Genomic DNA, 57,671 nt, shown 5'->3' with positions numbered 1-57,671 from the left:
GAAAACGGTGGTGATGGGCTAATCAAACGTTTGTTTAATAAGCAAAAACCGCTGATTTGCAGCGGTTTTTTTGCTTATTCATATTCAAAGAAAGGAAGTGAGTTCTTTGACGAATTCTTCAAGATACTGTTGATCGATCTCATCAAAGCGATTTTTGATTGGACTGTCAATATCAAGAACACCTAAAAGTTTACCATTTTTCACCATTGGTACAACGATTTCAGATTGAGAAGCAGCATCACATGCAATGTGGCCAGGGAATGCATGAACATCTTCAATTCGCTCTGTTCTTTGATTTTGAGCTGCTGTACCGCATACGCCTTTTCCAAGTGGAATGCGAACACAAGCCGGCAGCCCCTGAAAAGGGCCGAGTACTAACTCGCCGTCTTCCATTAAATAAAAGCCTACCCAGTTTACTTCATTTAAAAATTGATTTAGTAAAGCTGAAGCATTTGCTAGATTAGCAATTGTATTGCTTTCTCCTTCTGATAAGGCGCGTAATTGCTTAATTACTAATTCATAATCCTTTTGTTTTGAGCCGCTGTAGTTTTCGACATTAAACAATGTATTCTCCTCCATTCAACATAAGATTTAATGAGTTTTTATCAGGAAACGTCAGTTTTAACGCTACTTTGTCGATAAAAGATTACAGGAACTAAAAAGCCTATCACGAATTATGTAGAGAGGCTACTAAAATCCTTTTTAAATACTGTAACGATTTCTACACAATTTTGCAATCATATGTGTTTTGTAAAAATAAATCGAAATGAGGTGTAGATAGATGGCTGTACAGTCAAAAACGAAAGAGAAAATTATTGATGCGGCTGTTTCTCTTTTTAACGTAAAAGGTTTTGATGGTACGTCGGTGCGCGAGATTGCAGGAAAAGCGAAAGTGAACGTAGCGAATATTTCATATTATTTTCATAGCAAAGAAGGATTGCTTGAAAGTTTAGTGATTTCTTATTTTGAAGGTTATATTGGGGTACTGGAGCAAGCATTCCAAGAAATGAAAAAGCTGTCTTCAACAGAAAGTATGATCGTGATGATTCGAGCTATCTTACATTACCAGCACGAAAATAGGCATATTGCCCGGCTCGTATATAGAGAAATCTCTCTTGACACGATTTTAATTCGAGAAGTTATGACTACGTATTTAACCAAAGAAAAATACTACTTAAAAACAATCCTTGAAAGAGGGATGAAAGAAAAGGAATTTCGAAAGCTGCACGTTTCCTTTACAATCATTGAGCTTAAGGGCATGCTGTCTATGCCTTATCTTCATCCTCAGTACCTAAGTGAAGTTCTTCATATATTGCCTCACGAACCGTATTTTGTTCAGCAATATGCGATTGAGCTTGAGCAATGGGTGCACACAACGGTATGTTTGCCATATGAACGGACAAACAAACTGCGCGTTCAATTATCCTAAATGGAGCTCTCCATAGCCTTGGCCTAAATCCTTCGCACAGTGGGCGTCTGACCCATATACGAGAGGGATTTTTTTCTGTTGGGCTGCTTTTACGACAAAGGGAGCTGGATACGCTTCCTTGCACAAAGGCTTAAACAACCCTGCACCATTATAATCCAAAGCCAGATCTTTCATTTTTATTTCATCGAGTATTGATAAAATAACAGGGGAAAGTGTGTCTTCATATGGAAAGCGAGTTTGAAATTTATGTACGAGTGTCATATGACCAATGCGCTTAGGCTTATAAACGCCTAAATTGGCCTGTACAGAGCGTAATACCGTGTTGTAATACTTATCATATACTTTGCTTACGCTGCCAAACTTCTGTACAATATGTGCAAATACGTCAGCGCTAAAATCTAGGCAGTCATATCCTTCTTCATGTTTTAAGAAGTGGACAGAAAGTATGCTGTCATCGAGATAAGGACCATATTCGTTTAAGAAATCTGTTGTTTCGTGTTCAAATCCTTCAATAAAGTCAACTTCCAATCCGATATTAATACGAATATCGCGCTCAAATTCTTTTTTAACTTGCTGTACGTTTTGAATGTAGCGATCAAGTTTGTCAGGATCCATTCCGCTGTCGCGATCAGGCGTCGGATCACTGAAGCTTTTTGGTAATGGAGCATGCTCTGTAAACGAAATCTCCCCAAAGTTCAGGGAAATCGCCTGTTCAACATATTGTTGCAATGAATCAGGTGAACCGTGTGGGCAAAATGGAGTATGAATATGTTTGTCAACTTTCATAAAAAATGCCTCCTTTTTTCTTCTTTTTCCATTGTAACGACACAAAGTGACTCCATGCCAATATTTTGTATAAAAAAATTTAATTTTTTGCTCAAAAGTTGGACTTTACATGGTATCATAAAAACATTGACGCAAAAAAATTTAAAGGATTAAATTCACCCTTTTTATAAATAAGAAACTTGTCATGTAGAACGCACTGTAAGGGGGCTTAGTATGGAATTCATTATAGCACTAATCATACTTATTATCGGATTAGTTGTGTACGGAATGTTTTCACGTAAAAAGATTTATCAAGAAATTGATCGCCTGGAAACGATCAAAGTCGAATTAGCAAATACGCCAGTTGCAGAGGAAATTTCAAAAGTAAAAGAATTGAACATGACAGGTCAAACTGAAGAGCTATTTGAACGTTGGCGTGAGCAGTGGGATGAAATTATATCAACTAATCTCCCGAAAATTGATAAAGAACTGTTTGAAACGGAAGAAGCAGCGGATAAATACCGATTTAAAAAAGCGAAGCAGTTATCTATACATATTGATCAAGCCTTAGAACAAACCAAGATAGATATTGAAAACATACTTACTGAACTTCAAAATTTAATTGGTAGCGAACAAGATAATCGATATGATATTGAGGAATTAAATCAGCTTCACCGCCATGTGAAGAAAAAATTGCTCGCACATCGGTATTCCTATGGAAATGCTGAAAAAACGTTAGAATACGCAATTAATACATCTAAAGAGCAGTTTAAAAAATACGAGGAAGAGACGATTAACGGAAATTATCTTCAAGCACGTGAGATTGTTCTTCAATTAAAAACTGATTTAACAGCTATTGATTCGTATTTAGAACAAATTCCAAAAGTGTTAGTTGAGTGTCAGACCACTCTTCCTGTTCAGTTCAATGAACTGCTTGACGGGTTCCGCGAAATGAGTGAGCAGGGCTATGTGTTAGATCATCTGCAAGTAGAAGAAACGGTAGAGCTTTTAAAACAAGAAACTGCTGAAATTATTGCAGATATTGAAGAATTATATGTGGAAGAAGCGATTACAAAACTAGATGATGTGAACGAACGCTTAGAGCAGTTATATGACTCACTTGAGCATGAGGTTTTCTCCTATCATAAAATGAACCGTGAATCTCATACGGTATCTAACTTCCTTCGTATGCTTCAAGAACGAAACCGTGAACTTCGTGAAGAAACGCTATTTGTACAGCAAAGCTATCATTTTAAAGAGCGCGATTTAGACGTATATTATAAAATGGACCGCGAACTAAAACGATTGACTAACTTGTACTATAATATTTCGGACAAGGTGGCGGAGCACAATTTAGCCTACAGTGTGATCCAAGAAGAACTCGAAGACGTTTCCAAACAGCTTAACCAATTAAAAGAATCTCAGGAATCCTATAGCGATATGCTACAAGCTCTTCGCAAAGATGAGCTCTCAGCTAAGGACAAAATAGAAGAACTGAAATCTCAGTTGATTGAAGCACGACGCCTTATTCAAAAAAGCAACCTTCCTGGTGTTCCTGAAGAATATAAAGTGCAGCTTGAAAAAACGGTTCATATCTTAAATGAAGTAACCGCTAAGCTGAAAGAAAAACCGCTTAATATTCAAGCTGTTCAATCTTTACTTGAAGATGCTGTTGGTTTTGTTCAGGATACATTTGATGAAACAGAGGCAATGTTAGAAGAAGCGCGACTCGTTGAAAGAGTGATTCAATACGGTAACCGTTATAGAAGTACTCATCACTCAATTGCACAGTCTTTAGAAGAAGCAGAAGAAGCATTTCGTCATTATGAATACAAAGAAGCATTAAAACAGGCATCTGCAGCTATTGAGCAAGTAGATCCTGGTGCGCTGGATCGTATACAGCGTATTGTATCTTCACAGAGTTAAAAAGCTCGTGTCCAAAGGACACGAGCTTTTTTATGATGCTTTTCTTTGCATACTATCTCGTATCTCTTTCAATGCTAATGGTATAGTCTATAAATACGGCAGCAACTGTTAGGATAAGCAAGGGGAGACCTTGCTTATAAAGTGGCAAATAGCTTTGAAAAGATCGTCTATCCTTGTTATGATTACTAAGGCAAAACCTAATTTAAAAAAGTATCAAGGTATGTTATGATAATACGTTGTTCCGAAAAAATGAAGAAGGGGGCGCGCATCCTTGATTTATTTAGATAATAGCGCTACAACAAAACCCTATAATGAAGTCATACAATCTTTTACCAAAGTAGCTACAACTTATTATGGCAATCCATCCTCCCTCCATCAATTTGGCGTACAGGCGGAGAATTTGTTGAGCCGTTCGCGTGAGCAAGTAGCAGAATTGCTGCACGTATCGTCAAATGAAATTATCTTTACATCTGGAGGAACGGAAGGGAATAATTTGGCTATTAAAGGCGTAGCGATGCAATATAAAAGCCGAGGTCAGCATATCATTACGACAAATATTGAACATGATTCTGTTCATGAACCATTCAAGCAGTTAGAATCCCTAGGATTTAACGTTACGTATGTTCCGGTAGATTCCAGTGGTTTTGTATCACCTGCGGCTATTGAATCAGCTATTACGGATGAAACCATTTTAGTATCTGTTATGCATGTAAATAATGAGATTGGCACCATTCAGCCAATTGAAGAAATTGGACAGATGCTGACGAACTATTCCAAGGTGCTTTTTCACGTCGATCATGTGCAGGGGATTGGAAAAGTTCCGCTTTCTTTAGCGGATCATAAAATTGATTTATGCACATTATCAGGACACAAAATTCACGGCTTAAAAGGGACGGGAATTTTATATAAACGAAATGGAGTTCAGCTTCATCCGCTGCTTAGCGGAGGCTCTCAGGAAATGCAGCATCGATCAGGCACGGAAAATGTGCCGGGAATCGTAGCATTTGCTAAAGCACTCCGTTTAACACTTGAACATGCTGCTCAAAATCAGCAAAAAATGCGGAAAATAAAAGCAGAACTGATGGACAAACTTTCTGCTCACGAAAGAATCACGATTAATACGCCGAATGAGCATTCGGCACCTCATATTATAAATTTTACAGCACAAGGTATTAAAGGTGAGGTTTTTGTTCACGCTCTTGAAGAAAAAGGAGTGTTTGTATCCACTACATCTGCTTGCTCATCAAAGCGAAAAAAGCCAAGCAAAACGCTTTTAGCTATCGGTAAAAATTACGAAGAAGCCGATCAATCCATTCGATTAAGCTTGTCAGGCTTAAATGATTATAATGAAGTAACGCCCATTGTAAATGCTATTTTCACAGTAATTGAAGATCTAAAGAAAGTAATGAGGTAAATGATTATGATATATAACCATATTTTAATTCGGTACGGAGAAATCTCAACCAAAGGACAAAATAGAAAAAAATTTGTTGCCCAGCTAAGAAAAAATATCGTAACGGCTCTTAGTGCATTCCAAAATATTCACGTAAAATACACAAGAGACCGCATGTATATTCACTTAAACGGTGAAAATCACGAGCCTATCATCGAACGTCTTCAGCAAATCTTTGGTATTCAGAGCTTTAGTTTAGCATTAAAAGTTGAAAATGAGCTTGAAGCGATTCAAGAAGCAGCGTTAGAAGCAATGAAAGAATTTGATATAGAAGGAAAAACATTCAAAGTATCTACTCGGAGAGCGTATAAACAATTTCCTCTTGATACAAACGAATTAAATTATGCAGTAGGAAGTCATATTCTACGAAATACAGAGCATCTAAAGGTAAACGTAAAAGAACCAAGCGTAAATGTACGAGTAGAAGTGAGAAGTGAAGCAACGTATATTACATGTTTTGATTATCGCGGAGCAGGAGGTCTTCCAGTTGGTACGAGTGGAAAAGCGATGCTGATGCTTTCTGGAGGAATTGACAGCCCGGTTGCAGGATACTTAGCCATGAAGCGCGGTTTAGAAATAGAGGCGGTTCATTTTTACAGTCCGCCTTTTACAAGTGAACGTTCTAAGCAAAAAGTCATCGATTTAACGCAAAAATTAACGGCTTATCACGAAAAAGTAAAGCTTCATATTGTACCGTTTACAGCTGTACAGCAAGCGATTCAAAAGCAAATTCCAGAGAATTATACCATGACCTCTACACGCCGTATGATGCTTCGAATTACGGACCTTATTCGTGAAAAAAATGAATCGTTAGCTATCGTAACTGGCGACAGCTTAGGGCAAGTAGCTAGTCAAACGGTTGAGAGCATGTATGCGATTAATGAAGTGACTAATACGCCAATTTTGCGTCCGCTTGTAACAATGGATAAAACGGAGATTGTTGAAATTGCCCGCAAAATTGATACACATGAAATTTCGAATCGACCGTATGAAGACTGCTGTACAATTTTTACGCCAAGCTCACCAAAAACGAAGCCAAAGCGTGAAAAAATAAATCGATACGAACAATTTTATGATTTTGAAACATTAATTCAAGAAGCGGTAAATAATGTAGAAACGCTTGAGATGACAGCTTCTTCGTCTACAAATACCGCAGACAGCGTAGAAGATTTGTTTTAAAAGGTAAATTTCATAAAATTACCAAAAAAATAATGTATGATGCCATGTGTTTTGACACAATCTATATTCAACAAGGAGGTGAAAACACATGGCAAACACAAACAAATTAGTAGCTCCTGGTTCAGCAGCTGCTATCGACCAAATGAAATACGAAATCGCTTCTGAATTCGGTGTAAATCTTGGACCAGAAGCAACAGCTCGCGCTAACGGATCTGTTGGTGGAGAAATCACTAAACGCTTAGTTCAAATGGCTGAGCAACAACTTGGTGGTAAATAAGTCATATTAACTAAATAATGATGGCTAAAAAGAGTGGGGGAAACCTCACTCTTTTGTCTTGTTTGTTTTGTCACGTATAATAGAGACAAGGTCAAGCTTTATAAAGTAAAGGAGATGTTGGCGATGGGGACTTTATTTTACGGCGGCAAAATATATACGATGCTAAAAGAAGGTGAGCATGTAGAAAGCGTATATGTTGAAAAAGGATTCATTGAAGATATAGGCGCAGAAGAAGATCTAAGAATCAAATGGGGTGCTGAGATTAACAAAGAAGTACACCTCAAAGGATATCCAATGTATCCGGGCTTTGTAGATAGCCATCTTCACTTAATTGGTCACGGTGAAAAGCTCCTTAGGCTTGATTTGTTTCAAGCTACTTCTAGGGAAGACGTGCTGATGCGCGTTCGGCAAAAAGTAGAGAGTACACCAAAAGGAGAATGGGTAATTGGAGAAGGTTGGGATGAAAATCAGTGGGAAGATTCCTCTTTGATTCAGTATCAAGATCTTGATCAACTTTCAACAGAACATCCTATTATGTTGAAGCGAGTCTGTCGTCACGGATTAGTAGTAAACGGGACTGCTCTTAAAATAGCCCGGATTACAGCTGAAACACGCGACCCGGAAGGAGGTATTATCCAGAGGGATGAAGGGGGAAATCCTACCGGTTTTTTGGCTGATCAAGCGCAAGAATTAGTAACGGCTCATATTCCTCAAGTATCAGAAGCATACATTCGACAAGCTCTTTCAGTAGCCATTAAAGATTGTGTTCAGCACGGATTGACGGGTGGACATACGGAAGATTTAAATTATTATGGAGGCTTTTTACGTGCATATCAAGCATTTCAAGACGTTATTCATAAAGAAAAGCAGCTGTTTCGTGCTCATTTACTTGTTCATCATGAAGCTGTAGATGATATGTATACATACGTTGAAGAAAAGAAAGACACATCCGCTTTTATTGAAATGGGACCAATGAAGATTTTTGCTGATGGTTCTCTCGGCAGTCAATCTGCTCTTTTAAGCTTTCCATACAAAAGCGACCCTTCTACAAGAGGTGTAGCTATTCAATCACTAGATGAATTAAAACAGCTAGTGAGAAAAGCAAGAGAATTGGGCATGACGGTTGCAATTCATGCAATTGGTGATTTAGCGTTTCAATATGTAGTAGAAAGCATCGAACAATATCCTCCTCAAGCAGGGCAAAGAGATCGTATTATTCATGCGCAAATTCTACGAAAAGATTTAGTTCATCGTGTAAAAAAGCTCCCGGTTGTGCTGGATATCCAGCCTCGGTTTTTAGCCAGTGATTTTCCATGGGTTATTGAAAAAATTGGAGAAGAGCATTTGGACTATTGCTATGCGTGGAAAACGTTATTGGACGAGGGCGTAATGTGTGCAGGCGGATCGGATGCGCCTATTGAACCTATCAATCCCATGTTAACGATTCATGCAGCAGTTTCTAGAAAAACTTCTCCGAACAGCTCGGTCGTTTACATACCTTCTGAGCGACTCACTGTATTTGAAGCTGTTCGGCTGTTTACATTAGGAAGCGCACAGGCCATTCATCAAGAGCATAAAAAAGGATATATTCAAAAGGATTATGTAGCTGATTTTACCATATTAGAAAGAGATCTGTTTGAGATACCTGCAGATGATATTCCAGGGGTACAGGTGCAGATGACTGCTATTAATGGAGAAATTGTATATCAAAAATAAAAAGCGCCTTTGGGCGCTTTTTATTATAGAAATGTACGCTTAACTCGTTGCCAGAAAGAGTTATCTTTCAGCTTAACCGTTTTAATTTGACGGTCGCTTAAACGAATTTGAACTTGATCAACTTGACGTGCATTTAATGCTTCGTTATCTATTCCAATAATTGGACTGTGGTTGTTGTCATTGGATAGTTTTAAAGTGAGCGTATGCTCAGCGCTTAGGATGAATGAAGATCCTAATGTACGATAGTTATTATTATTTAACGATGCCAATTCGCTGACTTGCATACAAGGAATTAACGGATCAACTACGGCTCCACTTACCGATTTATTATAAGCCGTACTGCCTGTTGGTGTTGAAATAATCATCCCATCCCCACGGAATGTTTCAAAGTGATTTTCATTAATAAAAACATCTAGACTGAGTGTTTTTATAACTCCTGATCGAATCGAACATTCATTTAAGCAATAAAAAGAAGTTCCTTGATCAATTTGAGTTTGTAAAACGGGAAATCGACGTACTTCTATATTTTCTGTCGTAATAGCTTCAATCATTTTATCCGTTTCATCGATATGAAAATCGCAGTAAAAGCTTAGTTGATCTGAAGTTGTGACACCAGCATATAAGCAGTCATCTCGAAAGCCAGATTGACGGACAGCCTGCAAAAAAGCTCCGTCACCGCCAATACTTACAATGATGTTAGCGCTGTCGAAATGGTCTACTACTTGAAAGTCATATTGTTTTGCAAGTTCAATAAGTGGACTTACGAGCGCCTTTGTTTCCTGGTTTTTTGGATGAAAGAAATAAACGTTGCGACGATTTGGCATAGATAGTTCCCCCTTGTTTGTCTGATATGTAAAATATTAGAGATAAAGTAAACTTTTTAAAAAAAGTTTGTTACAATAATTATAGCATTATTGCTTTAGGAATTAAAAGAATAATCTTTTAATTCTGACACCTAAAAAGGAGGATTTTCATGAACAAAAAAAGGTGGATTGCTCTTTTAATTGCGGCCTGCTTATTCATTTTTTCTGCGATTGTTAATATTGGTTTTTCAGTCAAAGAAGAAAAAGATGACGGTCTGGCAGGCATATTTGGAGGAGACGACAGTGAACTATCAGAAACAGTTATCGAAAAAGGGAATGCAGCTAAGAAAATTGCAGTGCTAGAGGTCAATGGAACGATTCAAGATACAGGAAGTGGTTCCTCTCCGCTTATGTCCCAAAATGGTTATAACCACCAAGCATTTTTAAAGCAGCTAGAGGCTGCAAAAAATGATAAGGCAGTTAAAGGAGTCATTATCAAGGTGAATTCACCGGGCGGCGGCGTCGTTGAAAGTGCTGAAATACATAAAAAAATTGAAGAGCTGAAGAAAGAAACGAAAAAGCCAGTGTATATTTCAATGGGATCAATGGCTGCTTCAGGAGGCTATTACATTTCAACAGCTGCTAATAAAATCTATGCAATTCCGGATACTTTAACAGGTTCACTAGGTGTAATTATGCAAAGCGTTAACTACGGCAAGCTGGCTGATAAACTAGGAGTAGAATCTGTTGTTATCAAAAGCGGGGCTCATAAAGATATTATGTCTCCAACAAGAGAAATGACCGGAGAAGAAAAAGAAATTATGCAAACACTTGTAGACAACTCGTACGATGGTTTCGTCAATGTTATCTCTGAGGGACGTCACTTGTCTAAAGAAAAAGTGCGCTCTATCGCAGATGGACGAGTGTACGATGGACGTCAGGCTAAAGAGCTGAAGTTGGTCGATCAACTAGGCTATTTTGAAGATGCGGTAACAGGAATGGAGAAAGATTATAAGTTAAAAGGTGCACAAGTAATTCAATACAATCAAGGATTCGGACTGCCTTCTTGGCTTTCAATGAGCATGCAAAAAGTAATAGGTGGAGATGAACAAGTCACTGCAATGTTAAAAACATTTGCGCAGCCAAGCTCTCCGCGTCTGATGTATTTATATGCAGAATAGAGGTGGGAACATGGAAAATCAGTCTCATTCAACCGAATCAAACGACAATATAAAACATGAGCCAGCGGTAAGTACGCCAATAGGTAGTGAATTCCATTATGCAGGCTTTTGGATGCGCTTTTGGGCATATCTTTTAGATCTAGCTGTGGTAGCTAGCTTGAACTCCCTGCTGATCAAGCCTATTTTCCATTTAGTAGGTATTTCTCGAGGAGATGGATTTTTTTCTCCCTATACGATTGTAACGGTTATTATCTTTTATGGTTATTTTGTTTTAATGACCAAGTATTTTGGACAAACGCTTGGAAAGATGGTGTTTGGGCTTAAAGTAGTATCGCTGAACGACTCCACGTTAACTTGGCCTGTTGTGCTGTTTCGTGAAGGAGTTGGACGTTATATTTCTAAAACGGTTTTTTTACTAGGCTATTTATTAGTGGCGTTTTTACCTAAGAAGCAAGGAGCACACGATTACTACGCAGATACAACCGTCATACACGAAGGTACAATCAGCAGATAATAAAAAGGGGCTGGAATAAAAGGATTTTAGACGAAGTGAAAAACGAACCACTGATCAAGACTTTTGATTAGTGGTTCGTTTTTTTTTGTTATGGTAAACGCAGGTTTCATTTGTTTAGATTCTTCTATCAGTTGATTTCCGTGCAAGACTTCGCCTTCCCCTCCAATCAACTGCGGTGTCACAAGCGGTTCAGCTCATGTATCCCATTTGTTCGTCTTGAGATTGGATTCATTTCGTTATATCATATCTCAACCTCTTTGTATTGTTTCCATAAGGTTTAATATTCTGTGTTTTGGAGATAATGTGAAGCTAAGAAGGAGTGAAGGATGTGCTATGGCTTTTATGGATATTGCTAGCACTTTTAATTGTTATTGTACTTATTGTATGGACAAAAATCACGCTGTTTGTAGATCTTCACCATGTCCGAGATAACGATTATTACAGAGTGAGACTCAGGGCTTGGTTTGGTCTTATTCGCTATACATATGAAATTCCGGTAGTGAAAGTGAAAAAAGATTCTCCTCGTTTGCTTGTTGAAAAGAAGAAAGGAATGGGTGATAAAGGAAAAGAAGACGAGAATTCATGGAGTGATTATTCTGTAGAAGACGGGCTAAGCATGTTAGAAAATGCGAAGCAATTCCTTGAACAGGTAGTCGGTTTTCATAAAATTTTTCGTCGTTTCTTACAGAAAGTGACGGTAAGTGATATTAGATGGCACAGCCGTTTCGGCTTAGGTGACGCTGCGTTAACAGGCGTACTTACCGGGGCTGTATGGTCTGCAAAGGGGGGCATAGTTGGTATAATCAGCCGTTATATGAAACTAAAAGATATGCCTGTAATGAGCGTTACTCCTGTATTTCAACATCTTTGGTCAGAAACGGTATTTGAGTGCATAATTTCTTTTCGAGTTGGTCAAGCTATTCTAGTAGGTTTACGGACCTTGAGATACTGGCGGCATACGTCCAAAAAGCGTCGCAAAAGATGGAAGTCGTCAAATAAGAACAAGACACACTCTGTGAAAACATAAGGAGGTTATCTTAATGGCAGAACATCCAATTAAAAGTTTAATGTCGACAGCTATGGAAAATTTAAAGGAAATGATTGATGTTAATACAATCATTGGGGATCCTGTAGAAACACCTGATGGAAGTGTTATTTTAACTGTCTCAAAAGTCGGTTTTGGTTTTGCAGCGGGCGGAAGCGAGTTTGGAGTAGAAGGGCATGCATCATCTTCTCCTGGACAGCATCAGCAAGAATCAGGTCATCCATTTGGCGGAGGTAGCGGTGGCGGTGTATCAATTACGCCAATTGCCTTTTTAATTGTGAGTGGAAGCGGAATTAAAATGCTTCATCTTAACGAAAGTACACATTTATATGAAAAGATTTTAGATACAGCCCCTCAAGCAATTGAACGCGTGCAGCAAATGTTTAAACGAAACAATCATCAGCAGGATCATCATAATCAACAAAATCAGCATCATGATAGTGCAAACGATTTTAATTTGTAGGTATAAAATAAAGCTTTGCTTGCTTCTTTGAATAGTAAAAGAAGCAAGCAAAGCTTATTTTGTTTGGTTTGTTTTCTAGCTTGGAGTGCCATGTTTTGTATGTCATTTAATTGCAATATAGAGACAGACAAGCTAATATGAACAGTGTACATACTTATTTAAAGGAGGAATTATTCGTGACTAAATTTAAAGGTAACGATGTAACATTATTAGGAAATCAAGTGAAGGTTGGAGACAAGGCTCCAAACTTTACTGTTTTAGCAAATGATTTATCAGAAGTAACGCTTGACAGTACAAAGGGTTCTGTTCGCCTAATCAGTGTAGTTCCTTCTATTGATACTGGAGTTTGTGATGCGCAAACTCGCCGCTTCAACGAAGAAGCAGCTAAATTAGATAACGTAAAAGTATTAACAGTAAGCGTAGATTTACCGTTTGCTCAAAAGCGCTGGTGTGGTGCTAATGGCATTGATAATGTTCAAACTTTATCTGACCACCGCGACTTATCTTTCGGAGAAGCATATGGTGTAGCTATTCAAGAATTACGCTTATTAGCTCGTTCAATCTTTGTGGTAGACTCAAATGACAACGTAACGTATGTTGAGTACTTACCAGAAGTAACTGAGCATCCGAACTACGAAGCAGCAATCGAAGCAGCTAAAACAGCTAAGTAAGATTGTCAGTGGCGTTCGGCAGAAGGCGGAAAACAATGTTTTTCGCCTTCTTTGTGTTTTAAGAAGTTTTTATGATAAAATATGTTGTTCCAAATAGGACGTTTACTCATTTATATAGATATTATTTCATTACACAGGAGGCAGAACATGAGTCAGAACATGAGTCAGTTAGCTAGTATGGAAAAGCTATTTGGTGTAATTGATCAAACAGCTATTATTTTAAGAAAAGAACTAAACTGCGTATATTTAGAAGCAGTAGCTGAAACGGGAGAAAATTTGTTTCAAGGAACTATTTTACAAGAAGAGCTAGATGAGGTAACTAAAAAACGTTTGAAAAAAGAGTACGATTCAATCACGCTTGATCATTTTGAAAAAGAAACGATTCGAAAAGCGTATCAGCTGGCTATTTTAAAAGGCATGAAAGAAGCAGTTCAGCCTAACCATCAAATGACGCCTGATGCTGTAGGACTATTCGTCAGCTACCTAGTTGGAAAGTTCATGGCAGGAAAAGATAAATATACGCTTTTAGATCCAGCAGTAGGAGCAGGGAACTTATTAACAACAATTTTAAATACACACGCTGCGTCAATTGAACACGTATACGGTGTAGACGTGGATGATTTATTACTTCAATTGACATATGTAAATGCAAATTTACAGAAGCACGGCGTTCAATTATTCAACCAAGACAGCTTACAGCCGCTTTTTATTGATCCTGTTGATTTAGTTGTCTGTGACCTTCCTGTTGGTTATTATCCAAACGACGAAGGGGCAAAAGAGTATAAGGTAAGAGCTGAAGAAGGTCACACCTATGCTCATCACTTATTTATTGAACAAAGCTTGCGTCATGTAAAAGATGGAGGATACGTAGTAGCCCTTATTCCAAATAACTTGTTCGAATCTGAACAGTCTCATTTATTACAGCCGTTGCTAAAAGAGGAAGCAATCGTTCAAGGAATCGTTCAGCTGCCGCTTTCAATGTTCAAACAAGAGCAGGCTGCTAAGAGTATTATCATTCTTCAAAAGCAGGGAGAAGGTGTAACAGCGCCTGATCAAGCGCTGCTTGTGAATTTGCCGAAGTTCAGTAATCGAGAAGCAATGAGTGATATTATGGCTCAAATGGACCAATGGTTCAGCGTTAATAAAAAGTAAGTCTTTTTCGAAAATAATGAATATTTTCCGGTAGCGTTTTCATGATGTATAGCTCTTGAAATCTATTGTCGTGAATGATTAAATGAATAAGGATAGAAATCGTGTCGAAATGCATAGAATATTGTAGAGATTACACTTTTATGTTCTGTTCGTTATGTTTATGATGCACGTATAATAAAGAAGGAGCTGTTTTTTTATGTCAAAAATCATGGCAATCAACGCCGGCAGTTCTTCACTTAAGTTTCAATTATTTGAAATGCCAAGTGAGACGGTATTAACAAAAGGTTTAGTAGAACGAATTGGTTTAGATAACGCTGTTTTCACGATCTCGGTAAATGGTGAAAAACAAACGGATATTACAGAAATCCCTGACCATGCTGTTGCAGTTAAAATTTTAGTTGAAAAGTTACTTTCTCAAAACATCATTCAATCATACGATGAAATCACTGGTGTAGGTCACCGTGTAGTACACGGCGGAGAGAAATTTGCTGATTCTGTTTTAATCACAGATGAAACACTAGCGGAAATTGAAGCTTTATCTGATTTAGCACCGCTTCACAACCCAGCAAACATTGTGGGAATTAAAGCGTTCCAAGATATTCTTCCAAATGTTCCAGCTGTAGCAGTCTTCGATACAGCATTCCATCAAACAATGCCAGAAAAATCATTCTTGTACAGCTTACCGTACGAGTACTATGAAAAGTATGGCGTTCGTAAATACGGTTTCCACGGCACATCTCATAAATATGTTTCTGAGCGTGCAGCTGAGCTTCTTGGCCGTCCAATCGAACAATTACGCTTAATTTCTTGTCACTTAGGTAACGGTGCAAGTATCGCTGCAATTGAAGGCGGCAAGTCAATTGATACATCAATGGGCTTCACACCATTAGCTGGTGTAGCAATGGGAACTCGTTCAGGTAACATTGACCCTGCATTAATTCCATTTATTATGGAGAAAACAGGAAAAACTGCTGACGAAGTATTAAATGTATTAAATAAAGAAAGTGGTCTTTTAGGTGTATCTGGTATTTCTAGTGACCTACGCGATCTAATCAAAGCAAGCGCTGAAGGCAATGAACGCGCTGAAACAGCACTTGAAGTATTTGCTAGCCGTATTCATAAATATATCGGTTCTTATGCTGCTCGTATGTCTGGTGTAGATGCAATCATCTTCACAGCAGGTATTGGAGAAAACAGTGATGTTGTACGTGCTCGCGTTCTTCGCGGTTTAGAGTTTATGGGCGTTTATTGGGATCCAGCTTTAAATAGTGTACAAGGAGAAGAAGCATTTATTAGCTACCCTCATTCTCCAGTTAAAGTTATGGTTATTCCTACAGACGAAGAAGTTATGATTGCACGTGACGTTACTCGTTTAGCGAATATTTAAGTTCATAAACTGCCTCTTCAATGCATGAATTCTCATAAATTGTCAGGCAAACTAACGAAAAGCTGATTTCCTTGTTAGGAAATCAGCTTTTTTATATAGCGTAAGTAGCTGACGGTTGAAAGAAGGTTTACAACGTATAGAAGAAAGAAATAATATAGGAAGCAAAATGTAACGGATGCATTATTTGTTATAATAAAAATAAAACTACTTATTTCTTGAAAGGGTGACATGATGATACTAACGAATCGCGAAGAACAGCTTTTAGAAGAAATCTATAAATGGGAAGAGAGCTTACAGAGTGTAGAAGCAACTGAGATGGAGTTATTGTACGAAGAGTGGTTAGAAAAAGGGCTTAACTTAATTCCAGCTTCTGTTCGTGAGACCTATTTACATAAAATTGATGAGGGACTCTTTCAGTTAACTGCATTAATTCAAGGTACGGAAATGCAAACTCAAGCGACAAAACGAATTATTGAAACCGCCCGTGTATTCAAAGAGGATATCACAGATCTGTCAGAAATGAATTCCCTTCAAGTAGATCAGCTTTCTTATATATGCGAACAGCAAATGGCCAAGCTTCGATTGTATGCGCTGAGTCAAGGAGCACTTTCAGGAACCGGACAATCGCTGCTAGTCGGTATTGATATACCTGCTGTTTTATGCATGAATATTCAAGCGGTGCAACAGGCAGCAATGAGCTACGGCTATCATATCCAGACTCCTTCAGAGCTTATGCTAACGCTAAAAGTTTTCCATGCAGCAACGTTACCTAGACACCTTCAGGCTCAGGGGTGGCATCAATTAAAGAGTGAGTTAAGCCAAGAATTTGACCCGTATTTTTATGAAGGTGTTGATCAAATTGTAGATAAAACGTGGCTGCAAAAAATCGTTGTGCAAATCGGGAAAACGCTAGCTATATTCGCTGCGAAGCGAAAAGTTTATAATCGTTTGCCAATTGTGAGTATGATGGTTGGCGGAGGGATGAATTATCGAATGGCCAAACAAGTGACAGATTATGCAAAGCGCTTTTACCAATACCGCTATTTGCTGGATAAGAAAAACGAGTCTCATTAATTTTTCATGAGACTCGTTTTTTTGTCTATCCGTGAACTTTTTTTGATATTTCCTCATTTGTTCGATACCAAATCCACAAATCATTAATAATAGAAGCAAGTTCTCCTATCTCGCTATTTAATTCACAAGAGCGGATAAAATTAGTCTCATCTTCTAACGCCGCTTGTTTTTGATTAATACTCTTTTCTAAAGATTGAATTTTGTCTGGAATCTGTCCCCGAATGGATTCCCATGTTAGGAGGATATCCTGCTGAACTTTTTCAGAATAGAATGTCCATTCTCTTTCAAGAGCAGGAATTTTTATACCGAGTCTGTTGTCATAAGTAAAAAAGCGCTCCATTTTTTCACCTCTTCCCTTCCATTTTATACAATGACAAAAGCCACAGCTACTGTAAATGAAAAATAAATCATTTATACTTGATTTATGCATATAAATATACACAGTGTGTAAGAAAGAAATATTCATTCATGTCTATTTTTACAGTATTTTAAGAGATTTCACCCTATTAAATTAAAATAAATGTGAATTTATATACTTTTTTTTGAATAACTATTGAAAATAGATTAAAAAGTTGTTAAAGTAATAGTAGATTAAATGAATAAAAATTAAAACGGTTGTATTAATATATATATAATTTGTGGGAGGAATAGATAATGAGTAATCCAAAAGTTGTTTTAGCATATTCCGGAGGTTTAGATACATCAGTTGCAATTAAATGGTTACAGGAAAAAGGGTACGATGTAGTAGCTTGCTGTTTAGATGTAGGCGAAGGAAAAGATTTGAAATTCGTTAAAGAAAAAGCCTTAACAGTTGGAGCGGTATCATCATATGTGATTGATGCAAAAGAAGAATATGCCAATACATTTGCGTTAGCAGCACTTCAAGCACACACATTATATGAAGGAAAATATCCATTAGTATCTGCACTATCTAGACCGCTAATCGCTAAAAAGCTTGTAGAAGTAGCAGAACAAGAAAATGCAGTAGCTGTCGCACATGGATGTACGGGAAAAGGAAATGACCAAGTGCGTTTCGAAGTATCAATTAAAGCATTAAATCCACACTTAGAAGTTTTAGCTCCTGTTCGTGACTGGAAATGGTCTCGTGAAGAAGAAATCGAGTATGCAAAAGAAAAGAATATTCCAATTCCAATTAACTTAGACAGCCCATTTTCAATTGACCAAAACTTGTGGGGAAGAAGTAACGAGTGTGGCGTTCTTGAAGATCCTTGGGCAGCTCCACCTGAAGAAGCATATGACCTAACGGCTTCTCTTGAAAACACTCCGGACACAGCGGATGTAGTAGAAATTGAATTCGTTGAAGGTGTTCCAGTATCATTAAACGGTCAATCTTACACGCTAGCTCAGTTAATTCTAGAATTGAATGAAATTGCAGGTAAGCACGGAGTCGGACGTATTGATCATGTAGAAAACCGTCTTGTGGGAATTAAATCACGTGAAGTATATGAGTGTCCAGCTGCTATGACATTAATTAAAGCACACAAAGAGCTTGAAGATTTAACATTAGTGAAAGAAGTAGCGCACTTTAAACCAGTGATTGAGAAAAAATTAACAGAAGTTATCTATGAAGGTTTATGGTTCTCTCCATTAACAAATTCACTGCTTGCATTCTTAAAAGATACGCAGCAATATGTGAATGGAACAGTGAGAGTAAAACTATTTAAAGGGCATGCTATCGTAGAGGGACGTAAATCTCCTAATTCTTTATACAATGAAAAACTTGCAACATATACAAAAGAAGATGAATTTGATCACAATGCAGCAGTTGGTTTTATCTCATTATGGGGACTTCCAACACAAGTGAGCAGCATGGTAAATCAAAAGAAGGTGACAACGGTATGACCAAACTTTGGGGAGGGCGTTTTACGAAACGCCCTGAACAATGGATTGACGAGTTCGGTGCGTCGATTTCATTTGATCAGCATCTTGTAGAAGAAGATATTGAAGGCAGTTTAGCACATGTAACAATGCTTGAGAAATGCAGTATTCTTTCTGGAGATGAAGCGTCACAAATTAAAAAAGGCCTTCAAACACTGCTTGAAAAAGCTAAGAAGAAAGAATTAACATTTTCTGCTCAATATGAAGATATTCATTTAAATTTAGAAAAGTTATTAATTGATGAAATTGGTCCGGTTGGAGGAAAGCTTCATACGGGTCGAAGCCGTAATGATCAAGTTGCTACAGATATGCACTTATATTTAAAAAAGCATGTTCAGCAAATTGTAGGGCTGATTGAAAATCTAGAAGATGTATTGCTTACAAAAGCAGATCAGCATGTTGAAACCATTTTTCCAGGCTACACACATTTGCAGCGCGCGCAGCCGGTTTCTTTTGCTCATCATTTAATGGCTTATGTTTCAATGTTCAAGCGCGATGCTGAACGTTATGCGGAATCGCTGAAGCGTATTGATTTATCTCCTTTAGGAGCAGGAGCTTTAGCTGGTACAACATTCCCGATTGATCGTCATTATAGCGCTGAGCTTCTAGGCTTTAATGGGATTTATCAAAACAGTATGGATGCTGTCAGCGATCGTGACTTTATTTTAGAGTTTTTAAGCAACAGTTCTATTTTAATGATGCATTTATCTCGTTTTTGTGAAGAGTTAATTTTATGGTCTAGTCAAGAATTTCAATTTATTGAAATGGATGATACGTACGCAACGGGCAGCAGTATTATGCCTCAAAAGAAAAATCCTGATATGGCGGAGTTAATTCGTGGTAAAACAGGACGAGTATATGGTCATTTATTTAGCCTATTGACTGTGTTAAAAGGCACGCCTTTAACATACAACAAAGACTTGCAAGAAGATAAAGAAGGCATGTTCGATACGGTTACAACGATTGAAGGATGTTTGACCATTTTTGCTGGCATGATCGAAACAATGACAGTAAAAACAAATGTTATGGAAAAAGCTACGAAACAAGATTTTTCAAATGCAACGGAGTTAGCTGACTATCTTGCTTCAAAAGGTATGCCGTTTCGTGAAGCACATGAAGTGGTTGGGAAACTGGTTCTCGTTTGTATTCAGAAAAATATCTACCTAATGGATTTGCCGCTTGAGCAATATAAGGAAGCGTCAGATTTATTCGAGGAAGACATCTATCATGTATTAAGTCCAAAAACAGCTGTTAATCGCCGTAATAGCGCGGGAGGAACAGGATTTGAACAAGTAAAAAAAGCAATTCAGCTAGCTAAAGATGAATTGCACGAAAAAACATCGATATAAAAAGTTATCAAAACGTCCGCAGAAAAATCTGCGGGCGTTTTTTGATGTGAGATAAATGGTATAACTAGAGCATTTAAGAAGAAAATAGAAAAGATCATGTAAGGGATTATGAAGTGAAGTTCACATTCGTAAAGAAAATAGAGTGAAAAAGGAGAAGTGACATATGAAAGACAAAAAACATCCGCAGCATGTATATGAATATGATTTTGAAGGAGAAAAAGAGACATCAAGACAGCTGATGGATTCTTATTCAAGCGGCGTCATTGGCGATGCTATGGCTTCTGTAGTCGAAAATCCAGAAGCACAGAGTGATAACGAACTATATGAATAACTAGATGCATATACTGTATATAGACTAAGAAAAGCAGGATTATGCTGAGTTCTATCGAAAGGTAACGTCATAGTAAATCCGGTTTTCTAAAGGATTTGGTGTGGCGTTCTTTTTTCAGTTAATCACTGATATAAGAAAAGAGGGATAAAGGTGAAAATTGGAGTGCCGAAAGAAGTAAAAAACAATGAAAATCGCGTGGCTATTACTCCAGCTGGTGTTACAGCTTTAGTTAACGGTGGGCATGATGTATATATTGAAACACAGGCAGGAGAAGGCTCTGGATTCCATGATGAAGATTACACAAATGCAGGAGCTTCTATCGTAAATACTGCAAAAGAAGCATGGGATGCTGAAATGGTTATGAAAGTAAAAGAACCGATTTCAGAAGAATACGGATATTTTCGTGAAGGACTGATTTTGTTTACGTATTTACATTTGGCAGCTGAAGAAGCATTAACGAAAGCATTGATTGATAAAAAGGTCGTAGGCATTGCTTATGAAACTGTACAGCTTCCAAACAAAAGCTTGCCTCTGTTAACGCCAATGAGCGAAGTTGCAGGAAGAATGTCTTCTCAGATTGGAGCTCAATTTTTGGAGAAAACCAAAGGTGGCAAAGGGATTTTATTAAGTGGAGTTCCGGGCGTGCAAAGAGGAAAAGTAACAATTATTGGAGGAGGAGTAGCAGGAACCAATGCTGCTAAAATTGCGGTCGGATTAGGGGCTGATGTTACAATAATTGATTTAAACGCTGATCGCCTTCGCCAGCTTGATGATTTGTTTGGTAAAGAAGTGACGACATTAATGTCAAATCACTACAATATCGCACAATCTGTAAAAGAGTCAGATTTAGTGATAGGAGCGGTTCTCATACCGGGAGCTAAAGCGCCAAAGCTTGTCACCGAGGAAATGGTTCAAACGATGTCAAAAGGGTCCGTTGTAGTTGATATTGCTATTGATCAAGGGGGGATTTTCGAAACAACTGATCGCATTACCACTCACGATAACCCGACTTATTCGAAGCATGAGGTCTTGCATTATGCTGTTGCTAATATGCCAGGAGCTGTTCCCCGCACGTCGACCTTAGCACTGACCAACGTAACGGTGCCTTATGCTCTGCAAATAGCAAGTCAGGGATATAAAAAAGCATGCTTAAAAAACCCTTCCCTTCTTCAAGGCATCAACACCCTAAATGGGTTTGTCACTTACGCGGCTGTAGCAGATGCACACGGTCTCACTTACGCTGATGCAACAACTTTATTAGAGCAAGCATAATAAGGGATGTTTTTGCGCAGTTTGTGATATGATAGCCGCGTATTCACTTGTTTTGTAACCAAAACGGACGGGTAGAATATAGAAAAGGTTAGTGTAAAAGGAGAGAATAAATGATGCACGTTTCTTACCATGGACATTCTATTGTTAAAATTGAAACAAAAGGAAAAACAATTTTAATTGACCCGTTTATCACTGGAAATGAATTAACAGATTTAAGTGCTGAAGATGTAAAAGCAGATGTGATTTTACTGACTCATGGCCATAATGATCATGTAGGCGACACGGTTGAAATTGCTAAGCGCAGCGGTGCACTTGTTGTGGCAGTAGCAGAATTAGCTACATATCTTAGCTGGCAAGGCTTAAACGTACATCCAATGAGCATAGGCGGAGCCTATACATTTGATTTTGGCACGGTAAAATTGACGCAAGCTTTCCACGGTTCAAGTTATACAGAAAATAATGAGAAAATTATTTATACAGGAATGCCGGCTGGTTTGCTTTTAACGATTGAAGGAAAGACAATTTATCATGCTGGAGATACGGCTTTATTTTCTGATTTAAAGTTAATTGGTCGCCATGAGCCTGACGTAGCATTTCTTCCAATTGGAGATAACTTTACAATGGGACCTGAAGATGCGGCTATCGCGGCGGAATGGGTGCAGGCAAAGCTTGTTGTGCCAATTCACTACAATACATTCCCTGTAATTAAGCAAGATCCTCATCAATTTATTGAGTCTTTATCTGGTATTGAAGGAAAAGTATTAAAAGTTGGAGAAGGATTGGATCTTTAATCATAAATAGAGGCTGGGACAAAACGATTTCAGTTAAAGTTAAAAAAGAACGAGTAATCGATAATATCGATCACTCGTTCTTTTTTTATTGTTATGGTGAACGTAGGTTTCATATATGTAGCGGCTTCTAGCTGTTGATTGGAGGGCAAGACGAAGACTCCGGCGGGAAAAGCGGAATAGGTGAGACCCCGCAGGAGTGCAAGCGACGAGGAGGCTCACCGGCCGCCCGCGGAAAGCGAAGTCTTGCACGGAAATCAACTGCGGTGTCACAAGCGGTTCAGCTCATGTCTCACATTTGTTCGTCTTTAGATTGAATCGATGCAGTTATGTCTTAATCTCTTTTTATTTGTAAAGAAACGTTCTGCTTTTTTTACTTCCCTGCATACGATAGTAATAATAAGGAGGGAGAGCTATGGAAAAAAATCGAGTTATTTTATCGCTTTTATTATGCGGAGTGATGCTTTACTATGCAATGCCGCACTTAGTGTTAACAACTTCGAGTTTGCAAGGGATTTTTAGTATAAGCTGGCTTACCTTTGCTCTTTTTGTAGCCGGAGGCAATTTGTCATCACTGCTTTATGCACCGCGCCGCAAGAAGGCAGGTATTCAAAAAAATAGTGCGAGAAAGCCTTTGCGTCAAAGAGGTTAGATTGAATCCATTTCACTTCCCCCGTATAATAAAAGAAAAGACATATGAAACGTAAAAACGTTTTAGAAGGGTGAAGTACACGTGGCGACAAAACATGAGCAAATTTTACAGTATATCGATTCGCTTCCAATTGGTGAAAAAATTTCAGTGCGCCAAATTGCCAAAGAACTGAATGTCAGTGAAGGCACGGCGTACCGAGCAATAAAAGACGCGGAAAATAAAGGATATGTTTCAACGATTGAACGAGTTGGGACCATTCGAATTGAACGAAAGAAGAAAGAAAACATTGAAAAGCTCACGTTTGCTGAAGTAGTAAACATCGTGGATGGACAAGTGCTGGGCGGACGTGAAGGTTTGCATAAAACGTTAAACAAGTTTGTTATTGGAGCGATGAAGCTTGATGCTATGATGAGATATACCGAGGCCGGAAACCTTCTTATCGTAGGGAATCGAGTAAACGCTCATGAATTAGCTCTTGAAGCAGGAGCAGCCGTGTTAATTACGGGCGGCTTTGATACGGAAGAATGGGTTAAGAAGCTTGCCGATGATCTTAAGCTTCCTATTATTTCAACGAGCTATGATACGTTTACAGTTGCAACGATGATTAATCGTGCCATTTATGATCAGCTGATAAAAAAAGAAATTGTGCTTGTAGAGGATATTTTAACACCTATCTCTGAAGCGGTTAGCTTGCAGTTAACCGATACGATTGAAAAATGGCATGAATGTAACGATAAGACTCACCACAGTCGTTTTCCTGTAGTGGATCAGCATATGAAAGTTTACGGTATGGTCACCTCAAAAGATGTTATTGGATATGACCTTTCTACTTCAATTGAAAAAGTAATGACGAAAAATCCCATGACGGTTCATGGGAAAACATCGGTCGCTTCTTCTGCGCATATGATGGTATGGGAAGGGATTGAAGTGCTGCCTGTAGTGGATGATTACCACCGGCTAGAGGGCATTATCAGCCGTCAAGATGTTTTAAAGGCGCTGCAAATGATTCAGCGTCAACCGCAGGTAGGAGAAACCATTGACGACATTGTAACCAATCAATTTATGGATGTACAAGAGACAAAAGAAGCACCGGTGTATCGCTGTGAAGTAACGCCGCAAATGACGAATTATATGGGGACTATTTCATACGGAGTTTTCACTACTATTGTAACGGAAGCCGCCAATCGTGTTCTTCGCTTATATAAAAAAGGTGATTTGGTTATTGAAAACATCACCGTTTATTTTATTAAGCCAGTTCAAATTGAAAGCGTAATTGAAATTCGTCCTAAGCTATTAGAACTTGGTCGGAAGTTTGCTAAATTAGATGTAGAAGTCTACAATGCCGGGGTTGTAGTAGGGAAAGCGATGATGATGGCTCAGTTATTGGAAAGAGTATAAAAAAAGAAGCTGCTCTGCAGCTTCTTTTACATTTGATCAGCTTCTTTTATTGCATAAGGCTGATAGTACTTGTAAGCTTTGATACCGGCTAATATGCTGCCTGAACCGAATAATACAAATAGTATGCCGATGATAAGCGAAAGGCTTGTTTCGTAAATAAACCATTGATTGATTCCAAAAAATAATACAAAAGAGCCAAGACAAATACTCGACTTAGCGGAAATCCATTTTCGTTCCATTGGGCGTTTCGAACGTACGTATTTTACTTTTAAATACATGTAGAAAACAAAGGACACAACGATTAAAATCATAAAAAATGGCACAGACGCCCCTCCAGTCCGGTGTATTTCTATCTGTAATGTTTCTAGATGTTAGTAATGCGTAGTGTTGAAAGTGTTTACAGTAGTATCTATTATTTTACAGGTCGATGACAGAAAATTCTACTAGTGATTGATTCTTCTTTTAAAAAAGAGAAGAGATATGATTTAATAAATAATATGGATACAGCGCTGTGGAAGTGTAAGTGCATGTGGTGCGTACATAAAACAAGAACAGTATTGACAGGAGAGAGAAAATGAAAGCACAAATATTAGAAGCTATTAAGCAGTTTGACACCATCATTATTCACCGGCACATTCGTCCAGATCCAGATGCATACGGATCTCAGTGCGGATTAGCGGAATTGTTAAAAACATCTTTTCCGGAGAAGAAGGTATACGTAACGGGAGAAGAAGCGGAGTCATTAAAATTTTTATACCGTATGGATGACATCGCTGATGACACCTACAAGGATGCGCTTGTCATCGTTTGTGATACGGCTAATGAAGCACGAGTATCAGATCAGCGCTACGTAAATGGAAAAATGGTCATTAAAATTGATCACCATCCAAACCAAACTCCTTATGGTGATTTGCTTTGGGTTGAGACGTCTGCTTCTTCAACAAGCGAAATGATTTATGAATTTTACTTGGAAGGAAAAGAAAAAGGATTATCTCTGAATGATGAAGGAGCAAAGCTGATCTTCAGCGGTATCGTCGGAGATACGGGTCGATTTTTATTTCCAAATACAAAGCCGAAAACGTTTTGCTATGCAAGTGAATTGATTCAATATGGTTTCAATTTTAAAGATGTATATGATCAGTTATACAAAACAAAAGAAAACGTCGCTCACTTACATGGATATGTGCTGCAAAACTTTACGATGTCTCCAGCAGGAGTTGCTCATATGAAAATTCCAAATGAAATTCTTCGCAAATATGATGTGACACCAGCTGATGCCTCTCAGCTAGTCGGTTCGTTAGGGCAAATTGATGGAGTAAAAACGTGGGTGTTTTTTGTGGAGGAAGAAAATCAAATTCGTGTTCGCCTTCGTTCAAAAGAGCTTGTCATTAATACAATTGCTAGAAAATACAACGGAGGAGGCCATCCTCTTGCGTCCGGCGCTTCCATTTATTCATGGGAAGAAGTAAAGCCTTTACTACTTGATTTAGAAGAGCTCTGCAGTCAGGAGTAATCTGTAAAATAAGCCGTTGATTTTAAATCAGCGGCTTTTTATAGTACTTTTTCCATCTTTTTAATTCGAACTTCAATCGAAAGCGTTGTATAAAAATAAATTTGATGAACTTCAACTTCATAAATCGTTTTATCGAATTCGTATTTTTTATTTTCAATTGCTTTTTTTAAGATATCCCTGCTTCGATACGCACTTTCAATATCTTGGGCAATTAAGTGCTGTGCTTCTTCGTCGACGCTTTTTTGAATATTGTATTCAACCACAGAGTTTACTTTATAACGATTGCCGTTTACTAATTTTACTTTCACATTCTGAATAATCAAATGCTGCTTCATTTCCTTGTTTAATGCTTTTACATCTTCTTGCCATGCGCTAATTTGCAAATTTGCTTTTTCTAGCTTATCATTAGCAATTCGAACTTCTTCTAGCTCTTTATCTCTTGAAACGCCATAAATCGTTAAAAACACCCCCCAGCTAACAATTGCTCCAATGACTATACCGGCAAAAAAACGCTGCCAGTCGGAGCGCTTGAACATTCGCTCGCTGGGTACCCTCATACAAAATGCTCCTGAGTTAACCACTTGATGATAAGAGCCCCGGTCTGAGCTCCTCCCATAGCGGATAGAATTAAAAGGATTTGTTTGAATACATCTTTTGTGGCTCCTTCAAAGAGTCCTCGCTCAAAGCTGTAAAACGTATCAAATGTTCCTCCAATTGCTCCGACAATTGCCCAGATTTTCAAACTATTGCTGAGGGTATGCATGACGTATAAAGGAGATTTTCCAATTAAAAACCCCGCAAATGCTCCAATTAATGAACCGCCTAAAATAATACCTAATGAAGTGAAGTAACTCCAAATGAAAAGAGACATAAAAGGCTCTTTTGTCATGACGTGTCCTCCTTTACTATTTTATCAATGAATCACGCTTCCTACATATATATGGACAAACGCTCAGAGTTATGTAATTTGTCTACGCCGGCAACAAAATTTATAATAAGAATAAAGAATTAAAGAAAGGTGGGAAGTCCTGTGCCTTTTGTTCACTTGCAGCTTCAAAGTTCTTATAGCTTACTAAGCAGTTCCGTTCGTATTCATGAACTTGTAGAAACAGCTAAGAAAATGAACTATGAAGCGATTGCTTTGACTGATGAAAACGTGATGTACGGAGTCATTCCTTTTTATAAAGCCTGCGTGAAAGCGGGGATCAAGCCAATTATTGGGCTCACATTATCAATCCTAGAACATGAAGAAAGCGAGCGAGCGTACCCTTTAGTTTTGTTAGCGGAAAATGATAAGGGATATGAAAATCTATTAAAACTAAGCAGTTTAGTTCAAACCAAGGAAAAACACGGTGTAAATAAAAAATGGCTCCATCATTACAGCGGCGGGTTGATTGCTATTACACCCGGTGTAACTGGAGAGATTGAAACCCTGCTAGCAGAAAACAAACTTCAAGATGCCAAGCAAGTCCTTCAATTCTTTAAAAAAGTATATTCGCAGTCTTTGTATATATCGATACAGCGCCACGGACAGGATGAAGCTTTTATAAATCAGCAGTTAACGGAACTTGCTGCTGAAGAAAATATCCCGCTTGTTGCGACGAATCAAGTGAAATATTTAAAAAAAGAAGATCGGGATGCATATGAGTGTTTAGCAGCTATTCGAGACGGAGAGAAATTACATAGTGATGAAGATGAAGAGGTAAAAAGTAAGAGCAGCGAGTACTATTTCAAATCACCTGACGAAATGGAAGATCTCTTTCATGACCAGCATTTTTTAATAGAAGAAAGTATAAAAATCGCAAGACGATGCGAGCTCGAAATTTCTCTAGGCGTAATGTCCATTCCAAAATATCCTGTTCCCCCGTCTGTTACATCATCAGCCTACTTGCGCACTCTCTGCGAAAAAGGATTGCAAGAAAGATTTCAAGTGATCACGGAACAATACGAGGAACGCTTGGATTATGAGCTGAACATTATTGAAAATATGCGCTTTAGTGATTACTTTCTTATCGTATGGGATTTTATGAATTATGCTCATGAACACGGTATCTTAACGGGCCCAGGTCGTGGTTCAGCGGCAGGCTCACTGGTCTCATACGCCTTGCGAATTACAAATGTTGATCCAATTCAGCATCAGCTTTTATTTGAGCGCTTTTTAAACCCTGAACGTATTTCAATGCCTGATATTGATATTGATTTTCCTGATAACAAACGAGATCAAGTCATTCAGTATGTGGCTCAAAAATATGGAGCGCTGCATGTAGCTCAAATCATTACATTTGGAACATTAGCAGCTAAAGCAGCCGTACGTGATGTAGGGAGAGTGATGGGATTTGATCAAGAGGCGCTAAACAAAATGTCCAAAGCAATTCCAACTAAACCAGGTACAACGTTAAAAAGCGCTCTTCGTGATTCAAGAGTTCTTCAAGACTATTTATCTGAAAATGAAGCCAGAAAACAATGGTACAACATTGCCATGAAGATAGAAGGACTGCCAAGGCATACTTCTACGCATGCAGCAGGCGTTGTGATTAGTGAGAAGCCGCTGACGCAATCTGTAGCTGTACAAGAAGGACATGATGATGTATATCTGACTCAATATCCAATGGAAGCTCTGCAAGACGTTGGGCTTTTGAAAATGGACTTTTTAGGTTTGCGCAACTTAACCATTTTAGATCATATTTTAAAGAAAATTGAGCGGGACATGAATCGAAAGCTGTCACTGTCTCATATACCATTTAACGATCAGAAAACTTTTGAACTGCTGAGTAAAGGGGATACGACCGGTATTTTTCAGCTAGAGTCAGATGGAATGAGAAGAGTGCTTCAGCAATTAAAACCTACAGAGCTAGAAGATATTGTAGCAGTTAACGCGCTGTATAGACCTGGTCCGATGGAAAATATTCCAACCTATATTAAGCGCAAGCATGGAGTGGAGAAGGTAATATATGATCATCCTACGCTTAAAGACATTTTACAATCCACGCACGGCGTTATCGTGTATCAAGAGCAAATTATGCAGATTGCTTCAAAAATGGCCGGTTTTTCTCTTGGAGAAGCAGATTTGTTGAGAAGAGCAGTTAGTAAAAAAGAACGGGCAGTGCTGGATCGTGAACGAGCTCATTTTATCCAAGGAAGCAAGAAGAAAGGATATGACCTATCCGTTGCTAATCGAGTGTATGACCTTATTGTGCGTTTTGCTGATTATGGTTTCAACCGAAGTCATGCTGTTGCTTACAGTATGGTAGCCTATCAGTTAGCTTATTTGAAAGCACATTACCCGCTACAGTTCTTTTCAGCTTTACTAACGAGCGTTATTGGAAACGAAGGGAAAATTGCTCAATACATTAATGAACTAAAAAGAAAAAAAATACAAGTTCTCCCGCCTTCTATTAACAAGAGCATGTATTCGTTTAACGTAGAAGGTGAAAGTATAAGGTATAGCCTTGCAGCGATTAAACATATTGGTGCAGCAGCTATGCAGGAAATAACAGAAGAGCGAAAGAAAAAAAGATTTGAAGACTTATTTGATTTTTGTGCCCGTGTTTCACAAAAAGCCGTGAATAAAAAGGCGCTTGAAGCTTTGATTCTGTCTGGAGGCTTTGATGAGTTTGGAGAAAATCGAGCTACTTTATTAGCAACGATTGATGTAGCGTTTGAACATGCAAGCTTGGTACTCCCAGATGATGACTTTGGATTTGGAGCTGAATTTTCGTTAAAGCCTAAATACATGGAAAAAGAGGAACTGAAAATAGAAGATCGGCTTCAGTATGAAAAAGATATGCTAGGTTTTTATTTATCAAGTCACCCTGCTTCTCAGTATGAAGCACTGAATTCCTTTTATTCTGTTGTTTCTCTTCACGATATGAAAGAATACGCTTCAGGAAAAGCGGTCTCTCTTTTAGTATTTGTGTTGGAAATTCGCGTCATTCGAACGAAAAAAGGAGAGCAAATGGCCTTTTTACGCATCACGGATGAAAGTGGAGAAGGAGAAGTTGTTGCGTTTCCCCGCGTATTTGAGCAGAATCGTCTGCTGTTTGAACAAGGTAAGGTTTTACTGATACAAGGAAAGATAGATGAAAGAAATGGGCAGCAGCAAATTGTTTGTCAACGTGCTGAAGCTGCTAGCGAGGCGGTTCAAAAACTACCGTCAGAAGAATTATACTTACGTATAGAAACAAAGCAAGGTACAGAAAAGCTGCTTCATACTATTTACCAGCACTTTCAGTCTCATAGAGGGAAAATCCCCGTGAAAATTTATTATGAGGCAGAACGTCAATTGGTCAAGCTTCCCGTTCACTATTCTATTGAACGAAGCGACGAGTTAATAAAAACTTTAAAAGCAATGCTAGGAGAGAAGCACGTTGTGTTCAAGAAGATATAGTCTTTACAGATTTCATGTGATGTTATATGGTAAAATAGTTAAAAAAGTGGTCTGACCACCGTTTTTTATGAAATATACGAATTAGATGCGTTTTTCTTGAAATGAAATGCAATTGGATTTATAACATCATATGAGTGTGGGAAAGAACATGGTTCAGGCGCAGTATTTGTTATCATTTTGTTTATTGGGAGTGAAATTCATTGTCTTTACGTGAAGAAGCATTGCATATGCACCGCATTAACAAAGGTAAACTAGAATCAAAGTCCAAAATTCCTGTTCGAAACGCAGAGGATTTAAGCCTTGCTTATTCCCCTGGTGTAGCAGAACCTTGCAAAGAAATATATGATGATGTAAACAATGTATATGAATATACGATGAAAGGAAATATGGTAGCTGTTGTATCTGATGGCACTGCCGTATTGGGCTTGGGCAATATAGGTCCTGAAGCTGCTCTGCCAGTAATGGAAGGGAAAGCTGTCCTTTTTAAAAGTTTTGCCGGCGTAGATGCATTCCCAATTTGTTTAAACACGACAGATGTGGACAAAATTATAGAAACTGTTAAATTGCTAGAACCTACTTTTGGAGGCGTTAATTTAGAAGATATTGCGGCTCCTAACTGTTTTGAAATTGAAGAGCGGTTGAAAAAGGAAACAAATATCCCGGTTTTTCATGATGATCAGCATGGGACGGCTATTGTTACGGTAGCGGGCCTTCTTAATGCCCTGAAGCTGACAGGAAGAAAAATGTCACAAATCAAAGTGGTAGCGAATGGAGCAGGAGCTGCTGGCATTGCTATTATTAAATTATTATACAGCTATGGAGTGCGCGATATCATTATGTGTGATTCCAAAGGAACGATTTATGACAAGCGTCCTCACGGCATGAACCGTATAAAAGATGAAGTTGCAGCCTATACAAATCGAAGCAAAGTAGAAGGTACGTTAGCTGATGCGTTAGAAGAAGCGGACGTATTTATTGGAGTTTCGGTTGAAGGAGCACTCACACCGGAGATGATTGGAAAGATGAATCCAGATCCAATCATTTTTGCAATGGCAAATCCGGTGCCTGAAATTATGCCAGAAGAAGCTAAAAAAGCTGGCGCGAAAGTAATCGGCACCGGACGTTCTGATTTTCCTAATCAAGTGAACAATGTCTTAGCGTTTCCAGGGATATTCCGAGGTGCACTAGATGTACGTGCTACTCATATTAATGAAAAAATGAAAATGGCTGCAGTTGAGGCCATTGCTAATTTAATTACGGAAGAGGACTTGAATACAGACTATGTGATTCCAGGTCCATTTGATGCACGAGTGGCTCCGGCAGTAGCCGCCGCTGTTGCAAAAGCAGCTATGGAAACAGGCGTTGCCCGAATAAAAGTAAAGCCAGAAGCCGTAGCTGAAAATACACGTCGCTTAGCGATTATTGAATAAGGTTACATCAACTGTTCTTTGACAGGCATGATGCTTCAAGCATGCCTGTTAAAGTAATGTAAAGTGAGTGGTAGTAAACTTGAAGAATGAACGTTCAAAAGTATATGTAGAAATTCTAAAACAAATTCGCCAGCTAATGGAAGACGATCGTTTAACTACGGGGGATAAAATCCCGTCAGAACGAGAGCTTTCTGAACGGTTAGGCGCAGGACGTTCTTCCGTTCGAGAAGCGCTCAGAGCGTTAGAGCTAATTGGGTTGATTGAAACTAGAAGAGGTGAAGGTACGTTTATTAAAGAAGTAGGGGATCATCAATTTATTGATTTATTAGCTACTTTTTTAGTACAAGACGGTAAAACAAAATCAGATTTAATTCAGACGAGATATATTCTTGAAAAGAGCTGTTTGTATTTTGTTTTAGCGGAACAGGACGAAATCAATGTTTCGAAAGCAATTCAAAAGCAGAATGACGATTGTTTGAAGAACTTGTTTGACTATTTGTTTTCTTTGCAGCCTAATCGGCTATTACACCGAATCTGGCTGATTATTTGCCGCTTTTCTCAAACTTTTCAACAAAACTCAGCGCCAAGCGACACTCTGATAAGTGAATTAGTAGAGGCGTTAGCTAAAAAAGATGAAGCAGCTGTATTAAATCTTCACCATCAGTGCTACAAACAAGTGTGAAAGAAGGAATTTGTCGAAAGAGACATGCCATCTTTCTACACAAAATCAAACAGTCATCTAGTAAAGTAAATAGCAACTAATAAAGTGAAGCGAACAATTCGTCCAATTTTTGTCTATCCGTCACTTGATTTGTATTTGAGGCGGATTTTCACAACTTGTAAATAGTAGAAGAAGAGGAAGAATAAAGGTTCTTATGATAAAGAAAAGAACCAAAAGGAGGTTACACCTTGTTACGAGATTTATTTACAAAAAACACAAAAACTCCAAAAAAACGAAAATATGCTACGATTCCTTCTGAGCATATGAGACAAGATGTACCTGAAGGAATTATGACCAAATGTAAAAAGTGTAAAAAAATAATGTATACGAAAGAGTTAAATAAAAACTTAAAAGTATGCTTAAACTGTGGATATCATCATCAAATGACAGCACCAGAGCGTATCGAAAGCTTAATCGACAGCGGAACATTTGTTGAATACGACAAAGATATGACGTCAGAAAATCCTCTTGGGTTCCCTGATTATCTTGAAAAGCTCGAAAAAGATCGTGAGAAAACTAATTTGAGTGAAGCGATTGTTACGGGTGAAGGAGATATTGAAGGCATTAAAGTAGTAGTTGCTGTTATGGATTCACACTTCCGTATGGGAAGCATGGGGTCTGTAGTCGGCGAGAAAATTACTCGCGCCATTGAAAAAGCGAAGGAAATGCATGTTCCATTCCTTATTTTCACAGCTTCAGGCGGTGCACGTATGCAAGAAGGTGTTCTGAGCTTGATGCAAATGGCTAAAACCAGCGCAGCTCTTAAAATGTTCAGTGATGAAGGCGGCTTAATCATTTCGATTATGACACATCCTACCACAGGAGGCGTGTCAGCAAGCTTTGCTTCGTTAGGTGATTATAATTTAGCCGAGCCGGGCGCGTTAATTGGCTTTGCTGGAAGACGTATTATTGAACAAACAATTAGAGAAGAGCTTCCAGAAGATTTTCAGACGTCGGAATTTCTGTTGAAGCATGGTCAGCTAGACGGAGTTATTGACCGTCATGATTTAAAAGAAACGTTAACAACTATTTTAGATATACACGTAGCAGGAGGTGACATCGAGTGGTAAGCGAATTAGAATTTGAACGTCCAATTGTTGAGTTGCGAAACAAGATTGCAGAGCTTAAAGAGTTTGCTAAAAATACAGAAGTGGATTTATCTAGCGAAATTGATAAGTTAGAAAATCGCTTAGAAAAAGTAGAAAACGATATTTACAATCATCTAAGCCCATGGAACCGTGTTCAAATTGCTCGTCATCCTGAGCGTCCTACAACACTAGATTATATTTCTCGCTTGTTTACAAACTTTTTAGAGTGTCATGGAGACCGCTTTTATGGTGATGATGAAGCAATCGTAGGAGGAATTGCCAAGTTTAATGGCGTGCCTGTTACCGTGATTGGACATCAGAGAGGTAAAGATACGAAAGAAAATATTCGCCGTAATTTTGGTATGCCTCATCCTGAAGGCTACCGTAAAGCACTGCGTCTAATGAAGCAAGCGGAGAAATTTAACCGCCCAATTATTTGCTTTATTGATACAAAAGGAGCTTATCCAGGGAAAGCGGCAGAAGAGCGCGGACAAAGCGAAGCTATTGCGAAAAATCTTTTCGAAATGGCTGGCTTAACTGTACCTGTTATTTGCATTGTAATTGGAGAAGGAGGAAGCGGAGGAGCCTTGGCATTAGGTTTAGGAAATCACCTTCATATGCTTGAGAACTCGACGTATTCAGTTATTTCTCCAGAAGGAGCGGCAGCCATTCTTTGGAAAGATTCTTCTCTTGCGAAAAAAGCTGCTGAAACGATGAAGATTACAGCACCAGATTTGAAAGAACTGGGTATTGTAGATGAAATGGTTTCAGAGGTAAAAGGCGGAGCTCACCGAGATATCGATGCACAAGCTGGATACATGGAGGGCATTATCAAGAAATCATTAAAAGAGCTGATGAATTTATCAAAAGAAGAGCTAGTGGAAGAGCGTTATTTAAAATACAAAAAAATCGGACAATTTGCAGCTGAAAACGATGCCATTACTATAAAATAAAGAAACGTGCACTCTTGAAAAATAAGGGTGCGCGTTTTTGTGCGCTTTGTATAGCCCTTCTCTATTGTGTTTACAAGTTCTTCGTGGTATTTTATAGACAGCAAAAACCTTTAAGTAAAAGTAGAAAAAGAGTGTTTTTTAAAAATTTCCTATGGTTACTAGCAGCTGTGCGAGCGTTTGTCTTTTCTCTAAAACGTGAGATATATAAGACAAATCAGGCAGCAAGTATTGCTGTATGAATTGCAGGGAATAGTAAAACAAGAAGCAAACGATGAAGAAATTCATCGTTAAAGTGCTGTTTATTTGTTTGCTATTTGATTCAGCGCTACGTAGGTATTTCATAAGTTACACGTAAAGCAAGGTGAACAAGTCAGGGCAACAAAATATTTGTTCATAGCCTGCTAGTACAAGGTTAGTAAAAGAAATAGCTATTTGCCCTATCTAAAGAGTAAATAGTAAATATATAGGAGGAAATTTGAATGCGTAAAACTAAAATTGTATGTACTATTGGACCAGCGAGTGAAAGTGTAGAAAAATTAGTTGAACTAATTAACTCAGGCTTAAACGTTTGTCGTCTAAACTTCTCTCACGGTGACTTTGAAGAGCACGGTGCACGTATTGTTAACATTCGTGAAGCTGCGAAACAAACAGGTAAAACAGTAGGTATCTTACTTGATACAAAAGGACCTGAAATTCGTACAAATACAATGGAAAATGGTGCAATTGAGTTAGAAGAAGGCTCTGAAATCATTGTTTCTATGACAGAAGTAGTGGGAACAACTGAAAAATTCTCAATTACATATCCAGGTCTAATCGATGACGTACACGTAGGATCAAAAATCCTTTTAGATGACGGTTTAATCGGTCTTGAAGTACTAGACATCAATAAAACTGATGGTGAAATCAAAACAAAAGTACTTAACCCTGGTACATTAAAAAATAAAAAAGGTGTAAACGTGCCAAATGTAAGTGTAAACCTTCCTGGTATCACTGAAAAAGATGCAAGCGATATTGTATTCGGTATCGAACAAGGCATTGATTTTATCGCTGCTTCTTTTGTGCGTCGCGCATCTGATGTATTAGAAATTCGTGAACTACTAGAAAAACACAATGCAGCTCACATTCAAATCATCTCAAAAATCGAAAACCAAGAAGGCGTAGATAACATCAAGGAAATTCTTGAAGTTTCAGACGGTTTAATGGTTGCTCGTGGTGACTTAGGAGTAGAAATTCCTGCTGAAGAAGTACCATTAGTACAAAAAGATCTAATCAAACAATGTAATGCGCTTGGCAAACCAGTTATTACAGCTACACAAATGCTTGATTCAATGCAACGCAACCCGCGCCCGACTCGTGCGGAAGCAAGTGACGTTGCCAATGCTATCTTTGATGGTACAGATGCAATTATGTTATCTGGTGAAACAGCTGCAGGTTCTTACCCAGTTGAAGCTGTACAAACAATGCATTCAATCGCTTCTCGTGCTGAGCAAGCTCTAAACTACTCTGAGATTTTACAACAGCGCAGCAAGCAAGTTGGCCCATCTATTACAGATGCAATTGGACAATCTGTTGTACACACAGCGCTTAACTTAAACGCTAGTGCAATCGTAGCGCCAACAGAAAGTGGTTATACAGCGAAAATCGTTTCTAAATATCGTCCGCAATCTCCAATCGTAGCTGTTGCAGCAAACGATTCTGTTGCACGTCGTCTGTCTCTAGTATGGGGTGTTACACCAGTTGTTGGTGAGCGCGTAAATACAATTGACGATATGTTAGATCACGCTGTAAATGACGCAGTGAAAACAGGCGTTGTAGCACACGGCGACTTAGTGGTTATTACAGCTGGTGTTCCAGTTGGAGAATCAGGTGCAACGAACTTAATGAAAGTTCAAGTTGTAGGTGACGTTCTTGCTAAAGGACAAGGAATTGGTCGTAAAGCAGCAGTTGGTAAAGTAGTTATTGCTAAAACTGCTGAAGAAGCAAATGCAAAAATGACTGAAGGTGCTATCCTTGTTACAAACAGCACAGATCGCGATATGATCAGTGCAATCGAAAAAGCTGGAGCTCTTATTACAGAAGAAGGCGGTCTAACAAGCCATGCAGCTGTAGTAGGGTTAAACTTAAGCATTCCTGTCATTGTAGGCGTAGAAAACGCAACAAGCGTATTCTCAGAAGATCAAGATATTACAGTTGATGCTTCACGTGGTGTCGTATACAACGGACACGCAAGCGTACTGTAAGAACACGTAGATGATAGAAAAAAGAGAAGGGTAATCCTTCTCTTTTTGTTTAGGCAATTCAATAAGCGAAGAGGTGATGATGGTGAGGAAGCTTCTTCCGCTCCTTCTTATTGTACCTGCTGTTGAGGTAATGATTTTGATTTATTCAAGTCATCTCATTGGTGTAATGTCAACATTTTTACTGATTATTGCTACCAGTTTTATGGGTGCGTTTCTAGCGAAAAAACAAGGAACATCTCTTTTTCAAAAGGCACAGCGTCAGATGAGCCAGGGACATGTTCCAAGCGGTGAAATCCTTGATGGTATGTGTGTACTATTTGGCGGACTGTTTCTGCTGTTTCCAGGCTTCTTGACAGATGTTGTAGGCTTTATCTTTTTACTGCCGTTTACACGCAGAATCGTTAAGCCTTTTCTTTTAACGTGGCTAAGAAGATTTTTTCAAGGACGTAATCGAATGACGATTATTCGTTAACTAGAAAGTGTGTGAAAGAAGCTTCTTTCACACACTTTTTCATTTTCCTATAATAAATTGCCACGTTTCTTTAAAAACCCCCGTTGTATGAAGTGTTTTTAGAATAACAAGAATAACAGGGCCAACTATTAATCCGAAAAATCCAATCAATTGATATCCTACAAATAAAGCAATTAATGTAGCGAGAGGATCAAGACCAATGCTTGATGACAAAATTTTTGGTTCCATAATTTGTCGCTGCACAAGTACTACAGCATATAGTACCGAAAGCCCTACAGCAAATGACACGTTATCTGTGGCAAAGGCATAAATCATCCAAGGAACAAAAACCAGTCCTGTTCCGAGGTAAGGAAGAATATCTACTAAGCCAATCAATAAAGCGACTGTAATAGCATAATCAACCCTAAGAACAAGTAAACCAAAAAGAACGATGATTGTGGTAATCGAAATAAGCGTAAGCTGAGCTTTAATAAAACCAAACAGTGCATTTTTAAGCTCCACAACAACTGTCTGTCCATTTTCCCTTACTTTTTTAGGAATAAACACGCTGCTTTTAGTTATCAGCTTGTACCAATCTTTACTAATAAAAAAAGTAGCCAGTAATGAAAAAATAATCACAGTAGCTGCATTAGGCAATACGGATAAAAGTACTGGGATGCTTTGCAATACATTTTGCAAAAAATCGCCCACCGTTTGAGCGATATGGTTGCCTACCCCTTTAATGTTCGATAAAATAGTTGCTTGCTGACCGGTATTTAAGTTATTAAACATAGAAGTAATGCGTTCATAAAACGGAAGTATTTGTTCTGTAGCAATATTTTCAATAAATATGACCACTTCTTTGAAATTTGTGGGAACAACTTTTGCTAAATACGTACTTCCTGCAATGATTTCTGTGATAAGTAACGTAATAAGTCCGGCTAAAAGAGAGAAGATAAGAACCATTGACAGTAAAACAGCTAAGTAGCGGGGTAAGCGCAGCTTCAATTCAAATAGATTAACCATAGGATTTATAAAAAAAGCGATGCAGCAGGCGATAATAAATGGATATATGAGAGAAGAGACATAATAACTAAGAAATATAGATGCTGCAATAATTGTCAACACACAAGCTAAGCGAAATAGTCGATGTAAATGAAGCTTGTACACAATAAATAGAGGCCTCCTTGTAAACGATAGTCAACAAAAGAAAAAGCTACTCATAAAATATTTACGTAATACGCTTTAGATTTATCACAATAAAAAAAGAAAGGATGAGTAAAATGTTCTCACAACCCATGCTTTTTTTAGCTGTTTTACTCGTAATTGGATTAGTGGCTAAAAATCAATCATTAATCATTGCAGTTGCATTTTTACTTATTTTAAAATTAATCGGGTTAGACGGTAAGGTTTTTCCGTTTCTACAATCAAAAGGAATTAATATTGGAGTAACGGTTATTACAATTGCCGTTCTTGTGCCAATTGCAACAGGAGACATAGGATTCAAACAATTAGGAGAGGCCGTGAAATCTTCTTATGCCTGGATTGCTCTAGGAGCTGGAATTGCTGTGGCAATTATTGCTAAATATGGACTTACACTCTTGGAGGATGATCCGCATATTACGACCGCTTTAGTTTTTGGCACAATTCTTGCTGTGGCGCTGTTTCAAGGGGTAGCAGTAGGTCCGTTAATCGGTGCTGGAATCGCTTATTTATTTATGAAATTAACTGAACTTTTTTCGTAGAAATTTTTGTATAATAATAATTTTTTTAAAATTTCTTCTCTCTTTTGATTCACAAAAGTCAGATAATTGTTTATAATATATTTTGAGGCCGCATCTTTTTACATACAATTGTATGTTTTACCTATAGGGCTGTAACAAAGCAATGACACATGCAGATGTTTTGATTTTGTGTGTTATTGAAACAAATGGAAATGTAAGCATTTTCTTTACGTGGGGTGAAGAAATGTTCTTCCAAGATATATATTCAAAAGAGGCGCTTCGTATATCATTTAATGTCTAGTTGAGCAGAGGCTCAATTTTGTTTTTCACGTTTTACACAGAAAGGTATGGGGAATTTTTTCTGTAAAGGAGTGGAGATTTATGACAGCAACTCGAGGTCTAGAAGGGGTAGTCGCTACAACGTCAGCAGTAAGTTCAATTATTGATGACACTTTAACATATCAAGGCTACAATATTGATGATTTAGCGAATTATGCAACATTTGAAGAAGTGGTGTATTTACTATGGCACGGAAAATTACCTAACAAAGAAGAATTATCTGTGTTTTCTAGATTACTAGCAGAAAACGCTAAATTACCCCAAGAAGTCTTAGAGCATTTCAAAACTTATCCAATTAAAGATGTTCATCCAATGGCAGCTTTAAGAACAGTCGTATCACTATTGGGGTTGTACGATCCTGAAGCTGATTTAATGGATGAAGAAGCAAATTATCGCAAAGCTGTTCGTTTGCAAGCACAATTACCAACGGTGGTAACGGCTTTTTCAAGAGTCCGTAACGGATTAGAGCCAATTGAACCAAACGAAAACTATAGCATTGCCGCTAACTTTTTATATATGTTAACCGGCGAAGAGCCAACTGATATCCAAGTAGAGGCATTTGATAAAGCACTTGTCTTACACGCTGACCATGAGCTAAATGCTTCAACTTTTACAGCTCGTGTCTGTGTGGCAACGTTATCCGATATTTATTCAGGAATTACAGCGGCTATTGGAGCGTTAAAGGGTCCTCTTCACGGGGGAGCGAATGAAGCTGTTATGAAAATGTTGTCTGACATTCAAACAGTTGAAAACGCGGAACCTTATATTCGCGAAAAGCTCGCGAAAAAAGAAAAGATTATGGGATTTGGACATCGTGTGTATCAGCAGGGTGATCCTCGTGCCAAGCACTTGAAAGAAATGTCTGAAAAACTTACCAAACAAGCAGGAGATACAACGCTATACGATATGTCAGTGAAAATTGAAGAGATCGTAACAGGCGAGAAAAAGCTTCCGCCAAACGTTGATTTCTATTCAGCTTCTGTATACCACAGCTTAGGGATTGATCACGATCTATTTACTCCGATCTTTGCCGTAAGCCGCGTATCAGGATGGATTGCTCACATTTTAGAGCAGTATTCAAACAATCGTTTGATTCGTCCAAGAGCTGATTATATCGGTCCTGGAAAACAAACGTACATTCCGCTTGAAGAGCGCAGCTAAACAATGTGACGAAGGTGCTCACGTTCGTTGAGCACTTTTCCATACGTGAAAGTAGACAAATTTTTTAAGGAGGTCATTCTCATGACAAAAGGTGAACAAATTTCTGTAGCAAACGGCGTATTAAACGTACCAAATAACCCAATCATTCCATTTATCGAAGGTGACGGAATTGGTCCGGATATCTGGGCAGCAGCTTCTCGCGTATTAGAAGCAGCGGTTGCAAAAGCATACAATGGTGAAAAAGAAATCGTTTGGAAAGAAGTATTAGCAGGTGAAAAAGCATTTAATCAAACTGGCGAATGGTTACCGGAAGAAACGTTAGATGCAATTCGCGAATACATAATTGCAATCAAAGGACCATTAACAACACCAGTAGGCGGTGGAATTCGTTCTCTAAACGTGGCATTGCGTCAAGAATTAGACTTATTCACATGCTTACGTCCTGTTCGCTACTTTGACGGCGTACCTTCTCCAATTAAGCGCCCTGAAGATACAGATATGGTTATCTTCCGTGAAAATACTGAAGATATTTATGCTGGTATTGAATATGCGAAGGGTTCTGAAGAAGTACAAAAGCTTGTTTCATTCCTACAAACGGAATTAGGCGTAAATAAAATCCGTTTCCCTGAAACTTCTGGATTAGGTATTAAGCCTATTTCTTCTGAAGGAACAGAGCGTCTTGTGCGTGCAGCAATCAACTATGCAATTGAACAAGGCCGCAAGTCTGTTACGCTTGTACACAAAGGTAACATTATGAAATATACAGAAGGCGCATTTAAAAATTGGGGCTATGAGCTAGCTGAAAAAGAATTCGGCGATAAAGTATTTACTTGGGCTCAATATGACCGCATCGTTGAAAAAGAAGGTGCACAGGCTGCAAACAAAGCTCAAGCAGAAGCGGAAGCAGCAGGAAAAATTATTGTAAAAGATTCAATTGCAGATATCTTCTTACAACAAATTTTAACTCGTCCACGTGAATTCGATGTAGTAGCAACAATGAATTTAAATGGAGATTACATTTCAGATGCATTAGCAGCACAAGTTGGTGGTATCGGAATTGCTCCAGGGGCAAATATCAACTACGAAACTGGACATGCTATCTTTGAAGCAACTCACGGTACAGCACCTAAATATGCTGGTTTAGATAAAGTAAACCCATCTTCTGTATTATTATCAGGTGTGTTAATGCTTGAACACCTTGGATGGAATGAAGCAGCGGATTTAATCATGAAATCAATGGAAAAAACAATTGCTTCAAAAGTAGTAACATATGATTTCGCACGTTTAATGGACGGCGCAACAGAAGTGAAGTGTTCAGAGTTTGCTGATGAATTAATTAGCAATCTAGGAAAACAAGTAACAGTTTAATAGCTATTCATTTAGGGGAGGAATTATAATGGCAAATATGCGTAAAAAAGTATCTGTTATCGGAGCGGGCTTTACAGGAGCTACAACTGCTTTTTTAATTGGTCAAAAAGAATTAGCTGATGTTGTATTAGTTGATATTCCGCAATTAGAAAATCCAGCTAAAGGTAAAGCGCTGGATATGTTAGAAGCAAGTCCTGTACAAGGCTTTGACGCTAACATTACAGGAACAGCCAACTACGAAGACACAGCTGATTCTGACATTGTCATTATTACAGCTGGTATCGCGCGCAAGCCAGGTATGAGTCGCGATGATTTAGTAACAACGAACCAAAAAATCATGAAGTCTGTTACTCAAGAAGTTGTTAAATACTCGCCAAACTGTCACATCATCGTGTTGACAAACCCGGTAGATGCTATGACGTATACAGTATTTAAAGAATCTGGTTTTCCTAAAAACCGCGTAATCGGTCAATCAGGCGTATTAGATTCTGCACGTTTCCGTACGTTCGTAGCGCAGGAGTTAAACATTTCAGTAAAAGATATCACAGGTTTTGTACTTGGTGGACATGGCGACGATATGGTACCTCTTGTACGCTACTCATATGCTGGCGGTATTCCTCTTGAAACGCTTATTCCAAAAGCGCGTCTTGAAGCAATTGTTGAAAGAACACGCAAAGGCGGCGGCGAGATCGTTAACTTATTAGGTAACGGAAGTGCATACTACGCGCCTGCTGCTTCCTTAGTGGAAATGACAGAAGCGATCTTAAAAGATCAGCGTCGTATTTTACCAGCTATTGCTTACCTAGAGGGTGAATATGGTTATAACGGCATCTACTTAGGTGTTCCAACCGTATTAGGAGCTGAAGGAATTGAGCAGGTAATTGAATTAGAACTGACTGATTCTGAAAAAGCTGCGTTAGATCAATCAGCAAAATCAGTTAAAACTGTCATGGGTGTATTAGCTTAATACAATAAAATAGGTTTGAGTATAGGTTTTTATCAATATTCAAACAATAGTCACAAGGAAAATTCGAGGGAAACCTCGAATTTTTCTTGTATATAAAGAAAAGCTATTACTTTATACAAAAGGTGGAATGATGATGGTATTAGGTAAAAAACAAAAAATAGGCCGAAGTATTGAAGATATAAAAGTTGGAGAAAAATTAACGCTAACGGAACGAATTGAAGATAAGGATATCTTATTGTACTTAGGGCTGACAAATGATTCTAACCCTTTATACATTCAGCATGATTACGCATCTCAGACCCCTTTTAAAAAACCTATTGTGCCAAGTATTATGATTACCGGTATTATGACAGCAGCCATTTCAAAGTATTTGCCCGGACCTGGAAGCCACGTTGCAGAACATACGGTAGCCTTCCCCAAAAAGATTCATCATTATAGCACGATTGAATTTTTATTTGAAGTGACAGAGGTAGATGTTTCTTCTAGAACTGTTACGGTTGAGGTGGAAGCGGTCAATGAGCAAAAAGAGAAAGTAGTAACGGCGCGGTTTCTTGTGTATCCGCCGTTTAGACTTCCATCAGTAGAGACACACGACTTTGAAAATTTTTAAAACGCCTTAAATATTTATAAATATAGAAGAAACTGTTTGATCATATTTTCTGAAAATGTTGAAATGTATTGGAGAACGAGGCTAAAACATTGTATGATAAGAGAAGATAAATAGAAAATAATATCATTTGGATGAAGCTGCGGTTTAATTTAACTAGATGGAGGCTTATATCGTTAATATGAGTAAGAAATTATTAGTCGTAGATGATGAACAATCAATTTCAACATTATTACAATATAATTTACAACAAGCTGGCTTTACAGTAGAAACAGCTGAAGACGGGGAAGAAGGATACAACAAGGCACTAGAAGGAAAACCGGATTTAATTGTGTTAGACTTGATGCTTCCTAAGATGGATGGAATTGAAGTTTGTAAAAAGCTTCGTCAGCAAAAAGTGATGACGCCTATTTTAATGTTAACTGCAAAAGACGATGAGTTCGACAAAGTATTAGGGCTAGAGCTTGGCGCAGATGACTACATGACGAAACCATTTAGCCCTCGAGAAGTAGTAGCACGTGTAAAAGCCATTTTACGCAGAACACAAATCATTGCTCAGGAAAATGAACAAGAGGAAGATGGCGAGCGCATCATGATCGGTGATTTAAAAATTCTTCCAGATCATTATGAGGCCTACTTTAATCAAGAGCAGCTTGAGCTTACTCCAAAAGAATTTGAGTTGTTATTATATTTGGCAAAATACAAAGGACGGGTATTAACTCGTGATCAGCTGCTAAGTGCAGTGTGGAATTATGATTTTGCCGGAGATACGCGAATTGTAGATGTGCACATCAGCCATTTGCGTGAGAAAATTGAACACAATACGCGAAAACCTGTTTATATAAAAACGATTAGAGGATTAGGATATAAGCTGGAGGAACCAAAGGTAGATGAATAAATTTCGTTCAAGGCTACTTTTGGCTCTATTAGTACTTATTATTATTGTATTAGTAGGTCTTGGCCTGCTGCTGGGACAGTTGTTTAAAAACTTTTATTTTCAGACGTTTCAAGAGCGAATGGAAAAAGAGGCAAAGCTTGTAGAAATGTACATTAGCGAAGAAGGTATCACAAGTCCTGCTTTAAAATCTAAAGTTGATCAAATCAGCCATTCGTTAAGTGTAAGAACGACTATCGTTCAAAAAGACGGAAAAATATTAGTTGACTCAAATCCAGGCAGCAAGCAGCAAAGAATCGAAAAAAGTATCGTAATCCAACAAGTATTAAAAAAGCAGTTAAACAGTAAAAAAAGCTTTGATCAAATTAAAGAAGATTATGACTTATATTACTATGGTATCCCGCTGATTATAGAAGGTAAGCAAGAGGGATTTGTTGTGCTAAGTACATCGTTTGATTCATTAAAACAAGTAAATCAGCAAATTTGGGGCCTTCTTATTGGAAGTTTAGGTCTAGCTTTGATTGTGATTTTACTCTTAGGTGTAAAGATTATGGGACGCTATACCCGTCCTATTGAATCGGCAACCAAGGTGGCTATGGAACTTGCAAAAGGGAATTATAAAGCTCGTACATATGAAGATTATGTAGATGAAACAGGGATGCTGAGTCAGTCTATTAACGCACTTGCTCGTAATCTGCAAGAGTCTATCACTAATCAAGAAATGCAGCAGGACAGGCTGCGCACGCTAATTGAAAATATGGGAAGCGGCATGCTTCTTATCGATAGTCGAGGCTATATAAACTTAGTGAATCGAGCTTATAAAGAGCAGTTTCATATACATCCGGATGACTTCCTTTATCATTTGTATTACGAGGTATTTGAGCATAAAGAAATCATTAAGCTTGTGGAAAAAATATTTATGACGGAAGTAAAGGTTCGAAAACAAGTGGTTCTGCCTTTAAATATTGAACGAAGATATTTTGATGTTTATGGAGCGCCGATTATTGGCTTAAATGATGAATGGAAAGGGATTGTGCTTGTTTTCCATGATATTACCGAGCTAAAAAAACTAGAACAAGTTCGCCGTGACTTTGTAGCGAATGTGTCTCATGAACTAAAAACTCCTATTACGTCTATAAAAGGGTTTAGTGAGACATTGTTAGACGGTGCCATGGAAGATCCACAGCTGCGCCAGCAGTTTCTATCTATCATTTTAACGGAAAGTCAGCGCATGGAGAGCTTGATTCAAGATCTTTTAGATTTGTCTAAAGTTGAACAGCAAGGCTTTAAACTAAGCATTCATTCAGTAGATTTGAATACGCTTCTTTATGAAGTGACGACAGTGCTATCAAACCGAGCAACTGAAAAAGAAATCACGCTAACGTTAGATACGCTTCCTGAAGAAGCGTGGATTGATGGTGACAGTCAGCGCCTTATGCAAGTGTTTGTTAACTTAATCGGCAATGCGCTCATGTATACAATGCCTGGAGGAACTGTTCACGTTTCGCTTGAAGAGGAAGAAGAAACGATTACGGTTCATGTTCAAGATACAGGTATCGGTATTGATTCTGATGAAATTTCACGTATTTTTGAGCGCTTTTACCGAGTAGATAAGGCAAGAAGCCGTAATTCCGGAGGAACAGGTCTTGGATTAGCAATTGTTAAACATCTTGTTGAAGCTCATAAAGGGGAAATTGAAGTGGAAAGTGAAGTCAATAAAGGGACAACTTTTTCAGTGAAGCTGCACAAGTATTTGCCGCAGATGTAAAATGTTTACGTTCCTTTTACAATTTATTTAATGTAGCTTAATAATTAATTGATACAATTTTTCATGGAAACCCCTTCATCCAAGGAGCCAATGTGTAAGGCGAAAATAGCTTTAACCGTGCTATTTTCGCCGATTCTTTTTGACAATTTCTATCCATTCACATGTTACACCGCCTAAAATAACTAGGCGGTGTTTTTATTTTATGATGTACAGATCTTATCACCACATGAAAATAAAACGTTGAACTCAAGATTACTTTTTGTCCTTAAAGCTTATTGTTTGTTAAAATAAAGGTAAGATAAGAAGAGAGCGAAATGGAGGAACATGAATGACACAAAAACTAGTATTAATTGACGGGAATAGTATTGCCTACCGTGCATTTTTTGCTTTGCCGCTTTTAAACAATGATAAAGGAATACATACAAATGCTATATATGGCTTTACTACAATGCTGACACGTATCTTAGAGGAAGAGAAGCCGACGCATTTACTTGTGGCATTTGATGCAGGGAAAACAACGTTTCGCCACAAAACATTTACAGAATACAAAGGAGGCAGACAAAAGACGCCTCCTGAACTTTCAGAGCAGTTTCCCTTTATTCGTGAGTTATTAGATGCATATGGGATTAAGCGCTATGAACTGCCTGATTATGAAGCAGATGATATTATCGGTACGCTTTCAAAACAAGCTGAAAAAAAAGGAATGGACGTAAAAGTCATTTCCGGGGATAAAGATTTACTTCAGCTTGTGTCAGAACATGTAACCGTAGATATTACGAGAAAAGGAATTACGGATGTCGATTCCTATACGCCTGCAGCCATTGATGAAAAGTATGGTATTACGGCTGCACAAATTATTGATATGAAGGGCCTTATGGGGGACAGCTCGGATAATATCCCAGGCGTGCCCGGAGTCGGCGAAAAAACAGCCTTAAAGCTATTAAAAGAGTTCGAAACGGTTGAAAATGTATTGAAATCTATCGATCAAGTCAGCGGTAAAAAATTAAAAGAAAAGCTAGAAGATAATCGTGAATCAGCCATCATGAGTAAAAAGCTTGCAACTATTTATTGCGAAGCGCCTCTGGAAGTATCTGTAGAAGATGCAAAGTATGACGGGTTTGAATCTTCAAAGGTCATCTCATTATTTAAAGAGCTTGGGTTTAATTCTCTGCTTGCTAAATTTGGTGAATCAGCAGAAGAGGAAGCAGATTTTGAAGAACTGACGTTTGAAATAGCGCAGGAAGTTCACGATGATATGTTAACAAGCGAAGCAGCTCTGATCGTAGAAGGGTATGAAGAAAACTACCATCACAATCAGCTGCTCGGTTTTGGAATCAGCAACAAGAATGGCCACTATTTTATTGATAAAGATACAGCTCTTTCATCTTCTAAATTTAAAGCATGGTTAGAAGATGGACGTGTAAAAAAGACGGTGTTTAATGGAAAACGTACGATTGTATCGTTAAAATGGGCGGGGCATGAAATTAAAGGAATTGAACATGATGTAATGATTGCTTCTTACATCTTGAATCCTGCTGAGGCAAATGATGACCTAGCAACAATTGCAAAATTAAAAGGATACCATCAAGTGCAATCAGATGAAGCTGTGTATGGAAAAGGAGCTAAGCGAAGCATTGCGGAAGCTGCTCAGCTAGCTGAGCATGTTATAAGAAAAGCAGCCGCCGTAGCTTATTTAAAAGAAGTGTTAGAAAAAGAATTGGTTGAAAATGAACAGTTTGAGCTGTTTGAGAAGCTTGAAATGCCTCTTGCCATTGTCCTTGCTGATATGGAATATCAAGGGGTGAAAATTGACCGCGCGCGTTTGGATGAAATGGGCGAAGATCTTCGAGAGCAGCTTGAAAAAATTGAAGCGAAAATCTACGAATACGCTGGACAAGAATTCAATATTAATTCGCCAAAGCAGCTAGGAGTTGTTCTTTTTGAAAAAATGCAGCTTCCAGTCATAAAGAAAACAAAAACAGGCTATTCCACATCAGCCGATGTATTAGAGCAATTAGCTAGTACCCATGATATTATCCCAGAGATTTTACAATACCGTCAGCTAGGAAAATTACAGTCTACGTATATTGAAGGATTAAAAAAGGTTATTCATGAAAGCGATGGAAAAGTTCATACCCGCTTTAATCAAACGTTAACTCAAACGGGGAGGTTAAGCTCAGTAGATCCTAACCTGCAAAACATCCCGATTCGTCTTGAAGAAGGTAAAAAAATAAGAGGTGCGTTTGTGCCTTCACAGCCTGATTGGTTAATATTTGCGGCGGATTATTCACAAATTGAGCTGCGCGTACTGGCTCATATTGCAGATGATGAAAAGCTAATCGATGCGTTTAAGCATGACTTAGATATTCATACGAAAACAGCGATGGATGTGTTCCACGTCGAAAGAGAAGAAGTAACGTCGAATATGCGCCGCCAGGCTAAAGCAGTTAACTTTGGAATCGTCTATGGCATCAGTGATTACGGTTTATCGCAAAGTTTAGGAATTACAAGAAAAGCAGCGGCTACTTTTATTGAACGCTATTTAAAAAGCTTCCCTGGTGTACAGGAGTATATGGATACGATTGTACGCGATGCAAAAGAAAAGGGATATGTAACAACGCTCTTGCACCGCCGACGTTACTTGCCTGAAATCACGAGCCGAAACTTTAACCTCCGCAGCTTTGCTGAGCGTACGGCTATGAATACGCCTATCCAAGGGACGGCAGCTGATATTATTAAAAAAGCAATGATTGAAATGGATAAGCGCTTAAAAGATGAAAATCTTCAGGCTAAGCTGCTGCTTCAAGTACACGATGAGCTGATTTTTGAAGCTCCAGAAGAAGAAATTAAAATTTTAGAGAAAATCGTACCAGAAGTAATGGAGAACGCTTTAGAGCTAGAAGTTCCGTTGAAAGTAGATTATTCTTACGGAAAGACTTGGTACGAAGCAAAGTAGTGGAAAAAGGATGTGACAAACGTGCCAGAATTACCAGAAGTTGAAACCGTCAGACGTACGTTAATTGAATTAGCCAGTGGAAAGACCATTGAGCGTGTAACAGTTAAATGGCCTAATATTATCAAACGTCCTGAACAAGTTGAACAGTTTTGTGATGCGCTTGTTGGACAAACCATTCGAGATGTTGAACGCAGAGGTAAGTTTTTGAAAATTGTGCTCGATGATTATACGATGGTTTCTCATTTGCGTATGGAAGGGAAGTATGCTCTCCATGAGAATGCAGAAGAACCAGATAAGCATGTACACGTCTTTTTTCACTTCACGGATGGAACGGAATTGCGATACCGGGATGTAAGGAAGTTTGGTACTATGCACTTATTTAAAAAGGGAGAGGAAGATCTGTTTCCTCCTCTTATTGGCCTTGGACCTGAACCGTTTGACGAAACATTTAATCCTAGTCAATTAAAAATGAGAATCGGCAAAACCTCTCGAAAAATCAAGCCGGTTTTACTCGATCAAAATGTCGTGGTTGGGCTAGGAAATATTTATGTAGATGAAGCACTGTTTCGCGCAGGGATTCATCCTGAACGAGTGGCCAGCCAATTAACAGACGAAGAGTATGAAAAATTGTACGAAGAAATTGTAGCGACTCTTCAAGAAGCTGTGAAGCAAGGAGGCAGCACAATTCGCACGTATGTAAACACACAGGGACAAATAGGCATGTTTCAGCAGCAGCTTTATGTGTACGGAAGAAAAGGCGAATCCTGTAAAATGTGCGGTACTCCAATTGAAAAATTTGTCGTAGGCGGTAGAGGAACACATATCTGCCCAAATTGTCAGCCGGCTAAAAAATAACAATGGATGGGCTCCTTTCATATACTACGTATAGACAGAAAGGAAAGGAGTCCTCTCATCATGATAACATTTTCTTTACTTATTCTTGCTTTTGCCGTAAGTCTTGACAGCTTTAGCGTTGGCCTGACATACGGACTTCGAAAGGTGAAAATCCCGCTGAAATCCATTTTTATTATTTCATGTTGCTCAGCATTTTCTTTAATGTTTTCTATGTTTTTAGGAAAAGTACTTACGCATCTATTTTCAGTGGATGTACTAAATAAAGTAGGCGGAGGTATTCTTGTTCTGCTTGGGATGTGGATTTTATACCAGTTTTTTTGTCCGGCAGATTCATCTCGAGTGAAAGAAGAAAAAACATTAGTGAAAATTGAAATTAAGTCAATTGGCCTAGTCATCAACGTATTGAAAAAGCCAATTGCAGCAGATTTAGATAATTCAGGTTCCATCAATGGAATTGAAGCATTTATACTTGGAATTGCATTATCTCTGGATGCATTTGGAGCAGGGTTTGGAGCGGCTTTATTAGGTTATTCGCCGTATGCTCTAGCAATTGCTGTAGCTCTTATGAGTTCTCTTTTTTTAAGTGCGGGCATACAGTTTGGCAAGGTTTTTTCACGTTTATCATGGATGAAAATGTTCTCGTTTGTACCAGGAGTTCTGCTCATTATTTTAGGTATTTTTAGATTTTAAATAAAGGGATAAAGGAGAGACCCATGTCAATTGTAATTGGATTAACGGGCGGAATTGCAAGCGGAAAAAGCACGGTAACCGGAATGCTACGAGATATCAATATTCCAGTAATCGACGCTGATCACATTGCAAAAGAAGTCGTAGAACCAGGAAAAGAAGCATACAAACAAATTGTCGAGACGTTCGGCCGTTCTATTCTTCACGAGAACGCGGAGATCAATCGAGCGGCTTTAGGGGAAATTGTGTTTTATCAAGAGGAAGAACGTAAAAAGTTGAATGCAATTGTACATCCTGCCGTAAGAAAAGAAATGCTTTCTCAAAAGGAAAGCTATATAGAGGAAGGTTACGAAGCCGTTGTATTAGATATTCCGCTGCTGTTTGAAAGCGATTTGACACACTTAGTGGATAAAGTAGTGGTTGTATATGTCGATGAGTCTGTGCAGCTAGAAAGGTTAAAGTCGCGTAATAACCTCTCGGCGGAGGATGCCTATGCGCGTATCCATGCACAGCTGCCTTTGATTCAAAAAGTAGCCTTAGCCGATGCGGTGATCAATAACAACGGTCCTGTAGAGGAAACAAAACAACAGCTTTTAAGTATATTAGCCCTATGGCTAGATTAAAGAGTGAATGATTGCATTCACTCTTTTTTTATTGGGAATATTTAAGGGCTTCTAAAAAAGAATGTGTTAAATATCTGTTCTCGCTATATACATATAGTAAAACTTAATTAAAATAATTTATTAAAAAAAATTAATATTATTCACTTTTTAAATATTTATGTTATACTATTCAATATAAAAAGTTAAATAGTATAACACATATAGAGAGGGGTATAGCCATGAAAGCACGTATTGCCATTAATGGTTTTGGGAGAATAGGAAGAATGGTGTTTCGCACAGCGATTATAGAGGAAAATTTAGATATTATTGCAATAAATGCATCTTATCCAGCAGAAACGTTAGCACATTTAATCAAATATGACTCTATACACGGACCATTTAATGGAGATGTCAAATGTGATGATGATGCGCTAATTGTTAACGGTAAAAGAATTCAGCTATTAAATTCACGTGATCCGCTGAATTTGCCTTGGAAAGAGCTTGGGATTGATCTCGTTGTTGAAGCAACGGGAAAATTTAATTCAAGAGAAAAAGCGCAGTTACATATTGAAGCAGGTGCGAAAAAAGTTGTCTTAACGGCACCCGGTAAACAAGAAGATATCACCATTGTGATGGGCGTAAACGAACGAGAGTTTGATGTGAATCAGCATAACATTATTTCCAATGCCTCTTGTACGACAAATTGTCTAGCTCCAGTTGTCAAGGTACTAGACGAAGCGTTCACAATTGAAAACGGTTTAATGACGACCGTTCATGCATATACAAATGATCAAAAGAATATCGATAATCCGCATAAAGATTTGCGAAGAGCTCGTGCGTGTGCTCAATCAATTATTCCTACAACAACTGGAGCAGCCAAGGCACTTTCATTAGTTCTTCCTCATTTAAAAGGAAAACTTCATGGGATGGCGCTTCGTGTGCCAACGCCGAACGTATCGCTTGTCGATTTAGTTGTGGATGTAAGGAAACCTGTGACGATGGAAGATGTTAATTTAGCGTTTATTAAAGCCGCTGAAGGACCATTAAAGAATATTTTAAATTTAACAATGGAACCACTCGTATCAATTGACTTTAATACAAATCCTCATTCAGCGATTGTAGATGGACTATCCACAATCGTAATGGAAGATCATAAAATTAAAGTGTTAGCTTGGTACGATAACGAGTGGGGCTACTCTCAGCGCGTAGTCGATTTGGTAAGATATATTGCTGCAGAAATGCGTAATGGATCAAAAATAAGAGTAAGCTAAGAAAGCTATTGATTGCTTTTAAAAAAAACAGGGAGCTATCGCCCTGTTTTTTTTTTGTTTTTATTCAAAAGAATAGGGAAAAGCAATAAGATAAGCATGCAAAGGGGTGTTTATTTTCCTCAATTTTAATAAAAAATTAATAGTCGTTTAGCAGCTTTTACACACTTTCTCACGAGAATACAGGGGTAATTTGTATAGGTCTATCTGCAAGAACAATCTTTAATAAAATCAAAACACGTATTGCAAAATAAATGTAAACAAAGTATACTATGTTTCGTGAACTTCTTGTGTACCTTTCGGTGATGTGGCTACTTAAAGGGTTAGGACCTCTTTGGACTAACTTTCCCCCGTGGTAGTTAACATGCTATATGGCGAAAGAACTTCATGTTTAACGATTAAAAATTGTTAAAGGGGGAAATATCATTATGGAAACAATGGGTCGTCATGTCATCTCAGAATTATGGGGATGCGATTTCGATAAGTTAAATGATATTGATTATATTGAAAAAACGTTTGTTGATGCAGCTTTAAAATCTGGTGCGGAAGTTCGCGAAGTAGCGTTCCATAAATTTGCACCTCAAGGTGTAAGTGGCGTTGTTATTATTTCAGAATCACATTTAACGATTCACAGCTTCCCAGAGCATGGTTATGCAAGTATCGATGTTTATACTTGTGGTCATTTAGATCCTACAATCGCAGCAGATTATATTGCAGATGCTCTAAGTGCACAGACACGTGAAACAATTGAATTACCACGTGGAATGGGTCCTGTTCAGGTAAAACAAACTAAAGCGAATGCACTTTAATAGTGTCGATTGATTACGTAAGTTAAGAGGTGTATTACACACCTCTTTTTAGTATATAAATTTTTAATACGCAAAAACAAAGGGGATAACAACATGGGGGTAGTACAAGCAGTTAAATCTTTATTTTCTAATCATGTAGAAACAAGCGATCACCATTCAGATCCGACTCTAAAAACGCATTATTACAAAACAACGGCCGGGAATGCATTTAAGCAAGTTCATGAAATGTTGAAGCACATGCAAGGGATAGAGATACTTGCTGCGTATGAAGAGCGAGGAGAAATTAGCTTAAACGTTGTAAAAGGAAGAAAAGCTTTTGTTGTGATTACTATTATTAACGTACGTCCTCTTGAAACCGCTATCGATTTTTCTGCTACAACAGAATCAAAAGTGGTGCCGGTTGATTTTGGTTTTAGTAAAGAACTTGTAAGTACGCTTTATAAGAGCTTTGATCAAAAACTTATTCCTATTTCTTCGTAAGTTCCTTATCATTTTTGAATTTCAGGAAATAAAATGGGGAAATTCCTTTTCCTTTACTTGTATTCAAGCCTTGTTTTCTATAAGATGGAATAAAGCAAATCCTTTAATACAGCATCGTGTTTGTTAAAGGAAATGATGATAAAAATCATAATAAATGGCGAATAGCCGGCTAACATAGATGGAAATTAACTTATATAAGAGAAAATAAAAAGAAAAACAAGGTTTATTATTGGAGCTGAGAATATGAAGTGCCCATCCTGTCATTACAATGGAACGAGAGTGCTGGACTCGCGCCCTGTAGAAGAAGGCCGCTCTATTCGTAGAAGACGTGAATGCGAAGAGTGTCACTATCGTTTTACAACTTTTGAGAAAGTAGAAGAACTTCCGTTAATTGTTGTAAAAAAAGATGGAGCGAGAGAAGAGTTCAGCAAAGACAAAATCCTTCGAGGGTTAATTAAGGCGTGTGAAAAACGCCAAGTAAGCTTAAAACAATTAGAAGATACCGTACACGATATTGAAACAGAGCTGCGCAGTCAGGGTACATCAGAGGTGCAGTCAGATGTGGTAGGAGAAATGGTGATGGAGCGATTAGCTGCTATCGATGAAGTCTCTTATGTTCGATTTGCTTCTGTATACCGACAATTTAAAGACATCAATGTATTTATTGATGAATTAAAAGATTTAATTAAGAAGGAACGACTGTAAAAGAGCTATTGAAGTATTCTTTAGGCTCTTTTTTTGTCATTTCTATTACTTTAAAAGTAGGTAGGGAACGACATGAAAGAACAACATTGGAAAGAAATGATACCGGTCGATCGTTATGTTGTTCGTTCGAACGGCATACTGCAGGAATACGACCGAAAGATTTTAACCATGCTCTATCAGCCGTTGGTGGGTACAACGTGCTTTGGTCTGTATATGACGCTATGGAGCGAGCTGGAACAAGATCGTTTATGGGGGAAAGAGTCTACGCATCATCATCTAATGTCAATGATGCAAATTAATTTGAAAGCTATTTACCATGAGCGGTTAAAATTAGAAGGCATTGGTTTGTTAAAAACATATATTAAGGAAGAAGATGATGTTCGTGTGTTCATTTATGAGCTCATTCCTCCTCTTACGCCCCATCAGTTTTTTAACGATGGCGTGTTAAATGTATATTTATATAACCGACTCGGAAAATCTATCTTTCAAAAAGTAAAAAATTATTTTTCTGATTCACTCGTCGATGACCAATCGTTCACAGATGTGACGCATTCATTTAACGATGTATTTAAATCAGTTAAAGCAACAGAGCTGGCTCCAAGTTTTCAGTCTGAAAGCAAGGATGTATTTTCTCCTGATGCTCAAACGGACTTTGTGGATTCCTCCAAACGCGCTTCTATTGAGATGAGCCCGGATTCCTTTGATTTTGATTTATTTTTAGCAGGTCTAACAGATTCAATGATTTCGAAAAGGTCTATTACATCTAAAGTAAAACAAGCGATTGAAAAGCTAGCCTTTTTATACGGTATCGATCCTCTTCAAATGAAAAACGTGGTGCTCGATTCGCTAAATGAGAACGATCAAGTTGATATTGAATTGCTTAGAAAAGCGGCACAGTCCTTTTACCAATTTGAAAATGGAGAAGCACTTCCAAATCTAAGCGAACAAATTCAGCCGCCTATGCTTCGTACTATGCAGGAAAAGCAGCCGCAGACAAAGGAAGAGCAGCTCATTCAACAGCTTGAAGTGACTTCTCCTCGACAGCTTTTGATCGAGTTTTCCGGGGGAGCAGAGCCTTCAAAAGCAGATTTGCAAATGATCGAAGAAGTGATGTTTAACCAAAAGCTTTCACCAGGGGTAGTAAATGTTCTTATTTACTATGTTATGCTAAGATCCGATATGAAATTATCTAAGAGCTATGTAGAGAAAATTGCTGGACACTGGGCGCGCAAAAAGGTACAAACTGTTCAAGATGCCATGAATTTAGCTAAAAATGAACAGAAAGAATATCAGAATTGGACCGAAGCAAAGCAAAATAAAAAAACGGCTGGACGAAAAATTGTGCGTAAAGAAATGGTGCCAGAGTGGCTGAGCGATGAAGAAAAAGAAGAGAAAAAGCAGCCTTCAAAAGAAGTGGACGGATTTGAAGAAGAAAAACGAAAGCTACAAGAAGAGCTCAAACAGTTAGATCAAGAGCTAAAACAAAAGCATAAAGAATAAAAAGCAGGTATGATAGAGGTGAGGTGAAAAAGATGAAGCCTATCAATGATTCACTAAATCAGTTAGTGAACAAAAAGGATTTTAAAGCACGCTTAGAAGCATTAAGAAACAGTATCCTGTCTAATCCCGAAGTTAAAACATTTTTGCAAGAGCATCGCCATGAGTTAGATGAGCAAATGGTCGACCGAGGTCTGATGAAGATGCATGAATTTATCGACCAAAGCAAATGCTGTGACAAGTGTCCTTCTTTGCAAAGCTGCGTCAACATGGTGAAAGGATACCACCCTCAGCTGGTTGTAAAAGGCCGGAATATTGATTTACAGTATGAACGCTGTCCTAGAAAAGTACAAGAAGATGAGCGAAAAGAACAAGAATCTTTTATTCAGTGTATGTACGTGCCTAAAGAAATTTTACAGGCAACAATGTCTGATATTGAAATTGAGCAGGGAAGATTTGAAGCCATTAAACTAGTAAGAGATTTTGTGCGAGAATATGAGCCAAATAAGAAAATGAAAGCTTTATATTTACACGGTTCGTTTGGTGTGGGGAAAACGTATTTTCTTGGAGCAATTGCCAATGCGTTAGCCGAAAAGAAAGTGAAATCTACCATTCTGTATGTCCCGGAGTTTTTGCGTGAGTTAAAAGGTTCGTTTCAAGATCAAAGTTTCAATGAGAAAATAGAGTATGTCAAAAAAGTACCGGTTCTTATGCTTGATGATCTCGGAGCAGAATCCGTAACGAGCTGGATGCGAGACGATGTGCTCGGAACCATTTTACAATTCCGTATGCTCGAAAATTTGCCGACATTTTTCAGCTCGAATTTAAATTTTAAAGAGCTTCAACATCATTTGACTTATACCCAAAGAGGCGAGCAGGAAGAGCTCAAAGCCGCTCGTGTCATGGAACGAATTAAGTCTCTAGCCATTCCTGTTGAAATGAATGGAGAGAATAAACGAAATAGATGAGCAGGTCGTTTTACATTTCTTGTAACGACTTGCTCATTTTTTTGCATGTTGCCCCATATACATTAATAAAGCGTGTCCAAAGGGGGGCTATGAGGAATGAAAATATTCTTTAAATATGTAGAAGACGCAGTCGTTGTATATGAGTCTTTATGCGCGAAGCGAAGCGCTTTATCGTATGGTTCACAGTGCTTGAAGCTGGTGAATAATCAGCTTTTAGTCATTGATGAGACATACAATAGAGAGGCCGTTTTACAAGACATGGTGATACCGGTATTAACCCACGTAATTTTAAAAAAGAAAGAAAAAAAGATGATGGTAAACATATTAAAAGAACAATTTTTCTATTCAGAAGAGGAAGAGCAAGATTTGCTGCTTCAAATTATGGGGGGGATTATGGAAGGAGAGAGAGGCGAAATTCCGCAAAAAACATTTTCTCTTCCAAGAGAATTACTTATCCGCCAGGCTCTTCAAGACTTCTTCATTCATAATGTAACATTCACCTTTGAGT

General features: G+C 38.2%; 56 protein-coding genes (1 of these 56 running past the window's edge). 48 read left to right on the top strand and 8 right to left on the bottom strand.

All coding sequences use genetic code 11. The features are described from left to right. Positions 1–84: 84 nt before the first annotated feature. Positions 85–564, bottom strand: coding sequence for a GAF domain-containing protein (locus JNUCC25_RS24130; RefSeq protein WP_078082197.1), 480 nt, complete (start codon positions 562–564; stop codon positions 85–87). Positions 565–781: 217 nt separating this feature from the next. On the opposite strand from JNUCC25_RS24130, the gene refZ reads away from it, so the two are divergent. Further along, a complete protein-coding gene (gene refZ / locus JNUCC25_RS24125) occupies positions 782–1,429 on the top strand; it encodes a forespore capture DNA-binding protein RefZ (RefSeq protein ID WP_013059482.1) in 648 nt (215 codons plus the stop codon). Here the strand turns inward: refZ and hisJ are convergent. Further along, positions 1,421–2,215, bottom strand: coding sequence for a histidinol-phosphatase HisJ (gene hisJ, locus JNUCC25_RS24120; RefSeq protein WP_263032802.1), 795 nt, complete (start codon positions 2,213–2,215; stop codon positions 1,421–1,423). The genes refZ and hisJ overlap by 9 nt on opposite strands. A gap of 213 nt (positions 2,216–2,428) precedes the next feature. Here hisJ and ezrA point away from each other — a divergent pair, with 213 nt between their 5' ends. From ezrA to JNUCC25_RS24095, 5 genes are all read left to right on the top strand, one after another. Continuing rightward, entirely contained in the window at positions 2,429–4,120 is a 1,692-nt protein-coding gene (gene ezrA, locus JNUCC25_RS24115; protein WP_013059480.1) for a septation ring formation regulator EzrA, read from the top strand. A 271-nt stretch (positions 4,121–4,391) separates the two neighbouring features. After that, positions 4,392–5,534 (top strand): cysteine desulfurase family protein, encoded by a 1,143-nt coding sequence (locus JNUCC25_RS24110; RefSeq protein ID WP_029319982.1) that lies wholly within the window; start codon positions 4,392–4,394, stop codon positions 5,532–5,534. Between the two features lie 6 nt (positions 5,535–5,540). Beyond that, positions 5,541–6,752: a tRNA uracil 4-sulfurtransferase ThiI gene (thiI, locus tag JNUCC25_RS24105; protein ID WP_029319984.1), complete on the top strand. Its 1,212-nt coding sequence runs from the start codon at positions 5,541–5,543 to the stop codon at positions 6,750–6,752. A gap of 88 nt (positions 6,753–6,840) precedes the next feature. Next, positions 6,841–7,029 carry an alpha/beta-type small acid-soluble spore protein gene (locus JNUCC25_RS24100; RefSeq protein ID WP_013059477.1) on the top strand — a complete coding sequence of 63 codons (189 nt, stop codon included), beginning with the start codon at positions 6,841–6,843 and terminating at the stop codon, positions 7,027–7,029. A gap of 123 nt (positions 7,030–7,152) precedes the next feature. After that, complete coding sequence (locus tag JNUCC25_RS24095; protein ID WP_454222546.1) at positions 7,153–8,745, top strand: amidohydrolase; 1,593 nt, start codon at positions 7,153–7,155, stop codon at positions 8,743–8,745. Positions 8,746–8,768: 23 nt separating this feature from the next. Here JNUCC25_RS24095 and JNUCC25_RS24090 read toward each other — a convergent pair whose 3' ends face one another. Further along, on the bottom strand, positions 8,769–9,569 hold the full coding sequence (locus JNUCC25_RS24090; protein WP_013059475.1) for an NAD kinase: 801 nt from the start codon (positions 9,567–9,569) through the stop codon (positions 8,769–8,771). Between the two features lie 149 nt (positions 9,570–9,718). On the opposite strand from JNUCC25_RS24090, the gene sppA reads away from it, so the two are divergent. The 8 genes from sppA (at position 9,719) to JNUCC25_RS24050 (ending at position 17,035) form a co-directional block, all read left to right on the top strand. Then, the gene (sppA, locus tag JNUCC25_RS24085) at positions 9,719–10,729 is read left to right on the top strand and encodes a signal peptide peptidase SppA (RefSeq protein WP_013059474.1); all 1,011 of its coding nucleotides are present in this window, start codon (positions 9,719–9,721) and stop codon (positions 10,727–10,729) included. Between the two features lie 10 nt (positions 10,730–10,739). Then, positions 10,740–11,243 carry an RDD family protein gene (locus tag JNUCC25_RS24080; protein ID WP_064472168.1) on the top strand — a complete coding sequence of 168 codons (504 nt, stop codon included), beginning with the start codon at positions 10,740–10,742 and terminating at the stop codon, positions 11,241–11,243. A gap of 328 nt (positions 11,244–11,571) precedes the next feature. Then, a complete protein-coding gene (locus JNUCC25_RS24075; RefSeq protein WP_454222544.1) occupies positions 11,572–12,270 on the top strand; it encodes a DUF2953 domain-containing protein in 699 nt (232 codons plus the stop codon). Between the two features lie 13 nt (positions 12,271–12,283). Then, a complete protein-coding gene (gene ytfJ, locus JNUCC25_RS24070; RefSeq protein WP_013059471.1) occupies positions 12,284–12,751 on the top strand; it encodes a GerW family sporulation protein in 468 nt (155 codons plus the stop codon). 176 nt (positions 12,752–12,927) lie between these two features. Further along, on the top strand, positions 12,928–13,422 hold the full coding sequence (gene tpx, locus JNUCC25_RS24065; RefSeq protein ID WP_013059470.1) for a thiol peroxidase: 495 nt from the start codon (positions 12,928–12,930) through the stop codon (positions 13,420–13,422). A gap of 159 nt (positions 13,423–13,581) precedes the next feature. After that, entirely contained in the window at positions 13,582–14,574 is a 993-nt protein-coding gene (locus JNUCC25_RS24060) for a class I SAM-dependent methyltransferase (protein ID WP_029319991.1), read from the top strand. A 196-nt stretch (positions 14,575–14,770) separates the two neighbouring features. Then, a complete protein-coding gene (locus JNUCC25_RS24055) occupies positions 14,771–15,961 on the top strand; it encodes an acetate kinase (RefSeq protein ID WP_013059468.1) in 1,191 nt (396 codons plus the stop codon). A gap of 231 nt (positions 15,962–16,192) precedes the next feature. Continuing rightward, on the top strand, positions 16,193–17,035 hold the full coding sequence (locus JNUCC25_RS24050) for an EcsC family protein (RefSeq protein ID WP_029319993.1): 843 nt from the start codon (positions 16,193–16,195) through the stop codon (positions 17,033–17,035). Between the two features lie 25 nt (positions 17,036–17,060). Here JNUCC25_RS24050 and JNUCC25_RS24045 read toward each other — a convergent pair whose 3' ends face one another. Then, positions 17,061–17,375 carry a hypothetical protein gene (locus JNUCC25_RS24045; protein WP_029319996.1) on the bottom strand — a complete coding sequence of 105 codons (315 nt, stop codon included), beginning with the start codon at positions 17,373–17,375 and terminating at the stop codon, positions 17,061–17,063. A 314-nt stretch (positions 17,376–17,689) separates the two neighbouring features. Here JNUCC25_RS24045 and JNUCC25_RS24040 point away from each other — a divergent pair, with 314 nt between their 5' ends. The 8 genes from JNUCC25_RS24040 (at position 17,690) to JNUCC25_RS24005 (ending at position 24,724) form a co-directional block, all read left to right on the top strand. After that, positions 17,690–18,898 (top strand): argininosuccinate synthase, encoded by a 1,209-nt coding sequence (locus JNUCC25_RS24040; RefSeq protein WP_013059465.1) that lies wholly within the window; start codon positions 17,690–17,692, stop codon positions 18,896–18,898. Beyond that, complete coding sequence (gene argH / locus JNUCC25_RS24035) at positions 18,895–20,283, top strand: argininosuccinate lyase (RefSeq protein ID WP_013059464.1); 1,389 nt, start codon at positions 18,895–18,897, stop codon at positions 20,281–20,283. Before JNUCC25_RS24040 ends, argH begins: the two co-directional genes overlap by 4 nt. 163 nt (positions 20,284–20,446) lie before the next feature. Further along, entirely contained in the window at positions 20,447–20,614 is a 168-nt protein-coding gene (locus JNUCC25_RS24030) for a hypothetical protein (RefSeq protein ID WP_013059463.1), read from the top strand. A 150-nt stretch (positions 20,615–20,764) separates the two neighbouring features. Continuing rightward, positions 20,765–21,886 carry an alanine dehydrogenase gene (ald, locus tag JNUCC25_RS24025; RefSeq protein ID WP_013059462.1) on the top strand — a complete coding sequence of 374 codons (1,122 nt, stop codon included), beginning with the start codon at positions 20,765–20,767 and terminating at the stop codon, positions 21,884–21,886. Positions 21,887–21,999: 113 nt separating this feature from the next. Then, positions 22,000–22,677, top strand: a complete 678-nt coding sequence (locus JNUCC25_RS24020) for a metal-dependent hydrolase (protein WP_064472256.1) — start codon at positions 22,000–22,002, stop codon at positions 22,675–22,677. 134 nt (positions 22,678–22,811) lie between these two features. Continuing rightward, a complete protein-coding gene (locus JNUCC25_RS24015) occupies positions 22,812–22,991 on the top strand; it encodes a hypothetical protein (protein WP_157835269.1) in 180 nt (59 codons plus the stop codon). Positions 22,992–23,089: 98 nt separating this feature from the next. Next, positions 23,090–23,326, top strand: coding sequence for a hypothetical protein (locus JNUCC25_RS24010; protein ID WP_013059460.1), 237 nt, complete (start codon positions 23,090–23,092; stop codon positions 23,324–23,326). 81 nt (positions 23,327–23,407) lie between these two features. Further along, positions 23,408–24,724 (top strand): CBS domain-containing protein, encoded by a 1,317-nt coding sequence (locus JNUCC25_RS24005; protein WP_029320002.1) that lies wholly within the window; start codon positions 23,408–23,410, stop codon positions 24,722–24,724. A gap of 26 nt (positions 24,725–24,750) precedes the next feature. Here JNUCC25_RS24005 and JNUCC25_RS24000 read toward each other — a convergent pair whose 3' ends face one another. Then, positions 24,751–25,047, bottom strand: coding sequence for a YtpI family protein (locus JNUCC25_RS24000; protein ID WP_013059458.1), 297 nt, complete (start codon positions 25,045–25,047; stop codon positions 24,751–24,753). A gap of 251 nt (positions 25,048–25,298) precedes the next feature. Here JNUCC25_RS24000 and JNUCC25_RS23995 point away from each other — a divergent pair, with 251 nt between their 5' ends. Further along, positions 25,299–26,237, top strand: a complete 939-nt coding sequence (locus JNUCC25_RS23995) for a DHH family phosphoesterase (RefSeq protein WP_013059457.1) — start codon at positions 25,299–25,301, stop codon at positions 26,235–26,237. A 38-nt stretch (positions 26,238–26,275) separates the two neighbouring features. On the opposite strand, the gene ytrI is transcribed toward JNUCC25_RS23995, so the two are convergent. Together ytrI and JNUCC25_RS23985 are read right to left on the bottom strand one after the other, a co-directional pair. Further along, on the bottom strand, positions 26,276–26,794 hold the full coding sequence (gene ytrI / locus JNUCC25_RS23990) for a sporulation membrane protein YtrI (RefSeq protein WP_029320005.1): 519 nt from the start codon (positions 26,792–26,794) through the stop codon (positions 26,276–26,278). Beyond that, positions 26,791–27,126: a YtrH family sporulation protein gene (locus JNUCC25_RS23985; RefSeq protein ID WP_013059455.1), complete on the bottom strand. Its 336-nt coding sequence runs from the start codon at positions 27,124–27,126 to the stop codon at positions 26,791–26,793. The genes ytrI and JNUCC25_RS23985 overlap by 4 nt, the downstream gene beginning before the upstream one ends. A gap of 141 nt (positions 27,127–27,267) precedes the next feature. Between JNUCC25_RS23985 and dnaE the strand changes: the two genes are divergently transcribed. From dnaE to JNUCC25_RS23950, 7 genes are all read left to right on the top strand, one after another. Continuing rightward, positions 27,268–30,624 carry a DNA polymerase III subunit alpha gene (gene dnaE, locus JNUCC25_RS23980; RefSeq protein WP_029320008.1) on the top strand — a complete coding sequence of 1,119 codons (3,357 nt, stop codon included), beginning with the start codon at positions 27,268–27,270 and terminating at the stop codon, positions 30,622–30,624. 200 nt (positions 30,625–30,824) lie between these two features. Continuing rightward, a complete protein-coding gene (locus tag JNUCC25_RS23975) occupies positions 30,825–32,054 on the top strand; it encodes an NAD(P)-dependent malic enzyme (protein WP_013059453.1) in 1,230 nt (409 codons plus the stop codon). A 79-nt stretch (positions 32,055–32,133) separates the two neighbouring features. Continuing rightward, complete coding sequence (locus JNUCC25_RS23970; protein ID WP_029320009.1) at positions 32,134–32,736, top strand: FadR/GntR family transcriptional regulator; 603 nt, start codon at positions 32,134–32,136, stop codon at positions 32,734–32,736. A 227-nt stretch (positions 32,737–32,963) separates the two neighbouring features. Further along, positions 32,964–33,845 carry an acetyl-CoA carboxylase, carboxyltransferase subunit beta gene (gene accD, locus JNUCC25_RS23965; protein ID WP_013059451.1) on the top strand — a complete coding sequence of 294 codons (882 nt, stop codon included), beginning with the start codon at positions 32,964–32,966 and terminating at the stop codon, positions 33,843–33,845. Continuing rightward, a complete protein-coding gene (gene accA, locus JNUCC25_RS23960; protein WP_013059450.1) occupies positions 33,839–34,816 on the top strand; it encodes an acetyl-CoA carboxylase carboxyl transferase subunit alpha in 978 nt (325 codons plus the stop codon). The genes accD and accA overlap by 7 nt, the downstream gene beginning before the upstream one ends. Positions 34,817–35,295: 479 nt before the next feature. Then, positions 35,296–37,056 (top strand): pyruvate kinase, encoded by a 1,761-nt coding sequence (pyk, locus tag JNUCC25_RS23955; protein ID WP_013059449.1) that lies wholly within the window; start codon positions 35,296–35,298, stop codon positions 37,054–37,056. Between the two features lie 79 nt (positions 37,057–37,135). Then, positions 37,136–37,528 (top strand): FxsA family protein, encoded by a 393-nt coding sequence (locus JNUCC25_RS23950; protein WP_035438703.1) that lies wholly within the window; start codon positions 37,136–37,138, stop codon positions 37,526–37,528. 39 nt (positions 37,529–37,567) lie between these two features. Here JNUCC25_RS23950 and ytvI read toward each other — a convergent pair whose 3' ends face one another. Then, positions 37,568–38,677, bottom strand: a complete 1,110-nt coding sequence (gene ytvI, locus JNUCC25_RS23945) for a sporulation integral membrane protein YtvI (RefSeq protein ID WP_029320013.1) — start codon at positions 38,675–38,677, stop codon at positions 37,568–37,570. A gap of 113 nt (positions 38,678–38,790) precedes the next feature. Between ytvI and JNUCC25_RS23940 the strand changes: the two genes are divergently transcribed. The 18 genes from JNUCC25_RS23940 to ytxC form a co-directional block, all read left to right on the top strand. After that, positions 38,791–39,252: a DUF441 domain-containing protein gene (locus JNUCC25_RS23940; RefSeq protein ID WP_013059446.1), complete on the top strand. Its 462-nt coding sequence runs from the start codon at positions 38,791–38,793 to the stop codon at positions 39,250–39,252. 360 nt (positions 39,253–39,612) lie between these two features. Then, positions 39,613–40,731: a citrate synthase gene (gene citZ / locus JNUCC25_RS23935; protein ID WP_013059445.1), complete on the top strand. Its 1,119-nt coding sequence runs from the start codon at positions 39,613–39,615 to the stop codon at positions 40,729–40,731. Between the two features lie 75 nt (positions 40,732–40,806). Further along, a complete protein-coding gene (icd, locus tag JNUCC25_RS23930; protein WP_255255780.1) occupies positions 40,807–42,099 on the top strand; it encodes an NADP-dependent isocitrate dehydrogenase in 1,293 nt (430 codons plus the stop codon). A 28-nt stretch (positions 42,100–42,127) separates the two neighbouring features. Beyond that, a complete protein-coding gene (mdh, locus tag JNUCC25_RS23925) occupies positions 42,128–43,066 on the top strand; it encodes a malate dehydrogenase (RefSeq protein WP_029320017.1) in 939 nt (312 codons plus the stop codon). Between the two features lie 133 nt (positions 43,067–43,199). After that, positions 43,200–43,676 (top strand): MaoC family dehydratase, encoded by a 477-nt coding sequence (locus JNUCC25_RS23920; RefSeq protein WP_029320018.1) that lies wholly within the window; start codon positions 43,200–43,202, stop codon positions 43,674–43,676. 178 nt (positions 43,677–43,854) lie between these two features. Continuing rightward, positions 43,855–44,571, top strand: a complete 717-nt coding sequence (locus tag JNUCC25_RS23915; protein ID WP_013085192.1) for a response regulator transcription factor — start codon at positions 43,855–43,857, stop codon at positions 44,569–44,571. Further along, positions 44,564–46,336 (top strand): two-component system histidine kinase PnpS, encoded by a 1,773-nt coding sequence (pnpS, locus tag JNUCC25_RS23910; RefSeq protein WP_029320020.1) that lies wholly within the window; start codon positions 44,564–44,566, stop codon positions 46,334–46,336. The genes JNUCC25_RS23915 and pnpS overlap by 8 nt, the downstream gene beginning before the upstream one ends. Positions 46,337–46,664: 328 nt before the next feature. Further along, positions 46,665–49,292, top strand: coding sequence for a DNA polymerase I (gene polA / locus JNUCC25_RS23905; RefSeq protein ID WP_029320022.1), 2,628 nt, complete (start codon positions 46,665–46,667; stop codon positions 49,290–49,292). A gap of 21 nt (positions 49,293–49,313) precedes the next feature. Beyond that, positions 49,314–50,147, top strand: coding sequence for a DNA-formamidopyrimidine glycosylase (gene mutM, locus JNUCC25_RS23900; RefSeq protein ID WP_013059438.1), 834 nt, complete (start codon positions 49,314–49,316; stop codon positions 50,145–50,147). Between the two features lie 60 nt (positions 50,148–50,207). Then, the gene (gene ytaF / locus JNUCC25_RS23895) at positions 50,208–50,837 is read left to right on the top strand and encodes a sporulation membrane protein YtaF (protein WP_028410526.1); all 630 of its coding nucleotides are present in this window, start codon (positions 50,208–50,210) and stop codon (positions 50,835–50,837) included. A gap of 23 nt (positions 50,838–50,860) precedes the next feature. After that, positions 50,861–51,457 (top strand): dephospho-CoA kinase, encoded by a 597-nt coding sequence (coaE, locus tag JNUCC25_RS23890; RefSeq protein ID WP_016765703.1) that lies wholly within the window; start codon positions 50,861–50,863, stop codon positions 51,455–51,457. Positions 51,458–51,675: 218 nt separating this feature from the next. Next, positions 51,676–52,707 (top strand): glyceraldehyde-3-phosphate dehydrogenase, encoded by a 1,032-nt coding sequence (locus JNUCC25_RS23885; protein ID WP_013059435.1) that lies wholly within the window; start codon positions 51,676–51,678, stop codon positions 52,705–52,707. Between the two features lie 425 nt (positions 52,708–53,132). Continuing rightward, positions 53,133–53,513, top strand: coding sequence for an adenosylmethionine decarboxylase (gene speD / locus JNUCC25_RS23880; RefSeq protein ID WP_013059434.1), 381 nt, complete (start codon positions 53,133–53,135; stop codon positions 53,511–53,513). Positions 53,514–53,606: 93 nt separating this feature from the next. Further along, positions 53,607–53,993 (top strand): hypothetical protein, encoded by a 387-nt coding sequence (locus JNUCC25_RS23875; RefSeq protein WP_064472166.1) that lies wholly within the window; start codon positions 53,607–53,609, stop codon positions 53,991–53,993. A 243-nt stretch (positions 53,994–54,236) separates the two neighbouring features. Continuing rightward, a complete protein-coding gene (gene nrdR / locus JNUCC25_RS23870; protein WP_013059432.1) occupies positions 54,237–54,698 on the top strand; it encodes a transcriptional regulator NrdR in 462 nt (153 codons plus the stop codon). A gap of 72 nt (positions 54,699–54,770) precedes the next feature. Beyond that, a complete protein-coding gene (locus tag JNUCC25_RS23865; RefSeq protein WP_013059431.1) occupies positions 54,771–56,198 on the top strand; it encodes a replication initiation and membrane attachment family protein in 1,428 nt (475 codons plus the stop codon). A 32-nt stretch (positions 56,199–56,230) separates the two neighbouring features. Beyond that, positions 56,231–57,163, top strand: a complete 933-nt coding sequence (dnaI, locus tag JNUCC25_RS23860) for a primosomal protein DnaI (RefSeq protein ID WP_013059430.1) — start codon at positions 56,231–56,233, stop codon at positions 57,161–57,163. A gap of 96 nt (positions 57,164–57,259) precedes the next feature. Next, positions 57,260–57,671 carry the 5' portion of a sporulation protein YtxC gene (ytxC, locus tag JNUCC25_RS23855; RefSeq protein ID WP_013059429.1) on the top strand. It continues 449 nt past the right edge of the window, so 412 of the gene's 861 nt are visible here — the first part of the coding sequence; the start codon lies at positions 57,260–57,262; its stop codon lies beyond the right edge, outside the window.

The organism is Priestia sp. JNUCC 25 (assembly GCF_053667915.1).
The sequence above is the reverse complement of the archived record's forward strand: the minus strand, read 5'-3'. Positions and strand labels throughout refer to the sequence as shown.

Coding starts and splice junctions, on each gene's coding strand:
- mdh (WP_029320017.1), top strand. CDS start 42,128: ATGGCAAATATGCGTAAAAAAGTATCTGTTATCGGAGCGGGCTTTACA.
- polA (WP_029320022.1), top strand. CDS start 46,665: ATGACACAAAAACTAGTATTAATTGACGGGAATAGTATTGCCTACCGT.
- dnaI (WP_013059430.1), top strand. CDS start 56,231: ATGAAGCCTATCAATGATTCACTAAATCAGTTAGTGAACAAAAAGGAT.
- ytaF (WP_028410526.1), top strand. CDS start 50,208: ATGATAACATTTTCTTTACTTATTCTTGCTTTTGCCGTAAGTCTTGAC.
- JNUCC25_RS24090 (WP_013059475.1), bottom strand. CDS start 9,569: ATGCCAAATCGTCGCAACGTTTATTTCTTTCATCCAAAAAACCAGGAA.
- JNUCC25_RS24020 (WP_064472256.1), top strand. CDS start 22,000: ATGCACGTTTCTTACCATGGACATTCTATTGTTAAAATTGAAACAAAA.
- JNUCC25_RS23940 (WP_013059446.1), top strand. CDS start 38,791: ATGTTCTCACAACCCATGCTTTTTTTAGCTGTTTTACTCGTAATTGGA.
- speD (WP_013059434.1), top strand. CDS start 53,133: ATGGAAACAATGGGTCGTCATGTCATCTCAGAATTATGGGGATGCGAT.
- pyk (WP_013059449.1), top strand. CDS start 35,296: ATGCGTAAAACTAAAATTGTATGTACTATTGGACCAGCGAGTGAAAGT.
- JNUCC25_RS24060 (WP_029319991.1), top strand. CDS start 13,582: ATGAGTCAGTTAGCTAGTATGGAAAAGCTATTTGGTGTAATTGATCAA.
- sppA (WP_013059474.1), top strand. CDS start 9,719: ATGAACAAAAAAAGGTGGATTGCTCTTTTAATTGCGGCCTGCTTATTC.
- refZ (WP_013059482.1), top strand. CDS start 782: ATGGCTGTACAGTCAAAAACGAAAGAGAAAATTATTGATGCGGCTGTT.
- JNUCC25_RS24045 (WP_029319996.1), bottom strand. CDS start 17,375: ATGGAGCGCTTTTTTACTTATGACAACAGACTCGGTATAAAAATTCCT.
- JNUCC25_RS23920 (WP_029320018.1), top strand. CDS start 43,200: ATGGTATTAGGTAAAAAACAAAAAATAGGCCGAAGTATTGAAGATATA.
- argH (WP_013059464.1), top strand. CDS start 18,895: ATGACCAAACTTTGGGGAGGGCGTTTTACGAAACGCCCTGAACAATGG.
- pnpS (WP_029320020.1), top strand. CDS start 44,564: ATGAATAAATTTCGTTCAAGGCTACTTTTGGCTCTATTAGTACTTATT.
- JNUCC25_RS23875 (WP_064472166.1), top strand. CDS start 53,607: ATGGGGGTAGTACAAGCAGTTAAATCTTTATTTTCTAATCATGTAGAA.
- JNUCC25_RS23995 (WP_013059457.1), top strand. CDS start 25,299: ATGAAAGCACAAATATTAGAAGCTATTAAGCAGTTTGACACCATCATT.
- JNUCC25_RS24010 (WP_013059460.1), top strand. CDS start 23,090: ATGGAAAAAAATCGAGTTATTTTATCGCTTTTATTATGCGGAGTGATG.
- JNUCC25_RS23985 (WP_013059455.1), bottom strand. CDS start 27,126: ATGACAAAAGAGCCTTTTATGTCTCTTTTCATTTGGAGTTACTTCACT.
- JNUCC25_RS24100 (WP_013059477.1), top strand. CDS start 6,841: ATGGCAAACACAAACAAATTAGTAGCTCCTGGTTCAGCAGCTGCTATC.
- ytfJ (WP_013059471.1), top strand. CDS start 12,284: ATGGCAGAACATCCAATTAAAAGTTTAATGTCGACAGCTATGGAAAAT.
- JNUCC25_RS24050 (WP_029319993.1), top strand. CDS start 16,193: ATGATACTAACGAATCGCGAAGAACAGCTTTTAGAAGAAATCTATAAA.
- JNUCC25_RS23865 (WP_013059431.1), top strand. CDS start 54,771: ATGAAAGAACAACATTGGAAAGAAATGATACCGGTCGATCGTTATGTT.
- hisJ (WP_263032802.1), bottom strand. CDS start 2,215: ATGAAAGTTGACAAACATATTCATACTCCATTTTGCCCACACGGTTCA.
- coaE (WP_016765703.1), top strand. CDS start 50,861: ATGTCAATTGTAATTGGATTAACGGGCGGAATTGCAAGCGGAAAAAGC.
- JNUCC25_RS23950 (WP_035438703.1), top strand. CDS start 37,136: ATGGTGAGGAAGCTTCTTCCGCTCCTTCTTATTGTACCTGCTGTTGAG.
- thiI (WP_029319984.1), top strand. CDS start 5,541: ATGATATATAACCATATTTTAATTCGGTACGGAGAAATCTCAACCAAA.
- citZ (WP_013059445.1), top strand. CDS start 39,613: ATGACAGCAACTCGAGGTCTAGAAGGGGTAGTCGCTACAACGTCAGCA.
- JNUCC25_RS24095 (WP_454222546.1), top strand. CDS start 7,153: ATGGGGACTTTATTTTACGGCGGCAAAATATATACGATGCTAAAAGAA.
- JNUCC25_RS24080 (WP_064472168.1), top strand. CDS start 10,740: ATGGAAAATCAGTCTCATTCAACCGAATCAAACGACAATATAAAACAT.
- JNUCC25_RS24030 (WP_013059463.1), top strand. CDS start 20,447: ATGAAAGACAAAAAACATCCGCAGCATGTATATGAATATGATTTTGAA.
- JNUCC25_RS23915 (WP_013085192.1), top strand. CDS start 43,855: ATGAGTAAGAAATTATTAGTCGTAGATGATGAACAATCAATTTCAACA.
- ezrA (WP_013059480.1), top strand. CDS start 2,429: ATGGAATTCATTATAGCACTAATCATACTTATTATCGGATTAGTTGTG.
- JNUCC25_RS24055 (WP_013059468.1), top strand. CDS start 14,771: ATGTCAAAAATCATGGCAATCAACGCCGGCAGTTCTTCACTTAAGTTT.
- JNUCC25_RS24040 (WP_013059465.1), top strand. CDS start 17,690: ATGAGTAATCCAAAAGTTGTTTTAGCATATTCCGGAGGTTTAGATACA.
- JNUCC25_RS23885 (WP_013059435.1), top strand. CDS start 51,676: ATGAAAGCACGTATTGCCATTAATGGTTTTGGGAGAATAGGAAGAATG.
- nrdR (WP_013059432.1), top strand. CDS start 54,237: ATGAAGTGCCCATCCTGTCATTACAATGGAACGAGAGTGCTGGACTCG.
- ytrI (WP_029320005.1), bottom strand. CDS start 26,794: ATGAGGGTACCCAGCGAGCGAATGTTCAAGCGCTCCGACTGGCAGCGT.